Here is a 49,606-nt window from a genome sequence, read left to right on the forward strand (position 1 = left end):
TGCCACATTCTTGAAACGGGTAACGAGTCTTATCGTTTTAAACACCGAGATTAAGATTATTTTTTTAGATATTAGGTGGAGTATTTTTCAATGATCATCGTGGTGGATTTTTTGAAGATCATTGACAGGCCAAGACGACATTATTAAAAACAATAGGTATTGAACCATTATCGACAGGGCTGGTGTTTAATTGCGAGATAGGTGGGTTCCCATCGGGTACTTTCCTCGTCACAGAGTTTACTTTGACTGAGGGATTATCAACGCTTTATACCTTAAACTTAAGTGTCGTGAGTCTCTTACCCTTTATTGATTTTCAGTCACATTTAGGCCGTGCTTCGTCATTGACGGTTAAACGAGACGGTCAAATAATACGAACGGTGAATGGTTTACTTTCCAGTGGTGTGCAGGGTAATACAGATGGTGTCAAAACCTGGTATCACTTTGAGATACGCCCTGAAATGTGGGTGATGACCTTAAACCAAGATAGTCGTATTTTTCAAAATAAAACGACACCCGAAATTTTAAAGATATTGTTAGATGAAGCTCATATTAAATCAGACTGCTTATTTTATCGAAAAGGATTACACCAGCCCCGCGCTTATACAACACAAAAAAGAGAATCTGCGTATGAGTTTTGGTGTCGTTTAGCTTCCGAAGAAGGGATTACGTTTTGGTTTGAGGAAAATCAACTGTTTTACAGTGATGAACATATGGGAATGACGGCAGGTATTCATCTTACATATAACCCACAGTCTGAAACTGATATTACAGATACGATCGCATCTGTCTGGCGTTATGGTGAGTCGTTGTGCAGTGACCAACTCATTCAAAAAGATAATAACTATATACGTCCTTCTTACCCATTGATGCACGAACAAAATGATGAAAATAAAATGGGGCAGCACAGTGTATTTGAAAGCTATGGGCGATTTCAATTAGACGACGAAGGTCGTCCGCTGACTCAAGCACGTTTTGAGCAATTACAAAGTGGTAGGCGAGCTGGAACTGCGATAACTAACTGCTTTGCTTTACGTCCCGGTAAGATTTTTACGTTAACAAACCACCCACATGAACCGATGAATGATAGTTGGCAAGTGGTGGCAATCACACATAGAGGCGTACAGCCACTCGCTGATAATGGCGGAGGGGAAGGGACGCAACTGAGTAATAACGTTTCATTTATACCGGGCAGAGAAGAGTGGCGTCCACCTTATCGTTATAAGCCTACCGCAGATGGCGATGAAATTGCCACGGTTGTTGGACCTCCGGGGGAAGAAATCTATGTTAATGAATATGGTGCGATTAAAGTGCATTTTCATTGGGATAGATACGGAAAACCAGATCACGGTGCTTCTTGTTGGGTGCGTGTTGCCATGAACTGGAGTGGCGGTGGGTACGGCTTTTCTGCCGTGCCGAGGATCGGGACTCAAGTATTGATCACCTATATTGGTGGCGACTTGGATAGACCCATGGTGGTTGGCTGTACCTATGATGGACGTAATCATCCCCCTCTGAATTTTCCAGATCAAAAAACGCAAACGACTTTTCGGACAAAAACGCATAAAGGCAGTGGATTTAATGAATTGCGTTTTGATGACGATAATGGTCGCGAAGAAGTGTTCATTCATGCTCAAAAAGACATGAATACTTATGTGCTGAATGATAGAACCACTGAGGTTAATCATGACCACAGTGAATGGATTAAACACGACCAATCACTTAAAGTTGATCACGATGTGACTGAGGAAATCGGTCATCAGCGTTCAACGGTGATTGGTGATAATGATACTTTGATTACAAAAGGTTATCGTCATCGAGAAACCGAAAAAAATGAAAGTTTAAATGTGAAAGGGCAGCAAACGCTAACGATAGGCAAAAGCCAATTTATCGATATTACGGGCGACCAAAAAGTGATGGTTGGGCGACATATCGAGCTTCGTGCTAAAAGTGGCGAAATCGTGATTGCCAATGCGGGCGGGCACATCATCATTGACCCACAAGGGAATATCAAAATTGAAGGGGCAACTGTCTCCATTAATCAGTTAGGGGGAGGCGGTGCTTTATCGGATGCAATTTATGATTATTCAGCGGGTTTTGTATTGAAAAATGAGTCAACAGGCCAACCGTTAAAACAAATGCTATATAAAATAACCTCCCCGGATGGGCAGGAAGTCATTGGTAAGACAGATGCCGCTGGGCGTACTGCAGTTGTTCAAACGCAAAGTACTGAATCGCTAACACTGCAATTAGCAGAAACACCTCCACCGAAAAAAGAGCGATATTTTCGTGTCTCCGATAATACCGAACAAGAATACATTATGGAATTCAAGGAGGAACAATAATGCCGGATAATAAAATAAAGTTTTCAAACAATATGCAGTGCAGTACGGCAACGACCATTCGAGCAGACATGGAACAAGGCGAATTCCCAAGTGATGAGGACCCGTGTTATTTAATGGAGCGCGCCGCGTATGCGATCCATTTTCCTAAAATTAGTATTTCGAAAAAAAGAGGGACGCAGTATTTAAAACAACTGGCGATGAGCCAAATCATTCAGACTGAAGAGAAGCTCAGTGATAACTACTGGGCTTACAAGGCGGAAGTGGTGTTTGCTATGAAAGCTGACAGGAGTGTGCCTATTCCGATGCTATCGCGTGGTCATGATAAAAATCGCTCCCGCTCTTTTAGTCTATTTGCCAGACCTTCGGTTGCGAATGCCATTAAATTTGGTGTTACGCATATTCGCCGCCCGGATATCATCCTTGTTGAGGATGAAAATAAACGTTGGCCTGGTCGTAAAGTTTCTTACTTTGATGGTTGGGATTATGACGATAACTTGAAGATGTTGATTGAGATTAAATTTCCTGGAGACACATTAAGTGAGCGGCAAGAAAGAGATTATAAATTAATTTCAACCAAAGATCGTTTTGGTTTATTACGCATTGATAAATCTGATTTAGATTTCCGTACAACGGAAGCCGCGGGTGAGCGAGAAGCCCTATTAGGTAAGTTTGGTTATTTGTTTCCTAGCTTATTTCCTCCCATTAATCGTCCTATTCCTCCTTCACAGCCAGAACCGGTTAGAGCTCGTGAAGAAGCGCTGTTTGATAAAATACTCAATAGCCCTTATTTCCCCTTATTAGATATTCGTAATACCCCGCTGATTAAAGACTCCCCTTGGGAGGGAAAATTACCTGAGTGGCAACTGTGGACAATTATGACGGAAAAAACCGTGGAAAGTTTGGCCAACAATGAATGGCAAAAGACCCTTATTCGTGATGCGAGCCTCATCGCGAAAGTATTGGTGATGCCTGTAGTTTATCAACAAAAAGTGGGGCAAGCCCTCTCTGAAATGGGACTATTGCATGAACGCTATACAATAGACACGGAACCCACGAGTAGTTGGTATTTTTTATCCGATGAGTTACTGGCGGACTTTAAAGCGGCTGGCGCCTTTTTTATGGAGGCAGGACAATGGGTGTGTGATGCATTGATTGACCCAAAAACGCAAGCTGCGGTTAAAGTCGCTTTTTACTATATTGTGGCAGAAACAAAAGCGGTTATCACTTTGACTGAAAGAGATTTAGAACAATATGCCAACACGGTACTCAATGAGACGGATTTTACGGCGGAAGATATTAAAAACTTTGCGTTTATTCAGGTGGTGATGCAAGTCTCCAGTGGCCCATCAGGAATGGTGATGTTAGCCATTAAGAAAAACACCTCTGAGGAGGTTCAGTATATTATGCTCGGAGTGGTTGCTGCGATTGCATTAATCATATTGGCTATTTTTCTTGCTGGGGCTGAAATTATGGGCTTGGCGGTAGCGGCATTAGCTTCAATAGGCTCATCATTTGCGACGTTAGCGTTGGAGTAGAGAGAAAAACATGACATTGGAAGCTCAAAAACAGCATATCGAACAGCAACTGGCCAATTTTTCATTGCTTAATAGTGAGGGAATGGCAGTGAGCCGTTTGGGTATCACCCTCATTATGATTTATCCGTTCGGCTATACCGCAGAAAAAAAACAGAATGCCTTAAACTGTTTTCGTCGTTTTCGTGACGAGTTTGGGTATGAACTGCGTTTTCATACCCACGGATTTTCAGGACTCAAAAAATACAATGAAGCGAATATTGAAAAATTTGAAACCAAATTTTTGGTAGGCACTGACAAAGATGATCTAGAGTGGCATGTGAGCGATGCATTTGATGCAGAAACTGCGGCAAATTATATTATGTCGATGTCACTCTCGCTGGAAGCGAGCGGGCACTATGATCGTACATATTTAAAATTAACCTTGCCTTGGGATTATATTTTTCAAGAAAATGGATTGGCTAAATTTCAAGGGTGGTTTAATTTCCTCAAAGAACAGTTATCTCCCGATGCGGGCTATTGTGATTTTGGCATCACCTTGCCTAGAAATTACCATGAATATCAAGCCCAAGAACGAACGTTAGCAGAACGCTATCCATTACTGTCTGTAAATTCAACCATACATATGGATGCTGCTGATTTTGGAACCTCTGTTCGCGGTGTTAATTGGATCACCATTATCTCGCCATATTTATTGCAACGCCTTGGTGGAATAGAATGGGTGCGTAAAAAATTATCCCCCTATCCTGAAATCCAACTCATTGAAAGTCCCGAGTCATTAGTGATACAAATTGGTGAATATCCCATACTCTGTGATTCATTAGCCTCTGTGCCAGAAAGTTATTATGCGGTGAATGATTTGCTTCGACCTATTCGCCTTGTACCGGATGATAGCCTACATACTCGTGGCTACGGCCATTTTGATATCCCTGCTACGCAAGCGTGGTATAAGCGGTTAGATAGAACACCTTTAAAAATTACACCGATCACGGCAGGTGAGCCCGCATTAGTGGCAGGTTACTATCACACTGAAAAAGGGGGGTTAAAAGAGGCCTATTTTGAACAAGGGGATATTGCGTTTGATGTAAATAAAAATCCCGAAGGTACTACCCTTTGGCATTTAGTACGAGAAGGGAAACGGGATGATTAATCGTGAGAAAATATTATGCGCTGTACAATTGATAACCGTAAAGTGATCCAGAAAGGCGATACAACATCAACAGGGGGCATTGTGCTTGAAGGGAGTTCTTTTGCAAGCCAAGGTGCTGCTATTGCAACTGTTGGAATGAAAGTCTTTTGTCCTGCTTGCAAAAAAACAGGCAGTATCGCAGAGGGGGCCAATTATTCTCAAATCGCAGGTAAAGCGATTGCCTTGGAAGGACATAGAGTATCTTGTGGTTGCTCTAAAAATTGTACTTTAGTTGCGGTCGGTTAATTGGTACTTTAGTAAGTGTGGGATTTTTGTACTATTTAAGTGTGATAGAAAGTGAAGTAAATATTAACATCAATTCTATTGACGAAATCCAGTGACCGTTGACGTTTTCTATAAGTCCAAATTGACTATCAAATTAAGCCTCTAGACGAGGCTTAATTATTAATAAGGGAGCCGCATTTCTATCTTATTCCTTTAGTGAAGATGGCGTATAATCATCCAAATAACCATTTTATGGCGGTGTAAGGAAACCCAAATGAAAGATATTAATTTAATCTCACTCACACAAGCGGCAAATACATTAAGTGAAGCCTATTTTACGCGTTATTATCAATATTATGGTATCGAGATTAAACCGGATGAAGTCGAAGTATTAAAAAAATTTGTCACAAAGCTAAGTTATGAGTGTGGTGATAAACAGATATTTAATCATTTTTTTGTTGGTTATAAAATCCCTCAAATCAGTAAAGAGTTTGATTTACTTCGAATTGGTGACAAGTACATTGTCAATATAGAATTAAAGCGAGAGTGCACAGAAGAAAAAATCAAAAAACAATTAATCCAAAATCATTATTACTTAAAATTTCTCAATGAAAAAAATTTTAATTTCACCTATGAGTTATCGACAGATTCGTTATATTTTCTAAAAGATGATAACCTAAATGTAGTCAATTTTAACTTTCTGCGTGGAATACTATTAGGTCAAATCTTGATTGAAATTAAAAATATAGACTCATTATTTAATCCTTCGAATTATTTGGTTTCACATTTTAATTCAACTGAAAAATTTTTAGACGGGCAGTATTTTTTAACAGGGCAACAAAGTGATATCAAACGGGCTGTGATTGCCAGAGTTAATGCTCCTTCAGGGGATCATTTTGCGGCGGTTATTGGTAGTGCTGGTACAGGAAAAACTCTGTTAGTTTATGATATTGCTAATAATTTAAAGTCTGCAGGTAAACGAATATTGATCATTCATGGTGGGGGATTAAATCCAGGGCAACATTATTTAAATAACCAAGGGTGGGATATTCAACCGATAAAACAGATTGAGAATATCAATGTCAATGATTACGATGTTATTTTCATAGACGAAGCGCAACGAATGAGAGCGTATCAATATGTTAACTTTATAGAAAAAATTAGACAAAGTAGTTGTAAGTGTATTTTTTCTTATGATAAATCACAAACCTTAAACCATAATGAAATAATAAATAATGTCCCCGATAAAATATCATCTCTTGCTGGTGCCGTTACGTATTCGCTATCAGAAAAAATAAGAACAAATAAAGAAGTTGCGGCATTTATTCGCGGTTTTTTTAATAATAAAAAAATGACCCTGTTTTAAATTGTGGTAATGTAAGTTTTGAATATTATGACAATATTTCCGATATGATGTTTTTTATGCTAAATTTAAAATCAAAAGAATGGGAAATATTGCAATTCACTCCCCCATTGATAGGTTTAAGTACTCATCAGCGTTATTTCGATAATTCGAATCAAACATCTCATGGTGTTATCGGGCAAGAATTTGATAATGTTGCCGTCATTGTTGATCCTTATTTTAATTATGACAAAAATGGCGATTTGACCTACTCTGGTGACTCTTATTACCCTGCTAATAAAATGTTATTCCAAAACATGACCCGCACGCGCAATCAATTAAAAATCCTTATTCTCAATAATCCCGTTATCCTCGACCGTTGCTTAACGCTATTAGGGGTTTCGCGCCCATTTCATCCAAAAGTCCAAAGTTTTCTCGTAGCCCTTTGATATCAGGGGCTACAGACGATATGCAAATTAATAATATAAATAGACTATGCCGCTAAGCTTAATGACTCTTCTGAAATGAGAGGATCTAAATTCTCCAGTAATCTTTCCAGTACAATATTATCTTTTTTAAGGCCAAAGGTGTAATTACCAGCCAACTGTATATGCTGCCATGCAACAGGCGATAACTCGGCTATCATATTGACCGCTTCTTGATTATTTTCACGCGCAAATTTTTCAATCAAACTGGATAATAATGCGGAATTATAATAAATAATGCAGTTAGCGATGATACGAGCACAATCATTCCATTGTTCTATCTGGTAATCATCACCACCTCTAAATTGATTACCATTAATTGACGCGATTGCACGCCGTAATTGATGGTAAGCCTCACCCCGATTAAGTGCCTGTTGGACGAACTGCCTGAGCATTTTGTCATCAACATAATCGAGAACATATAAGCACTTAATTAATCGGTCATATTCACGAAGAGCCGCTAAGGTGCGATTGTTTTTCTTACTGTTAGAAAGCTTAGTAATCACCGTGCTTTGTGTTGTCGTTTTACGGCTTAATGAACAAATTATCCATTGAATATTTTCCCACTCTTCCTGAATGAGTGATAAATTGAGCGATTTTTTAAGTTTCAAAGAAAGGATCTCATCATACTCGATGTCAAACAATTCATTAAAAACGTGTTTAAATTTTGCGTATCGCGGGGCAAACTGATATCCAAAGAGATCAAGGATAGCAAAGTTTACGTTGTTAACGCCATGCGTGTCTGTTGCTAATGTTTTGGGCTGAATATGACTGGTATTATTATAGAGTAAATCGAATGCGTGGTGGGCCTCATATTCATTGGCTGAAATCACTTTCGTGTTTATTGGTATATGATTTGAAACTAATGTGAGTGCCGATACACCTTTCCCTTTTCGGAAGTATTTGGCAGAAAAACGGGCTTTAAATGTATTGATTCGGCAACCATGTTTTTGGCCATCAATGCTACCAAATGGGGCACTTTCGTTAATCGTATAATAGTTGAAAATGGGGAGTTTTGCTAAAGCATCAGATATCATATCATTAGCTTCACTCGTTGTTTCAGGTCTAATATACCCATCATTGACGGCTCTAAGCACACCGATGGCTCTATCTGATATTGATGACATATGATGAACACCATAGTTTGAGCCATTTCCAAATATGCAAGCGAGTAAATCACCCTCTTTGGCCTTAGTGTTTTTCTTTTTTGATGCGATATTTTTGAATGCATCTAAGTAACCCGTTTTTTGATGAACATAGTCCATAATTTCAATGATCCCCATATGTTGGAGCTGGTTATATATGGGATTATCAATATCATCTTTCCAGCGTTTATTCGCCAGTTTCCATGTTAACTGATTTGAACGTGGTTGAAGTGTCACGAAATCATTGGCTCCATCATGGATATTACGACCAATACGCTCCATTTGATCGCTCAATTTTTGCTTTAATTCCGAAAGCGTTTGTTCTATTGCCGTATTGAGCCGAGTTAATCCTGTTTTTTGAATGATAACATGGCTTTTTTTCCACTCGGAGGCTGAAATCAAATCATCGTCTAAACGCTTGTTATTTGCGCTTTCATTGATGTAAATATGATTACTCTCAATCATCCTAGCCACTTTTTGGTATAAATAGTATTCAAATCGTTGAGTATTAACCTGTTCATCTATCAAGATAAAAGGTTTATCGTTTTTTAATAGTAATCGCTGATCGGCGGTAGAAATGTGCTTATCTTTTTGAAGTTCTAATTTTGCTGTTAATAATTGGGAAGACAGCAGTTGTAATTCTGGTTCGCATTCGATATCAATAGCGAGAAAAAGTGATCTCATCGTATTCGCAATTTTTCTGTATTGTGTATCAATGTATAGCCACTCATAATGGGTTTTATCAAAACTATTCTTATTAAGATGTTGACTTATTAACTGAATTTCATCTTTAGAGATCATTGTAAATGCATTTTGGCGAATATCACCAAATTGCGTATTGTCACTGACGGTTTCATCAACAAATAGGTGTAAAATATTACCCGCATGCATTAACTTTTCACGAATAATTTCCAGTTCTTCTGCAATGCGTAACTTAGCTGAAGCACTCGCAGCTTCCCTTTGCTTTCTCGTCACATACAAAAAAGCCGTTACCAATTTATCATTAGTTTCTTGATAGCGAAAAAATAGATAACAAACCAGATATAACATGCCTTGCCATTCGGGAAATCGACGAATTTTATAAATCGATTGATGTTGAATAATCGATGCATAATAGCTTAAATTACCTAATGATAATCCCAATTCACCAACAAGACGTTTTACGTCGGGATACACACTTTTTATGGTGTTATGCGTTTCAATTTCACTTGCGAGCTCTGTAGGTGTAAAGTTTTTAGCTGCGCCTTGTTGGCCAGATAGACTATTTAAGACCCCTTTTGTATGCAGTATCTTCTTTAATTTTTTATGTATTATTGGTGGCACGCTATTTGACAGGATCAACTCCGTACGATGCCTCTCATTAGCTAAAACTGTGGTGATCATATTTTGCAAAGTGGAATAACCCACTAATCCAATTCTGTTTTGTCCTAAAAAAGCAAGGCATTCATCAAAAATATATTTTGGATATGTACAGATTGTTGCAACATCACTCAAACGCTCTATCAAGGCTTGTTTATCTCGTTTTAATAACCGCGAAAAACCCAGTATTTCATGCATTTTAGCAATCAATGTTGCTCGAGTGCTTTTAGCAATAAAGGGATATTTCGGTTTTCTATTTGGAAAATGTGTCGCATAAATATAGTCAACATCGTGTTTAACCTCTCGTAGTTTAAATTGAGCGACAACAGGCTTCGCGCGAAAATAACCAATCAGAAGAATTAAATATATTTTCGTTTCAATTTTTCCCATTTTAGCGAGGATTTTTTTGATACTCGGATCTAATGAAAAATATTCTTCACGCTCAATTTGATTAAATATTGGACGAGAATAGAGCTCATGAATTTCCTGTTCAGTCAAAATTTGAATACGGCCTGATTTAATCTCTTTCATTGTGGTTATGTTCTATCCTCTAAAAATAAACAACATCATATAATGGATGCGCGCGTAATCGATACAGAAGTGCAATTTAAGTCTACCTTAACTACACTAAGTGAAATCTAGTGTAGTAAGTATGAAAAACAGATGTATAATGCACCGATATAACAATACCAATGTATAGTGCACCGATGAAGACAAATATAAGAATTTATGGATATCTACGTGCTTCTACGCATGAGCAAGATGCGTCAAGAGCAAAAAATGAACTGTTGAAATTTGCTGAAGGAATGGGGCTACAAATTGCCTGCTGGTTTGAAGAAAATGAGTCAGGCGCTCAGCTTCACCGACCTGAACTCTTTCGCTTACTCAATGTGGCTATGCCCGGAGATATTATTTTAGTTGAACAAGTGGATAGAATTAGCCGCTTGAATACCGATGACTGGGAAAAATTAAAATATCTCATTGGACATAAAGGGTTAAAGGTCGTTTCTTTAGATCTGCCAACCAGTTACCAGTTTATGAGTCGCACCGATGAATTTACAGAACGAATGCTTGCAGCCCTTAACAGTATGATGTTAGACATGCTGGCAGCGGTTGCAAGAAAGGATTACGAAGATAGACGGCGTCGTCAAGCGCAAGGAGTGCAAAAAGCCAAACAAGAAGGGAAGTATAAAGGCCGTCCGGTCAATAAGATATTACACCAAAAAATTGAAGGTCTTCTAATGGAGAAAAAAAGCTATAGCCAAATAGAAAACCTGATAGGTTGTTCGCGGCATACTATTTCGAAAGTATCAAAATTGATGAAAATAGTACAATAAATGTCCCTCTATTCGTTTATCAAGTTTATAGTCATACCGCTTGGTATGACATAAGAGAGATATTTAAGTATACACAAGAGTTTTAATTAAATAACTTATATTTATCACCATAAACCGAGCTTCATGACAATCATGAGCACGCATTAAAAGGGAGATTGAATGTCATCATCACCACAAAAGTCTCAAACGTGGGGGAAGATAAATCCGCCCGTTTTCTTTGTTTCCGCTTTTATTATTTTATGTGTCGTTGCAATAGCCGCTATTTTTCCTCAACGTTCTGAAATTTTGTTAAAAACCCTACAAGCTCAACTTTTTGAGAATGCCAGTTGGTTTTATATTCTGGCTGTCGCATTGATTTTATTGACCGTCGCCTATTTAGGGCTCTCTCGATTTGGCCAAATTAAACTCGGTCCAGATCATGCTCAACCGCAATTTAGTTATCTTTCCTGGTTCGCTATGTTGTTTTCTGCCGGAATGGGCATTGGACTGATGTTTTTCGGGGTCGCAGAACCCGTGATGCACTATCTTGCTCCCCCCGTTGGAGACCCACAAACGGTTCAAGCTGCAAGAGAAGCAATGGAAATTACATTTTTCCATTGGGGCTTACATGCCTGGGCGATTTATGCCATTGTCGCCTTAATTCTCGCTTTTTTTAGTTATCGACATGGCTTACCGCTTACATTGCGTTCAGCTCTCTATCCCATCATTGGTGAACGTATCTATGGTCCAATGGGACATGCTGTTGATATTTTTGCTGTTGTTGGCACCGTTTTTGGGGTTGCAACTTCGCTTGGATTTGGTGTTTTGCAAGTCAACGCAGGATTAGCGCACTTATTCGGTTTTCCTGTCAGTCCAACGATGCAAGTAATTTTGATCGTTGTGATCACAGGATTAGCGACGTTATCAGTCGTCAGTGGTTTAGATAAAGGTATACGAATTCTCTCTGAACTCAACCTCAGTTTAGCGGGTTTATTATTATTATTAATTGGGATTTTAGGCCCGACAGTACTGTTACTTAAATCTTTTGTCCAAAATACCGGGGCTTATCTTTCAGATATCATCAATAAAACCTTCAATCTTTATGCCTATGAACCGCAATCGAGTGAATGGTTAGGGGGATGGACATTATTGTACTGGGGATGGTGGCTTTCATGGTCCCCTTTTGTGGGCATGTTTATTGCGAGGATCTCTCGAGGCCGTACTATTCGTGAGTTTGTTACTGGTGTTTTGTTTGTTCCTGCTGGGTTTACACTGCTTTGGATGACTTTTTTTGGAAATAGCGCCATCCATTTGATCCGTGATAATGGGGCAGAAATGTTGGCGCAAGTCGTCCAAAAAGACGTTGCACTCGCCTTATTTGAATTTTTAAATTACTTTCCGTTTTCATCTGTTCTTTCTTTTGTTGCTATGTTGATGGTCATTGTTTTTTTTGTGACATCTGCGGATTCTGGGGCGATGGTTGTCGATACGTTAGCCTCGGGTGGTGAAATACACACACCCGTTTGGCAACGTATTTTTTGGGCCTTTTTGATGGGGGCCGTTGCAATCACACTTTTATTGGCCGGCGGATTAACAGCATTGCAAACCATGACGATAGCGACCGCGTTACCCTTTGCGATTATTTTATTGATTGCTATCGTCGGATTGCTAAAAGCTTTACGGATTGATGTGTATAAAAAAGACAGTCAACAGCTTGCTACTTTAGCACCGAATACCGGACGTGGGGGGTTATCATGGGAGCGTCGATTACGTAAAATAGCGTTCTTTCCTAAACGTAATCAGGTTAAACGTTTCATGACGGAAGTGATTGAGCCGGCTATGCAGTCAGTCGTCACTGAGTTGGAAAAGCAGGGGACCGAGGCCACTATCCATAATGAGAAAGACGATAGGGTGACTCTTGAAGTACAATTTGGTGAGAACCTCAATTTTCTCTATGAAATACGATTACGAGTCTATTTGACGCCTTCTTTTGCATTAGTGGGTATGGATGATGATGAAAATAATGAGTCTCAGAAATATTACCGTGCTGAAGTTTATTTAAAGGAAGGTGGGCAAGACTACGATATTATGGGATGGAGTGAAGCGCAGATTATTCATGATATCCTCGATCAATATGAAAAACACATTCATTTTATTCATATTGTCGATAAATCGTAGCCATTTATTATGATAGAGAGGTGACGAAAGCGAGTCACCTCTCTTGGTAATAATGACTATAGACGAAAAGACTAACGAATGATGAGTAATGACACGGGCGTTTTATGTATTATCTCTGTCGTATGACTTCCGGTAAGAAATTGCCTCAATCGCGAATGACCAAAAGCCCCCATGATGATCAAATCAATATGGTGTTGTACTGCAAAGTTACACAACTCATCAACGATGCTATTGTCACCCTCAAGTAAATTGACTTTCACCTGAATACCGGCTTGATGAAGTTGGTTTTGTGCTTTTTTGAGCTGACAGTCTTGGTTACCGTACATCACCAGATAGCAATCACTACCAGCTAATAATTTCACTTGTGTTAACCGATGAATGACTCGTTCACCTTCCTCACTGCCATCAAATGCAATCATTATCTTTTTCGGTGGGGTAAAGTTTCGCTTACAGATAAGCACTGAGTTTTTTTGAAGTCGAATAATGCCTTCGAGTTGACGGCCAATATGGCCCGTTAATTCAGATTGCTCGCCTCGACGACCAAGTACAACAATATGCGTATCTTCTTGATTTAGCATTTCGGCTAACGTTCCTTGTCGCTGAAGTGTATTAACATCATGAAGACCTAAATCTTGAGTGATTTTTTTTGCACTCATCAATAATTGTCGGCCTTCCTCACGGGTTAAACGCGCTCGCTTTTCCTCAATATCCACGAGTTCATTCAATAAAGTTTCTCGGGTATCAAATCCGATGATCCCACTTAAATCATGGTGTGCTGATGTCGAGATTTTTTCATTCATGTGTAACAGTGTCAGTGGTAGGTCGAGTGTTTGAGCTATCCAAGCACTGGCGTGACATACAGCAATTGCCGAGGACGAACGGTCAATACACCCAATTACGCAATTTTTTTGAATGATATCTGCTGCCATAATTAATGACCTCCCATGAATTTTTCAATTTTTTTCGGATCGTCATGAATACCAAATTTATCAACCAACGTTGCGGTGGCTTCATTCATCCCCTTAATTTCAACATCAATCCCTTCACGTCTAAACTTAATCACCACTTTATCTAACGCACTGACTGAGGTGATATCCCAAAAATGAGCTTGATTCACATCGATAATCGCTTTATCAATGTCTTCTTTAAAATCAAAGGCATTAACAAAGCGTTCTGATGTGGCAAAGAAAATTTGCCCCCGAACTCCATAATGGCGCACTTTTTTATCTAGCGTTGATGTAACTGTCATGTATCTCGCCACTTTATTGGCAAAATTAAGCGCTGCAATGAGCACTCCGACAAGTACCCCATAAGCCAGATTATGGGTCCAAACGACAACAATTACTGTGGCTATCATAACAACGCTGGTTGATAGCGGATGAACTCGTATATCAGCAAGGGATTGCCAAGAAAAGGTCCCAATTGATACCATAATCATCACAGCAACTAAGGCAGCCATTGGAATTTTTGATACCCAATCATTAAGAAAAACCACCATTAGCAATAAAACAACGCCTGCAACCAGTGTCGATAATCGACCTCGACCACCCGATTTAATATTGATGATGGATTGACCTATCATGGCACATCCTGCCATCCCGCCAATAAAAGCGGTGGCAATATTGGCAATACCTTGCCCTTTACATTCTCTATTTTTATCACTGGTTGTATCGGTCAAATCATCCACAATCGTTGCGGTCATCATCGACTCAAGTAACCCAACAACCGCAAGAGCGAGCGAATAAGGTAGTATGATAATGAGTGTTTCTACGTTTATTGGCACATCGGGTAAAAGGAAAATAGGTAAGCTATCAGGTAAAGCCCCCATATCCCCGACGGTGCGGATATCAAGGCCAAGGCCTATTGAAATGACCGTTAATACAACGATACACACTAATGGTGAAGGAATGGTCTTATTGATTAATGGAAACAGATAGATAATCCCTAAGCCTGCCGCGGTCATCGCATAAACATGCCAACTCACATGGGTTAACTCAGGAAGTTGGGCTAAAAAAATCAAGATAGCTAACGCATTAACAAACCCTGTTACGACAGAGCGTGAAACAAACCGCATTAAATTACCGAGCTTTAAATATCCTGCGATAACTTGAAATATCCCGGTTAAAACCGTCGCGGCTAATAGATACTGAAGGCCATGTTCTTTCACAAGAACGACCATTAAAAGTGCCATTGCTCCCGTTGCGGAGGAAATCATACCGGGGCGTCCCCCAATAACAGCAATAATCACTGAAATAGAAAATGCTGCGTATAACCCTACTTTAGGGTCGACGCCGGCAATAATTGAAAAAGCGATTGCTTCAGGAATTAACGCTAAAGCAACAACAATACCGGCGAGGACATCCCCACGGATGTTACCCAGCCAGTCCTGACGAGAGGAGGACAAAAGCATATTAGACTACCTTGTAATCTATCAATCCCAAGATGGGAGAGCATATTTTAAATAAACGAAATTATCCCAAAGAAGGGATATGGAAATTGGCTGATTTAGTATCAACCTAAAAGGAAGGAGGTATCTCAGGGTGGCGTAAGGCGCATAATATGATCAGCTGTTCCTATGAATTGTATGTTTTTTTTAAAATACCAATATCAACGACCTTAAGCAAGTACCGGATTGACATGAGCATACTGATGCCCTGCATCGGTATGCTCATCATGATAAATATCGTCAGTGATTTACTTTACTCTGATGCCTTGTTTATCAACAATAACCTCGCCATCTTCTTTGATAAATTCTCGTTGTTGCGAATGAGGTAATATATCCAAAACGACTTCTGAAGGTCGGCAAAGCTTAGTTCCTACTGGTGTAACAACAATCGGTCTATTAATCAGTATTGGGTACCGCAACATAAAATCAATGAGTTGGTCATCGGTATAAATATCTTTTTCTAAGTTTAATTGCTCATAAGGCTCAACATTTTTTCGTAATAACGCCCTTACCGTGATTTTCATATCGGCAATAAGTTGTACTAACATATCCTTAGACGGCGGTGTTTCCAGGTAATAAATAATCGTTGGCTCAACACCACTATTGCGGATCATAGCAAGCGTATTGCGTGAAGTGCCACAATTTGGATTGTGATAAATGGTAATTTCATTCATTCGGTTAGCCTTAATTTAACAGTGAAAGTCGAAGCACTAAAGCAACGAGAGTGACAATGAGCACAGGGAGTGTCATGATGATCCCCGTTTTAAAATAATATCCCCATGTAATGGTCATGTTCTTTTGTGATAAAACATGCAACCATAACAATGTTGCCAAGCTGCCAATTGGTGTAATTTTTGGCCCTAAATCGGCACCAATCACATTGGCATAAACCATCGCCTGTTGGATTAACTCTGTCGCATCACTCCCTTCAATAGATAGCGCACCAATTAATACCGTTGGCATGTTATTCATTATGGATGATAAAAATGCGGTAATAAATCCAGTGCCTAGAGTAGCTGCCCATAACCCTTTGTCTGCAAGGTAATTGAGCGTTTCAGAAAGATAATCGGTTAACCCTGCATTTCTTAAACCATAAACAACCAAATACATACCTAAAGAAAAAATGACGATTTGCCACGGGGCGCCACGTAACACTTTTTTGGTATTAATCGTATGGCCTCTGGCTGCAATCACCCAAAGAATTAAGGCGCCAATTGCAGCAATAGCGCTAACAGGGATACCTAATGGTTCTAAGACAAAGAATCCGATGAGCAATAGTACCAATACCAGCCAACCTGTTTTAAACGTTGCCATGTCCTTAATAGCTAAAGCTGGCTCAATCAATTTAGTAATATCATATTGCTTAGGAATCTCTTTACGGAAAAACCAATGCAGCATCACGAGCGTTGCGATAATCGCCGCAATATCCACTGGCACCATAATCGAGGCATATTCCGTAAATCCAATATTAAAGAAGTCCGCAGAAACGATATTCACGAGGTTCGAAACAATCAGCGGCAAGCTCGCCGTATCTGCAATAAACCCAGCAGCCATGATAAATGCTAATGTTGTGCCTTTGTTGAAACCAAGTGCCAATAACATCGCAATCACAATGGGCGTTAATATCAATGCCGCGCCATCATTAGCAAATAAAGCCGCCACCGTTGCACCAAGTAACACAATATAACTGAATAACAGCCTTCCTTTACCCCCGCCCCATTTGGCAACATGTAATGCCGCCCATTCAAAGAAACCACTTTCATCTAAAAGTAGGCTAATGATAATGACGGCAACAAATGTCGCCGTGGCATTCCAAACAATGTTCCAAACAATCGGGATGTCTTGAAAACTGATCACACCAAAGAGCAGTGCCAATACCGCCCCTGCCGTAGCACTCCAGCCAATACCCAGTCCTTTGGGCTGCCAAATAACAAAGGTGATCGTTAAAATAAAAATGAATGCGGCAATAAACATAACAACCTCGTTTAAAAGGTGCTTTTGTGCACCTTTTATTTTTAGAAAATAAAACTTATTCTGCGAGCTGACTTAATGCAGATATCCCCACAGGCTCTCTTTCAAGCAAAGGAACAATAGCAACACGTTTTGCCAATGTTGATGTCACCTTTTCAATCTGAACGATTTCCTGCTCTGCTCTTGAAAGTAACAATGGTGAGGTTGTTTCCGTGATAGATAGACTGTTATTGATCACCCACGCCCACGGATGTATATCTGCCCGTATTAAATCATTTTGTAAGTTCACCGCCTCAAGCACAGGCGTAGTTTCAGCGAGAGTCGTAATAATAACTTTAGTACGTTCAGGATCTTGTAATTGCATCATCGGCGTTAAATAGTGGCCTTTTTCGCCCATTTTTTTAGCAATTTCTTTATGGTATGCCCCTGTTGCATCCAGAAGTAATAATGTATGCCCGGTCGGTGCAGTATCCATGACGACAAAACGTTTACCCGCGTCTCTAATGATGCGAGAAAAAGCCTGAAATACCGCAATTTCTTCTGTGCATGGAGAGCGTAAATCTTCCTCAAGTAATGCACGCCCCTCGGCATCTAAATCTTTCCCTTTTGTTTCTAAGACATAATGACGATAACGTTCTGTTTCAGCGATAGGGTCAATTCGGCTCACTTGAAGGTTGGGTAAAACACCATCGAGGGTTGATTCGATATGCGCAGCTGGATCAGATGTGGTCAGATGTACATCAAGCCCTTTTTCTGCCAATTTAACTGCGATTGAGGCCGCAATCGTTGTTTTCCCTACACCACCTTTTCCCATTAACATAATCAGCCCATGCTGTTGCTGAGATATTTCGCCAACCAGTTCTGACAAGGTAGGTAAAGAAATAGGTTGTTTTGTCGGGGTAATAGTTGGAACTTGTGGCATGTCATTAGATAACAACTGCTTCAGTGCATCGACACCCACCATATTGATATTTTGTAAATAAAGAATATCGACAGGTAACGAGCGTAGGACATCAGGCATAGACGCTAATGCCGCTTGTTCACGAGAGTAGAGCTCATGGGATAACTTATCATTTTCAGTCACCGCCGTTTCAGGGAAAACACCATTGACAATCAATTGCTGATTTTTGATACCCAGAGATGACAACTCGCTATAGGTTCTCGCAACCTCTCTCAATGCGGCTGATTGAGGTCGTGCAACCAAGACTAACCTTGTTAGTGATTTATCACTCAATGCTTCCACCGCCATGCTGTACTGTTCACGTTGTTTATCAAGACCAGACATTGGCCCTAAACATGACGCACCATCAGGATTGTCACTAATAAAATCACTCCATGCACTCGGGAGTTGTAATAAACGGATGGTATGCCCCGTTGGTGCGGTATCAAAAATGATATGGTCAAATTGCTCTGTAATTTCGGTATTGGTTAATAACCCAGTAAATTCATCGAAAGCTGCAATCTCTGTAGTACAGGCGCCTGATAGCTGTTCCGTAATACTTTGAATTACCGCTTCAGGTAAACTTTCTTTGATTGGATTAATAATTTTGTTTCGATATTCTTCGGCTGCGGCTTGAGGATCTATTTCAATAGCAAATAGATTTGGAACCCATGTTATTGGCTTAATATTGTTGCCTATCGATTGAGAGAATACTTGCCCAACATTAGAAGCTGGATCAGTGCTCACCAGTAAGACTTTTTTCCCTTTTTCAGCCAACTTAATTGCGGTAGCACAGGAAATAGAGGTTTTTCCCACACCACCTTTTCCAGTAAAAAATAAATAATTAGGTGTGTTATCTAAAAATTTCATTTTATTGCTCCTGTTAACAACACGTTTTACCATTACCACAACACGATTTAACCATTTCGGCTTTTTCAATATTCAGGCGAATACCAAACCATCTGGCTAGCTCATGTCGTTTTGGATATCGACCGGTCAGCACAATCTCGCCATCCAGAATCAATAGCGGAAGTGACTCGGCACCTGCGGTTTCCAGAAATGATTTCGCTTTTGTGTTGTTAACAAAAGCCATAGGCTCTTGCGCTAAATTAAAACGCGTTACATTCACGCCTTGTTTTTTTAACCAATCCGCATCTGTTGCGAAGTCTACTAATGTTTGATCGACTTCGGTTCCACAAACGCCAGTGCTACAGCATAATGCGGGATCAAATACTTCTAGTTTTTTCATAGCTCAACCTTATATGTGTTTTTTCGAATACGTAAACTTAAAAATTTTTATATAGAACAGCGACTCACAGGTTCTTTTGTCTCTAGACTCTTAAGCAAATCTGCAACTCTGTTTTTCTCTGTGGCATAGGTGACATCAATGATACTTTTCACCCAAGGTAGTAATGCCGGAGATAATCGATAATGAACCCATTTGCCATGCTTTGAATCGAGCAAAAGACCTGATTCTCTTAGCATTGCTAGGTGCCGAGAAGTCTTTGGTTGCGATAAATTTAAGGTCGTATAAATATCGCAAACACACAGTTCACCTGATACTTTTAGCAGTAGCACGATATCCAGTCTGGTTTGGTCGGCTAAAATTTTAAACAGCAGTAGTGGTTCCATACTTTCTCCCATATTTAATGTGTATAAGATATACCAAGGAAATATATTCGTCAAAACATATATGTTGACCTATGAATTATCTAAACGAACGCTATCTTTATTTATTGATAATTCCTTACTGAGGAAATTAGAATCTTTAATTTTTCAATGTAATAGTATCAAGTGTTAATACTGTCGTATAACACACTGTCTGTAGCCCTTGATATTACAGGGCTAGGAGCAAACTTTGGACTTTTCGATGAAATGGGCGCGAACCCCCCTGTACCGATGCCGTCGGCAGTACCTGTGTGCGTGAGCAGGCGGTGTTTTCCTGTGAAAAAGGCCTCAGTGGCACCGGTAAAATGTGCGGGGTCGAGCTGATTTGTGCCAGTGGCGAGTGTGACCAAATCAAAAATGACAAGGCGGATAGCTTCCAAAAAGCGGTGTCGGCGTTAGCGGCGGTGGCGGCGGCGGGCGAAGATGTGGCGGAGCTGAACGACGTGAATGTCACCGCATTTACCGGACAGCGGCAAACGTGTCGCAAAGCCACGGCGGGTTTTAGTGATTGCTGTAAAAATGGCGGCTGGGGTAACGATGTGGGGCTGGCCCACTGTGACAGTGAAGAAAAAGCCCTCGGTAAAGCCAAGCAGCGCAAGTTGAGTGTGTATGTCGGTTCGTATTGTTCCAACAAAGTGCTGGGCGTCTGTTTGCAGAAAAAAGAGGCTTACTGTGTGTTTGACAGTAAGCTGGCCAAAATTGTGCAAGAGCAAGGGCGAGGTTGGCAGCTCGGTATCGGGTTTGGCAGTGCCAAACACAGTGATTGTCGCGGCATTACCATTGATGAACTGCAAGCGATAGAGTTTGACCGGTTGAATTTTGCGGATTTCTACGCTGATTTGGAGGCCGGCACCGATATTCCCGCAGACCAAGAACTGATTGACCGCGTCCAAGAACAGATAGCCAACAGCCTGCAAGGGCAGGGAGGACATTGAGTGTTGAGACAAGATAAACGCGGATTACGGTATTTACCGCTTGGCCTCTTGATGGCCACAACCTCACTGACGGTGGGGGCGGCAGAGCCCCCGCAAACCCCCACCTATGTGGATGAACCGATAGTGGGTTGGCATTGGTATAACGAGCCGGTGACGCCGGAGGAGGACGAACTGACGGCAGAGACGCAAATCCCTGTCGCCTCACTGCCGGCCGCGTTACAAAAAAAGGTGATGCAAGCCTTGACGCAAGAAGCACTGGACACCGCGATTATGCAACCGTCACCGGAGAACGCCGCCAAATTTATGGCGCTGCAAAGTTTCTGGCTCAATCAATCGGGATTGTTTGAGCGATCAGTGCAAAAAGCGCTCCTTCAGCAACCCAGCCTCGATTACAACCTGCTGCACAGTCATTACAACAGTACCGTGCCGTTGCAACTGGCGAAAACGCGGCAAAGCGAGGCGCAGGCCATTGACCGGTTGTCGAGTCAATACGGCTTGTTTTACTTCTATCGCGGGGCTGACCCGATGGATAACCAGATGGCGAGTGTGGTGGCGCAGTTTGCTGAGCAGCATGGCATTGCCCTCATTCCGGTGTCGGTGGATGGTACGCGCAGTCAAGTGTTGCCGGATACGCGACCGGATAATGGGCAAGTGGCCAAAATGGGCATTACGCACTTTCCGGCCTTGTACTTGGTTGATCCTAAAACGGAACAATACCAACCGCTGGCTTACGGGTTTATGACCCAAGATGCGTTGGGGCGGCGCTTTTTAGACATTTCCACGGATTTTACCCCCAATTATTGAGGTGTGTTGCGATGAAAAAACAGCAAAAAATTCGTCAGTCTCGGTTGTTTCGTGTGGGACCGAGTGGCTGGATTGAGGAAGCGAAAGCCCTTACACCGATAATGGCCGATATCCAGCGCCATTTTCCCGTGGTTAAGCGACTGATTTGGTCAAGCTACCGGGCCGACAATGACATACACGAGTTACTGATTGATCATGACGAGCGGCGTTTTGTGCTGACGGTGCAAAGTGGGCTAGGTCCGACGGTATTTCCCCCCATCAGCGAGGAAGATTGGGCGATCCATCATAAGCAGGTCGAATTGGTGGATAGCGTTGATATCTTTCATTTTATCCGTTCTCTGATTGAACGATTTCACCTGCATACGGTTCGTGCCAATGAGGGCGATCTGATTTATACCCCCTTGAAGGAAGATAAACCTCATGGAAAAAACATTCAAAGGGCAGCTGATTGAAAATGCGCTGCTTTATTTAGGCATGGCCTTGATGGTGGCGGCGGTGATCTTTTGGGGGCTGTTACACGTCCTCATCACCTATCGCAAACACCAATTAACGGAAGATTGGCTGTTGATATTGGAACTGACCCAAGACATTGGCACGGTGTTTATCTTTGCACTTGCAGTGGCCATCTCGTTAGCCGGTTTTTTGTATGCGGCAGTGCGTGCTTGGCAAGGCTTTCAATCGCCCTCACACAAGGATAAACACCCATGAAATACCGTCACCTTTTTTTCGTCCTCGGGTTGGTGGCCATCAGCAGTTCCGGGTCGGTACTGGATGAGATTGCCGCACTGGAAGCGCAAAAAGGGCAAGGGAAACCGGCCTCCACGACGGTGTTTTCAAAACCCGAGACTGATACACCGCCACCGAAGGTCAAACCCGCGAAGCCCTACACGTTGCCGAATGGCACAGTGATCAATCTGAATGATTATACCTTGGTGCTGTTTATGCAGGCCCATTGCCCGTATTGTCAGCAATTTGATCCGCAATTGGCCGAGTTGTCGAAACAAACGGGGCTCAGTGTGTTTGCTTACACCTTGGATGGGCAAGGGGATGCGGCATTTCCGAATGCCGCACCTGCCCCGCAATCGGTGGTGCAAACCTTTTTTGGCAACGGCATGCCGGTGATGACCCCGACGGTGTTTTTGGTGGAGGTCAATACGTTGCGGACTTACCCGTTACTGCAAGGGATGACGTCCATGCAGGATGTTTTAAACCGCATCAACAGCAACCTTATCGCCATCACGGCAGGGGGCAAGTAAGTGCTGATTTTACGGCGTTGTTTTTCAAAAGAGTGGCGATTTTTTACCTTCCTCTTCCTGTCGTTGGTCAGTTTGGCAGGGCTTGCCGCACTTAATCAGTGGCTTTGGCAGGATATCACCGCCAGTGATACGCCGTCTTGGACGCAAAAAGCGTGTTTTGTGGCGATGTTTGTGGTGCCGACGTTGATGTTTATTATCGCGCTGATGGATGTGGTGTTAGTGATATTGCGCGGAGTAGTCACGTTATGCCGCGCAATAATGAAACGTCAGCAAGGTAAAGAATGAGGTGAATGATGTTTATTAGACGGCTGTATTTAAGTTTTGATGCGGACTGGGCGCTGTGGTACACAACCCGAAAAAACGAGTCTCGTGTGTATGCCTTGGCTCACATCGGGTTCTGTCCCGATTTTTCACCTAAAATGGTGTTGCGCTTATCCGTGTTGAATCTCACGTTTTTATTTTTCATTTTTCGGATTGGGTGGATCACTCGACGAAAGGTCGAGCGCGAGTTCAAACAATAGCCTCATATTTTAGCATTAGAGCCATTTCTTGAATGATTTTTAAATAATCACTATGATTAAAATTAAATCATAAAGATTGTTGATGAGGTGAATTTATGAAAAACAGTCCAGAGCACAATGCGACGAAGGTATTAACGGCACATGTGCCATTGGCGATGGCGGATAAAGTGGATGAAATTGCAGCGCGTCTCGAACGTTCACGAGGCTGGGTTATGAAGCAAGCATTGTCATCATGGATAGCGCAAGAAGAAATCCGAGACAGGTTGACACGCGAAGCCTTAGTCGATGTTGAGTGCGGTCAGGTGATTGATCACCAAGCCGTACGAGCCTGGGCAGAAAGTTTGAGTTCTGAGCAGCCATTACCGGTACCGCGTTGATGAAATTACAATGGACCAGCAAGGCGTTATCTGATCTCTCTCGGGTTTATGATTTCCTCGCACAGACCCATCCCGTCGCTGCCGCACGGGTTGTGCAAACATTGACCCAATTTCCCGAGTCATTGTTGGTAAAAAACCCTCGAATTGGAGAGCAACTCTTTCAATTTACACCACACGAAGTACGGCGTGTTTTTGTGATGGATTATGAACTGCGGTATGAAATTATTGATACGACGTTGTATGTTTTACGGCTATGGCATACCCGAGAAGATCGTTAATTAATCGGATACGTGAACTTCTCTTACGCTCAATACTTGAGATCCTAATCAGGGACTAAGCCTTTTTTATCCGCTTGTTATTACTCACTATTACTCATACCGCGATAAGATTATCGCGGTATTTTGATGTCCCTATTTTTTATTGAATAACTATCATGTTGGTGCACATCATTGATGTGCGCCCGATTTTTCTCAATTTACGCTTTGGAGTCAGACTATGAAGACACCGTGCAATACGGAGATGAATTTTGCGCATCTCCCCGCCATTATTGTGATGGATAACCCCCTCAAAGCGAAAGAAGCGCGACGATTTAAGGTCATGATAGTTATCTTGATGTTCGTCGTATTGGGTATCGCGCTTTTCTCACAGCAGGTATTTTTGCCCAAAATTGAACAGGCCGAGGCGCAATTCACTCACGACATGATGAAGCCGCAGATGATGCGCTTGGCTGAGCAAGGCAAAGTGCCCGCGCGACTCTGGCTGGCTGAATATTATCCCGATGCACACACCGAGGCGACCTTGGATGCCTTAGTGGTTGAGGGGAATGCTCAGGCCATGATGCTCAAAGCCCAGTTGGTGTACGCAACCAATAAGGCATTGTCGTTATCCCTCATTCGGCGCGCGGCTCAAGAAGGCGAGCCGAGGGCGGTCAAGTTTGTGTCAGGCATCCAAAGTGGCGATATCACATTGTCTGATTTCCTGAGTCATGACATGTTTCAAGGAGATCACTGATGAGCAAGCCAAATCATTCACGCGAGTTGGCACAATGGCATGACGATAACACCGTACCAGCGTCGTCAGAAACGCCAGCGGAGACAGTGGAACTCGCTCGCGCGTGTGAGCGCGAGTGGCATCGTGTCGACAGCAGTGTCCTGAATGGCCTCAGTTACCTTATCGCCGGTGCTTTTTTATGGTGGCTATTGCATGGACTGTTTAACGGGATGTGGTCGGGTGATGCGGTCATTCCTGAAGCACAATGGCGGGTGAAAGATATCCTGAATATCGCTATGTATGTGGTGCCCTATTGTTTTTGTGCGTTGGCGCTCCGGCATGGAGCTGTAGCGATATTCTCGTTGCTGCAAGCGGGGTATCTGCACAATCAAATGCAGCGGCTGAAAAGGCGTACCCCATGAAAAAACGGGATTATTCGGAGATTGACCCGCAGATAGCGCCCTTAGTGGCAGCGTTTAATCAAGCGGGTTTTATCACTTATGCCTCCTGTCAAGGGCACGGTTGGCCGGTACATGACATCAAACCGTATATTGCTTTTCAAGCAGAGATGACACGGGTAAGGCCGTTCCTCAGTCGATTACGGCAAGATGCGCTTTCGACTCGTCCCCAATTGCGGTGGGGATGGAATATTACCGGGCATTTTAATTGTGAATTGGTACTGTGTTTTCGATTGTCCCCTGAAGGGCCTCATCGCAAGCATTCACAGTATCTTCGCGCATCATTGATCCACGATTTTAAGGTGATTTCCACGTGGCTATTGTAATGAAAAACCAAGATGAATCGATGATTGATCCCGTGATTGCGCCGCTGGTTGAGGCATTTAATCAATGTGGTTTGGTGACGATTGCCTCTTGCCAAGGGCATGGGTGGCCTGTTGATCATCAAAAGCCCTATGTTGCATTTCGAGCCACACCCGCGCAAGCGGCTTTACTGGAACGGCTGCTGCGAGAGGATATCGAATCAGATTCACCTCAACTGAACTGGGGCTGGATGATAGAAGGCTGGTTTAATCGGCACGATGAGCTGTGCTTTTCATTGCATCTTTGTTGGTCAACGCGGCCTTGGCATCGATACCGTCGAGCCACAATAGTGCAAGACTTTCACACGCTCAGGGACACACTGTTGTCGGCGTTTAAGCCGGCCACCCAAGGCTGAGTGTGTCATCATCACGGCGGTGTGTCATTCGCTAATCGGCGTTGGCAAATTCTAACGGCCTGCCGCGCGTCGCTTGGCCAACCTCGACTCACGCCGGAAAAACATTTTCCGCCGCGCTCGAGGTTCTGATGGGAAACCTCATTTCCGTTTAATTTATCTCCTTTTTAAAGGTTTTTACTATGCCTCAATTGCACAAGGCGTGGCCACACGGCACACGTCGGTCATCCATTGGGTTATTGCCCGCATTGGCGCTGAGCGTGCTGATGGGGGCTTCGTCCAGTGCGCTGGCGAACGTCAACAATGACATGAATAACTTCTTTAATAAGCTCGGGTTTGATGGCAATGCCACGGATGCCCGTGCCTGGCAAGGTCAAGCTGCCGGTTATGCCACGGGCGGTAATTTCTTTATTCGTAACCAAGTCAAACAACTGCAAATTGCCTCGTTTACGCCCCCGTCACTCAACGCCGGTTGTGGGGGGATTGATGCCTATTTGGGATCCTTTTCGTATATCGACAGTGAACAGCTTCAGCAGTTTGTGAAACAACTGATGCAAAACTCTGCCGGTTACTTTTTTGATTTGGCGCTGCAAACCACCGTACCGGAACTCAAACAAGCCAAAGATTTCCTGCAAAAAATGGCGTCGGATGTCAACAGCATGAACATCTCCTCGTGCCAAGCGGCGCAAGGGATCATCGGTGGACTGTGGCCCACCAATACGGTGCAATCGCAAAAAATCTGTCAGGACATCGCCGGTGAAACCCATATGTTTGCCGACTGGGCGGCGTCCCGACAAGGTTGTACGGTCGGGGGGCAAGCGAATAAGGCCTATGACCGCGCACCGGAGAACATGAAAGATCAGGTGATCAAAAATAAAAATTTGATGTGGGAAGTGTTGCAAAAAAACAAGATGCTCGATGGCGATACCGAGCTGAAAGAGCTGATCATGAACCTCACGGGCACCTTGATTTTTGGCGAAGACAACAAAGTCACCACCACTATTCCGAAAGCCAACCGACAGGAGTTGATCAAAGCGTTGATGTACGGCGGCACGATTAGGATTGAAGGGTGTGTCTCGACGGTCAATTGTTTAGAGCTGCGCACCAAAACCATCACCATCAGTGAGAAAAACGGCTTGAACAGTTTGGTGAACACCATGATCACGCAAATTCAAAGCAAGTTGCGTGAGGACACGGCCTTAACGGAAGCGGAAAAAGGCTTTATTCAGAGTACCTCTATTCCGATTTTGCGTTATCTGGTTGACCCGATGCAACTGAACCTGAATGTTTCCTTGTTACCCGCGCTGTCGGACTACATTGCGTATGACATTTTATTGCAGTACCTGACGGAGTTGATTGATCAGGCCAAAATCGCCCTCGCCAGTCGTAACTACCCCGAAGAGCCGATGAAGGTGCTGCGCCAAAATGTGGCGGAGGCGAGTCGCCAATTGGAGGAATTGCAGCAGCAAGTGAACGTCAAATCGAATGTGTTGATGGAGCTGGAGCGACAAATGAGCTATTTGCGCCAACAAACGTCGAGTCAATTGCAAGAGCGCTTTCAACAAAATACGCGCTTTAATTTGTTTGAACCGGATAAAAAGGGGAGTCTGTAATGGCCGCGATTGATACCGTCTATGTGCTCGGGGGCGGTGAATACATGGAGCGCGTCTTTCAGGGGGTGGCCGCGATTATCGGCTCCAGTGAGTGGGACTCGATGTTTCGCATTGTGTTTTTGATTTCCGCGATGACCTTTTTTGTGGTGTACATTCGCGGTCACGACCCCAAAGAAATTCTCAAATTTGCCGCTGTTTCTATCCTGATCTCCAGTGTGTTGTTGGTGCCCAAACGGACGGTGCAAGTGATTGACCGGACAGACCCCACGGGGGTTTATCCGATTGATAATGTGCCATTGGGGCTTGCCGTGCCCGCCCGCTTTATCAGCTCGATTGGCACCAGCCTCACCGAATTGTATGAAACGGTGTTTCATACCCCCAATTCCCTGAGCTACAGCAAAACGGGGATGCTGTTTGGGGCGGATTTGGTGGGGAACATGAGTGACATTATGACCGTGAACGGGGATTTGGCGGAATTGATGGGGATGTACGCCAAAAACTGCGTCATTGGCGATATCTTGATTAACCACAAATATTCGTTCCAAGAGTTAATGAACTCCCGTGACCCGTATACCTTGATTTTTAAAAATCCCAGCCCGCTTCGCGGCGTGATGGTGCCGCAAGGCAATTTGGAAGCGACCCCCGCCGGCTTTTGGACCTGTGAAAAACTCGCCAAAGAGGTGTTGATGCCGAAAATTGGCATTGATACCAGTCCGAACGGCAAAACGTGGGACTACACCGTGCGGTCGATTTTTGGGGGGCGACCCGATGCGAATGTGCTCTACAGTGCCATGCTCGGTGACAGCTATCGGGTATACTATAAAGGCAGTAAGACGGCGAGCCAGCTGATGCGCAATTCGGTGGTGATGAATGCGTTAAAGCACGGTATCAGTGCCTACAGTGCCCAAAGTGGGGATACGGCAAGTTTAATCAACCTGTCGTCCACCTCGTCGTACAACAAAATGCGCCTGAGCTGGGCGACCTCCTCCAAAGTGGCGACCTCGTTTGTGCCACTGCTCAACACCATTTTGTTTTCGTTTGTGATTGCGCTGTTTCCCATCTTTATCTTGCTGGCCGTCATTCATGTGCTGACGGGCAAGATGTTGTTTAACTACATCATGTCGATTATTTACTTGCAGTCGTGGGCGCCGATGTTTGCCATTTTAAACTACGCCACGAGTTTCTATTTAAGTCGGAAAACGGGGGGCATGGATTTTAACTTGGGGAACCAAGCCACTATCCAGCAAATCCACAGTGACATTGGTCTTATTGCGGGCTGGTTGTCGATTTCCATTCCGTTTATTGCCGTAGCGATAGTCAGAGGATTAGGGCCGGCCATTGCGCAGGCAGGGAACTACCTCGGTACGGCCATTAACAGTTCAGCCACCGCCAGTTCGTCGCAAGCGGCAGACGGGACGTGGTCGTTTAACAACATGCAAACCGATAACGTGACCGGCAATAAGTGGGACACCAACTACGGTTTCCGCGACGGGCAAATGACCCGTCAGCTGGCGAGTGGCGCGAGCACGACACGTACCCAAGACGGGCAAGTGGTGCACAACGTGCAGGAGGGCATGTCGAAATTGCCGGTGTCTATTCGGGGATCGCAAGCTATCAGTAGCACCTTGCAACAACAAGCCCGTCACGCGGAAGCGGATGCGGCGAGTTACCTGCAAAGTTACCAACATTCGGTAAACAGCAGTTTTAATCAGCTGTCGCAGTTTTCTCAACAGCGGGGGAACAGTACCACCTTGTCGAAACAGTCGGACAGTGGCGAAACCGCCTCAGCCAGTGCCGCGGCCATGAAAATGGACTCGGCGGTGAGCAGTTATGCGCGCAGTAAAGGGATTAATAAGCAGCAGGCTTATTCTGAACTGATGGACAAAACCACCCGTGGCACTGCCACGGCAGGGGTAAAAGGTAATGTAGGGGTTGGCTTACCTGGTATTTGGAGAACAGATGCTTATGCTGACGCCAATGTGTCCGGCTCAACGGGGTCGTCTCACGGCACCCAATCGTCCAGCACGGGGCAACAGGGGCATCGACAAGATGAGAGTGCCCAAGCGGCGAAGGACTTTAAAGAGGGGCACGATTACTTGTTGCGGTGGAGTCAATCCCGAGGCACCAATCAGCACGACAATGACGCCAACTCCAATGTGGATCAATTTGCGGCGACGCTGAATATTGCGGATAACCTGTTCCAGCAATACAGCAACAGCCACACTAAGAGTCAAGAGTACAGCGAGATGGCGAGCCATGCGCAGAATAACAGCGCGCAATGGGACAGCATCTATGACCAGCAGTTTGTGCAGTATGTGCATGAAAAAGCCCCAGAGCGTGCGGAGGCCTTGTTGACCAACGCCAGTGACGTGGCGATTGGGCAAGAACGCGAGCAGTTAGCAAAACGCTTTATCCACGAACGGGTGGTGCCGGCAATTGAGCAAGATTACGCGCAAAATCGCGCCAAGATTGAGGCGATGGGGGACGGGCAAGGGTATTCGCTCGGTGCCTATGAAGGGGTTGTACGCGGCAACTATGACCGTGATGCTGAGTTGATTGGCCAACTGGCCGACAACGCACACATTCGCCGTGATGTACCGCAAGCGGTCTCCTCGCAGCAGCAAGCGGCGCAACAGGGCATTGATGAAGTCAAAGCACGGGTGCAGGCTCAGCAGTCGGACGTGTCTGCCACGCGTCAAACCTTGCAACAGTCCCATGAGCGTGCGGCAAAAGATCATGAGGCGGGCTTAGCGGCGGAGAAAGCGGCACAAAAAATCTTACCGGGGGAGCCGAGTAAAGGTAAGCGCGTGACCATGCGCCCGCACATTACCCCGCCAGGGGCGAGTAAACCCGATAAATCAGAATAACCCCATCAAATACACCCTCTCTGGCTGGCGTACCTTCGGGTATTCCCTGCCGGGTTGGTGTGTTAACCGGAGATGATAATGGCCGATGAGATTGATGTCGCACACGCGGAAGCCGCCTTTTTATTGGCGTTGCGGTTAAAAACACGACCGCAATACCGCGGGCAGAGTGCGGTCTGTTGCCGTGAATGCGGAGAGGCCTTGCCCGAGGCGCGTCGCCGAGCGTTACCCGGTGTTCAGTGGTGTGTAGCGTGTACCGCGTCCCACGAGCAAGCGCGTTGATGGCTTAGGGCGAGCGCACCCCGATAACATTTCTTTCCTTTTTTCTTATTGTCTTTGATCCAGTGAGTCTTCTATGAGTTCAACCAAGCACATTACGCAGGGTGGGCAGGTCTTTAGCTACATGCTCGGCATGTTTATGCAAGTCAATAAACGGATTGCCAATTGGCTGATATTGGCAACGTTATTGATACTGCCCCTGATTTTTTACCTCAAAGTGCCTACGCAGGAGATCCGCAACGGCGGACTCTATTGGTGGCTAAAATTGACGGCCGGCGGCGAGAAAGCCCTTTATCGGGTGCCCCCGTTGTATGACGTGCACTTTGACGACACCGTTTATCACTTTACGTCGGCGCACATCTTGAAAGATCCGTACATGGTGTATGCCGGCGACATTGTCTTGCAGGAGTTATGGCTGTCTGTGGTGTGGACGACGGTGTGGGTCGGGGTCTTGGCGCTGGTTATTTACGGTACGTTATACCGCCTCGGCAAACGTCAAGCCAATGACGATTTGGTGGGCGGGCGGGCGCTGACCGAGGACGTGAAGGCAGTGGCCAAACAGATGCGTCGTCAGCGAGAAGCCTCCCCGATCACCTTTGATGGACTCCCCCTGCTGCTCAACAGTGAAGTCAAAAACATCGTGATGCACGGCACGCCCGGCTCCGGTAAATCCAACGCCATCAATAAACTGCTGATCCAACTGCGTGAGCGCGGGGACATGGTGGTGGTGTTCGATAAAGGTTGTTCGTTGGTGAAAAAGCATTTTCAAGAAAATCACGACAAGCTCCTCAATCCCTTGGACACGCGCTGTGAAAATTGGGATTTGTGGCAGGAATGCCCCACCATTCCCGATTTTGATACCGCCGCGAATACGCTTATCCCGCAAAGTACCAAAGAAGACCCCTTTTGGACAGGGTCGGCGCGCACCATCTTTACCGCCGTGGGGAATAAGCTGCGCGGGGACGATAAACGCAGTTACAACAAGCTGTTGCGCACGTTACTGGCTATCGACTTAAAAACGTTGCGGGCGTATGTGGCGGAAACGGAAGCCAGCAACCTGATGGAAGAAAAGGTGGAAAAGACGGCGATTTCAATCCGCGGGGTGCTGACCAACTACGTCAAAGCGTTGCGTTATCTGCAAGGGATTGAACGCAATGGCAAACCCCCGTTTGCGATTCGGGAGTGGATGAAAACGGTCAACGAGCCGAAAAAACGCCACGGTTGGCTGTGGATCACCAGTAACGCCCGTCAGCATGAATCACTGAAACCGCTGATTTCGATGTGGTTAGAGCAAGCCGCCAATTGCTTGTTGGAGATGGGCGAGAACCCCGAGCGGCGCGTGTGGTTTATCTACGATGAGTTGGCCTCCTTGCATCAACTGCCGGGGTTAAAACAAGCGTTGTCGGAAGCGCGAAAATTTGGCGGCTGTTTTGTGCTTGGCTTTCAAAACAAGCCGCAGTTGGACGATATCTACGGGCGTGAAAAAGCCGACAGCATGATGGATTTAATTAACTCACGGCTGTTTTTTCGCTCCCCCGACGAAAGTGTGGCGACGTGGGTGCGTAACCAGCTCGGGCAGCAACGCGCCAAGTTTTTCAGTGAGCAATACAGTTACGGTAAGGAAGCGGTACGGGACGGGGTGTCGTTCAGTAAGCAACAAGAGGATGAATACTTGGTGAACTACTCCGATGTGCAGGCTCTGCCGGACTTGCATTGCTACGTGACCCTGCCAGGGAAATACCCGGTGGTGAAAATGGCCATGCGCTATACCCACCTAAAAGCGGTCGCGGCGGAATTTACCCCACGGGCGGTCAAGGAGAGTTTAGATCCGGAGATTGACAACGAATTGAATGCGCGCTTGGCCGTCAATGGCCTGCCGGAAGCCGTGCAGGACGCCATTCACCGTGCGGTGACGGGGGAAACGGTGGCGTCGGTCAGTACCGCCTCGGTGACAACGGCGCCGCCGGTCACCGAGCCAACGGCCATCAAAGCAGCACCGACGGCGACTGCCGCAAAACCGGCAACGTCGATGGGGGGCGGGGCACAAGGGCGATCCCCAGAGCGCGCACATTCCGGTCATGAGATGGGGTTGGATAACGTCACGGTGGACACCGAAACCGGTGAAATCCTGTCGCCACGCTCGGCAGCGTCGTCGCTGGATGAAGCCTCAGCCTACGAGCAGTACGCCAAATTACGCGCCTTGGAAAACGCGTTTGTGGCCCACCCTCGAGAACGATCCCCTTCTCACGAGGATGATCATGATGAACCGGAGAATTGGTAAATGCTCAGTATTGCACCGATAGCGGTCGGGGCGGTGGATTATTACACCGACCAAGACAATTACTACTTTTTAGGCAACATGGAGGCGCGGTGGTTAGGCGAGGGGGCCAAAGCCTTGGGGCTGGAAGGCGAGGTCAGTAAAGCCCAGCTTGCCGAGATGTTAGCAGGTCGTTTACCAAACGGGCAGAGTCTGGAACGGCTTGAAAACGGCAAAAATACCCACCGAGAAGGCCATGACTTGACCTTTTCGGCCCCCAAAAGTGTCTCGGTGTTAGGGATAGTGCTCGGTGATAAGCGCATGATTGACGCGCACAACCGCGCGGTCAGTGTCGCGCTCGCCGAAGTCGAATCGCTGGCCTCCACACGGGTGATGGAAAACGGCGTATCGCGCCTTGAGATGACGCAAAATCTGGTGGTAGCGGCCTTTAATCATGACACCTCCCGTGAGCACGACCCGCAGTTGCACACCCACAGCTTGGTGATGAACGCCACGGCACTGGGGGAGCAGTGGCGCACCTTGTCGAGCGATACGCAACATAAACAGGGGTTTAGTGAAGCGATTTATGCGCTCCAAGTGTCACTGGGGCAAATTTATCGTCATACGTTACGCCAAGAAATTGAATCGTTGGGCTTCAAAACGCACACCACGGGCAAAAATGGCTTATGGGAAATAGAAGGCGTGCCCGTGGCGCCGTTTTCTCAGCGTCGGCAACACATTGTGGAGGCGGTGGGGCATGAAGCCTCCCTCAAGTCACGGGATGTGGCGGCGCTGGATACGCGGCAGGTGAAACACACGCCCGACAAAAGTACGTTACTGGCCGATTGGTTTGCGCGCTTGGACAAGAATGGCTTTGGGGTCGATGAGCGCCGAGACTTCTATGCGGCGGCCGAGCAGCGAGCCCAGCAAAAAACCGTGCAAGCGACACCGTCGGTTCAGCCAGACATCCGCGAGGCGGTGACGGCGGCGATTGCGTTACTCAGTGATAAGCAGCTGAGCATGACCTACAGCCAAGTGCTCAGTAAGACGCTCAATGGATTAACCGCCGAACCTGGGTTAATTGGGCACGTGCGCGAGGCGATTGACCATGCCATTAAGACGCATCAGCTCATTCCGTTGGATGAGAAAAAAGGGCTGTTCACCTCCGCCATTCATTTGACCGATGAACTGACACTTCAGCAGTTGGCGGGGGACATCAAGCAGCACAATCGCACGGTCAGCTTTGCGACACGTTCGGTGCCGTTATCCCCAGCGATGGAAAAGGTGGCGGATACCTTGCCGAACTTGGCGATTGTCGATGGCCGTGGTCAAGGGAAAGCGCTGCGTGACGGTGTGCTTGACGCCGTCACGATGGCACAAGCCCAAGGGCGAGCGGTGACGGTCTTGACCTTGGATAAGGGTGCCACGCAGGCATTTTCGGCAGACCGCCGCTTTGATGGCGTGGCGCAAACGCACTGGCAAGGCAGCGAAACACCGGTGACGGTGCCGCGCAATGGCACGTTGGTCATTGCCCACGCCGAAACCTTGTCGTTGACATCGGCCTTATCGGTGCTTGAGCAGGCTAAAGCCCACAATACCCAAGTGGTGATGCTCGACAGTGGCGGGCGCAAAGGCACGGGGAACGTGCTGGCCACCTTGGAAGCGGCGGGGGTGCCGCGCTTTGGGCAGGCGGATCATCCCGCGTCACTGCCACATCTTGAGCTGTCCCATATCGGCGATAAACGCCAACGCTATGCCGCGGTGGCCAGTGCCTACAGCGCCCTCGCTGCCGCGGGGCAACCGGTGGTTGCGCAAGTGAGTGGCCCCCGTGAACAAGCGCTACTCACCAACGCGGTGCGCCAGCAGCTGCGTGAGCAGGGGCAATTGCACGGCACCGAGGTGACGGTCACGCAACTGGTGCCGGTGTGGCTCGACAGCCATCACCGCAAGCAGCTTGACAGCTACCGTGAAGGGATGGTGTTCGAGCGTTGGAATGGCGATAAACGCCGTGTTGAGCGCTATACCCTTGACCGCATCACGCCGCAAACCCGTTCATTGACGCTGTTGGACGCCAAGGGGCAATCGCAGGTGATGAAACTGGCTGATCTCGATGGGCAGTGGCGTGCCTATACCGCACAGCCCCTGACGGTGCAGGTCGGGGAGACCTTACGGTTGCTGTCGAAACACGGAAAACTGGCTATCGGTGACAACGTCACGGTGAGTCGAGTCAGCGACGGGTCCATCACCGTCACTGCCGGCGGGCAATCGCAGCGTATTGATGTGCGTGACGGCCTCAAAGCCGAGTACGGGTACGCGACCGCACCAGGTAAAGTGGCGCAAGATCAGGGCACGGTGTTACTCGCGGCCTCGGCTCGCGATACGCAGCCGACGCTCCTGAATACGGCGGCGCGCAGTGGGGATCGTGTACACCTGTTTACCCCGTTGGATGCCGACGAAACGGCGCGTCGCCTCACCCGTTCACCGGTGTATCAACAGGCGATGGCGATGGTGGGGGTCGACGGGAACACCCCTGAGGCAGTGCAAGTGGCCAGTGAGCGGGCGAATCAGGCGTTATGGTCCGTGCCGGAAAAAGCGTTACATCAAGGGATTGAACTGGCGCAGCAAAGTCAGGTGTTTTTTGCCAAAGCGGCGGTGGCGGCCAACACGTTGCCGTTGCACCCGAGTTTGACGCAGGACTGTATCAACAAAACCTTTCGGGCATTTGAACAGGCGGGCAAGGTGATCCCGGTCAAAACGGACGAGGGGCTAGGAAAACAGTGGTACGTGACGGCGAGTACTTGGGAGATGGAAAAACAGTTGTTAACCACGGTTTTGCACGGAAAAGGCACCCAGACGCCATTCATGCCGGACCTGCCGACCGCCTTCACGACCGGATTGACCGACGGGCAAAAAGCGGCCACCGCCTTGATATTGCAAAGCACGGACCAGTTTATCGGTATCCAAGGTTACGCAGGCGTTGGGAAAACCACCCAGTTTAAAGCCGTGATGGCCGCCATCAACAGCTTACCGGAAGCCGAGCGTCCCGAGATAATCGGGTTGGCCCCCACGCACCGCGCGGTCGGCGAGATGCGCGAAGTGGGCGTCAAAGCGCAAACCCTGCACGCCTTTTTGATGGATGCGCAGTCACGCCAACAGCAGGGTGAGACCTTGGATTACCGCAACACGCTGTTTTTGGTGGATGAAAGCTCGATGATTGGCAATAAAAACTTGAGTGAGGCGGTCAGTGTCATTGCCCAAGGGGGCGGGCGAGGGGTGCTCAGTGGCGATACCGCGCAGTTGTTGTCGGTGGACAGCGGGACACCGTTTGACTTATTGCAAGCGCGCAGTGCCATGGATACGGCCATCATGAAAGAAATTGTGCGCCAATCTCCCGAACTGAAACCGGCGATTGAGGCGATGATCGCCGGGGAAGCTCACCGCGCATTATCGTTGGTGGCGGCCGTGTCACCGAGCATCGTGCCGCGTGACCCGTCGGCGGCGGTGCCCACAAGCTCGGTATTGGGGGTGGGCAGCCATCTCATAGAGCATGCGGTGGACGATTATTTGGGGCGCACGCCCGCGGCGCAAGCGCAAACGTTGATTGTGGTGCAAAAAAACGATGACAAGGACGCCATTAATGCGCAAATTCATGCCGGTTTGCTGCAACAAGGGCGTTTAACCGGCGAGTTGCGAGTGCCCGTCTGGGTACAAGAAAAAACGCACCAAGCCGCCCTGAACTCAGTGGAAGGCTTTGCTGAGCACGCCGGTAAGGTGGTGCTGATCCACGACCGCTATTACACCCTCCAATTGACGCCAACGGCAAAGGCGGACGGGATTGTGCAATTGATCGATGACACGGGTAAGGCGCACCCGTTGTCGGCGTTTGAAAGTAGCTTGCGGGATATTCCGGTGTACCGGCAAGAGTATCGGACGATTTCCGTCGGGGAAACCCTCAATTTCACGCGTACCGACAAAGAGCGCGGGCGCGTCACGAACAGCCAATGGACTGTCACGGCCCTTGATGATGATGGGAAGGTGTGGGTGAGTAACGGTCAAGAAACGCGTCAGCTTGATCCGCAAGGGGATAAGGCCGACCGGCATATTGACTATGGCTACGCCGGCACGGCGCACAAAGCGCAGGGCGCGAGCAGTCCGTATGTCATCTTGCTCGGTGGGGTCACTGACGGTCGGAAATTCTTGGCGTCACAGCGAGATGCGTATGTCGGGTTATCGCGCACCAAAACCCATGTGCAAGTGTACAGTGATGATTTGGGGAAATGGACACAGCGGATTGGGCGACAAAATACCCGTAAAACGGCGCACGACCTACTCTTGAGTGCACAAGACCGCGCCAGTCGCACCGGCTTGCAGTTGTGGGAAACCGCGTTGCCGCTGACGGAGACGGCGGTGGGACGGGCGCTCAGTCGGGATATGGGCCTAGACCCGTCCGCGCAGGCCAAGTTTATCTACGCCTCTAAAAAGTACCCGACCCCAAGCGTCGCGTGGCCAGTGTTCGATGCACACGGCAAAGCGCAGGGCATGATGTTGTACGACATTTTGCGCAGTGACGAGGGGCATTTGCAGGGGCTGGCAGCCAAAGGGCGATTGCTCGGCAGTGATCAGGCGCAGCTGATGGTGTTTAAAGGCAGTCAGAATGGGCAGACGCGTGTAGTGGACTCCCTAGCGGCGGCACAACAAGCTGCGCAGGCCGACCCACACGTGGGGGTGGTGGTACAACTTCAGAGCGCATCGCCCCCCAACCCGCACATCGTTGCACGTTTAACCGACGGGCAGGTGCTGACTCAGAACGTGGACACCGCCACTACAGCGGCAGATGCCATTAAGGAGCAGTTTGACCCATTGTCATTGAAAACACCGCAAGAGCAAGCCGCTGAACGTGCTATTGAACAGGAAGCGGCGGCGTTGCGCCAAGAAAGAGAAGCCGTAAACACGGCGGTGATCCCCGGCGAGAGCGTGGCTTTCGGACGTGAAATGGCGCGGGAACGTCATGATTTGAGTGAACAGGATGAAAAAGCACGGCAGGCCCAAGCTCATGAGCTGGAAGTGGCCACCGAGTTCGTCAAATCCACGCAACAACGTGACCAGCTCCGACAGCAAGAAAAGGAGATCCTTATCGAAAAAGACCGTGAATACGGGGATTAAAGTCTCTCTCTGTCAATTGTTCCATTTCGTGAATCAACCGGCAAATGTTCATCACGAAAATTTCCCTCGATTATGTGAATCAACGCAAAATTTTCACGCGAAAAAGTCTCTTTTTTGTGAAGACGTTGCTTGATTGTGCTAAGAGTGCTAAATTAGCCGACAATTGATGTATTTAGTGGCTGCCACGCCGAAAGTGGTAAAAGGACTGGGACTAGAGGATATTTATCGAACCCAGAAATGGAAAGCCCCCGTAATCTGATTCTAACTTGCCGGAAAGAGAAGATTATCGGGGGCGCTCACAACAATTCCGTTAGGGCTAATGTTGATGTCCTAACGGGGAGTATAGAATTATGTGCAAAAAAATTCAACTCCTTCCGTACAACATAAGTGCGGAGTGGCATGACTGATGCGAACCACATCCTTGAAAACGGTTGTATTTCCACCAAAATTCACCGACATTACGAACCGAAATTTATCGGTGCACTGCCCAAATTGGTGCCGGTGCGTCGCTTTGCGGCGGCGCTGAAAAAGCACAATTGGAACCGTAACCCCCATATTTATCAACTGCGCTGTGAGCGTAATCAACGCATTTCGGTGCGCTCTGAGCGACGTGAAACGTTCAGCGTGCTCGCCATGGCGATGATCGCCCATGCCGACTACAACCCCGAAAGTGAATCCATTTTTGAAGTGATGTGCTCGGTGGAAACGTTGGCGGCGTTGTGCAGTCAATTGCACCAGTACGACAGTGGCCGTAAAAGTTATGATCCGATTTTACACGCCCTGCGGGATTGGGAAGCGGCCAACCTGATTATTATCCACCGCGAATTTGATGTGGAAGCGAAGCAACAAAAAGCGATGCGGATTTGGATCCGCCCTGAATTTTTCCACGGCTTGGGCTTTTCCTTGAAAGCACTGCGTGAGATCAGCTTGTCGTTTCGTCGCTGGATGGAGAAAAAGGGCTTACGGGAAAGCTACCGCACGAAATACGCGAAGCATGTGATGCGCTTGGCGCGCTCGAACGTCGCGTCCCTGGAGAACAAACACGCGTTGAAAAAGTTGCTGCTGAAAATCAAACGGTTAGTGGTGGGTGACGATGAAATGTTGCGCCAAGAGCAACAGCACCTCACCAAAGCCCTGCGCGAGAAAAAAGCGTTAGCGCAGGCTGCCCAAGCGCCGGAAACCCCTGAGCGTGAAGCGTGGCGTCGCTATACGCAGTGGACGTCTCAGCAACCGGTGGCGATTGTGTTGGCGTTTGAACAGCGCATGAAACAGCAATATCCGGCGGTGTTCGGTGACGAACGCTACGTGCTCTACTTGCAACACCTGCCTCACTCGTAACAATTCGCCTGAAAAATAACCGCCTTGACTGGCGGTGGTTGCGTTCGTTCAAAATTTGGATTGGCTAAAAAACACACAGCAAAATGCCTATCACGTCAGGGATTGGCACGCGGTGTTGACCTCCATTTGTCTTATTGTTGAATTTATCTTCACTTAACTTCGAATCGTTTATCTTGTCATCGATTAACTTCGAACTAATTGGCCTATTGAAAGTTAAATTCGACGTTAGTTTCTGAACTCAACGTCCTTTTTTAATAAAAAGGAGTTTGCGGCGCCCATTTCATCGCCCCGCACGCTCCGCCTGATAAAATCAAAACCGATAATGCCTTCGCTTACAGGCCACTTGTGGCCGTCGCTCAGAAAACGGTGTTACCGCCAGTGCCCACGCTCCCCTAAGCACGGCATTCTGCCGCGCTAAGTCGCAGATACACGCGGCGGCGAGGCGTTGCCTCTGACCGCGTCACTGCGCTTAACCAGGAAGCTGACCGACCATCATACCGGTGTCATGTTCATTAGGCTCAACTAGGACGGGGGGAGGTTCAAGGGTATTCAACACATCGTAACCGCTTCGCGGGTCTCGACGGCCCTGACCATTGGGTTATCCCTGTGCTTTTCGTTGCCGTCTACTGCCCTGCGGGCTGACTCTCTGACCTCACTGTGGTAAAATACCGCTTTCTTTTTCTTCGATGGCCATCGTCAACATGGAACGCAAAACACTGACCCTCAAACGAAAAGTGACACCGCCGAATGAGACCGATACCGCGTTATCGCCGACGGTTTCACGCAAACATAAAACCGTGGTGGTGAATACTGCGCCGCCTCGAGCGAAAAAAGCCAAATCAGGCAAACCGGCAACCGCTCAACCGAAAAAAAAACCGGCGATGCCCACGCCAAAATCCCCGCCGCGGCCAGTGGAAAAAAAGCCCGTCTTACCCAAAAAACCGAAAAAACACCTGCCACTGAGTGAAGCAATTGCCCTGATGACGACCTATTGGCCGGATTTATTTCCGGATGGGGTATTACGACCGATGAAGGTGGGGCTACGAGAGGATTTATTTGAAGACAGGCAGGCGCGGCAGCTGCCCGTGTCTGCGAAACAGCTGAAACGCGCACTGAGCTCAGTGAGTCACAGCGCCCGTTACCGCACCACCTTAACGCTCGGGGCAAATCGGCATGATAAGCAGGGTCAACCGTGTGGCACGGTCAGTGAGTCGGATGTCACCGATACCTTAAAACGGTTACAGCGGTTGATTAAACAGCAGGCGGCCCATGTCGAGTAACGTGACAAACGTCGTCAGTGTGGACGAAAAAAATCGCTGGCTAGGAAAGCTCGCGTACGGGGCCTTAGTGTCCCTGGCCTTAGCCCAATACGACGGCAAAACGGCACGGAACCCGCACAGTGAAAACCTATTTTTACTGCGCTGGCTGCAAACGGCATTGAAACAAAAGCGCTTTCATCGCTGCGTAGCGGGGGATTTAGCCTGGCTGATAAATTTGGGTCAACAACGGGTGATGACCAGTAAACTCAAAGGCCGGCTAGAATACCTGTGGCGCTCGTGTTGTTGTGATATTGCCCAGCAAAGTGATTTGTTTCGCTTAACCTACGCGACAGAGCTGCTGAAAGATTTGGGATGGGACAGTGTGGTGGTCAGTGACGACCGCTGGGCAAAACTGACCGCCAAAACGTGTATAGCCGGTGCAGTCCCCACCTTTTATGTGATGAAAACCGCGCTCGAAGCGGCGTTTGATGACAAGGGAAATCAATGCGAGCCGGTAAACTTTTGGGTGCTCGGTGATAAAGGACAATTTGCTGAAGTGATGCGCCAACACCAATTACAGGGACAATGGTTAGGTGACGATGCAGGCTATTGCTTGAAAGGAACGGATCCTCAGTGGAACGGAAACTCACGATAAGGGGCTGCGTGGAAAAAGGAATATATCCTACGTTAAGCCTGTTTTTTATGCTCTCCAATATGTTTAAAGGATAAATAATGGATAGTAATTTATTTAAATTAAGAAGTTATATTGAAAACTTAAAAATCAAATATGATATAAAGAATAAAAAAATTGAAAATTTCCCTTCAAAAAAAGATATGAATATAGATGTTAATATACAAATATTTATTGAACAAGCAACTGAATTGCTTAACCACCCGAAAATAGCAAAAAAAATATTAGGGATTGAAATAGAGCCAGAGGATAATAATATCTTGATTAATTTTTTTATTCATGACATTGAGCAATATGCAACATTAAATAATTTAGATTTAAATAATCATTCATTACATTATGGACAGTATAGAATTTCGGGCGGTGCCTTGTTTCATTATGCTAGGTCTAAGTTATTACCAAACACGTATAAAACAATAGATCAGGTATCAATTGGAGATTTCGATTCATACTCAATACCTTTTAAAATAAGATTGTCGTTAGAGGATAAGATAAAGAGTATTATAGGGTTTGACAGAATAGAATCCATTGATTTGAAAGGAAATAAAGTGATATCAAAAGAAATGCCAATGGCATATATTCTTAAAAAGATAGAAGAAACTGATAGTCTTAACTTACCATGCTCTATAAATAATATTAGAAATATATATCAGTGGTCATGCTCTTTTTGTCATACAGGAGTTAAAGAACCAATTTGGTTAATGGCTAAAGCTATTGATTTGATCTCTCCTTTATTTAATTATGAATCACAAAAAAAATATGAAATAAATTGTTATGATTTATGGAGTAATGATGGATTAAGTGAAAATGATCTAGTGTTGAAAATGAAGGAGTCAGGCACATTTTCTCAAGTTTTATATTTTTTTAAAAAAGATTGGTCTATAAAAAAATTTGAGGATGCTATAAATAATTCTGATAAGAAAAAATACAAGCTGCATGGTGTTGAAAATACTCGATTCTATCTAGAAGAAAAAAATCTAGATGAAGTTTTTCACTATTATTGCGGGAAAAGAGAACAAGTAGTTTGACAGTTTATATTCAGGGAGGTGGTCACCTCCCTGAATAATGGGTTTCTTTTATTTAAGCAATGAAACAATTAGCTGTAAAATAGCAATTACTAAGCTTAAAGCGGTAATTAGAATTTCCATTTATCTACCCCAATACGGTTACCGACCGCTTTCGGGCAGGAACTTTTCCTTTATGTTCTTATGAATCGCCATAAAGTATGTGTTCGTTGGACACAAGCACAAGGTTTCCCGCTGATTACAAGAAAGTGATACAGCACCACCTGTACCACCGCGATTCACCTATAATTAGCTAAATTGCAAGTAATAGATGTTATCTGCGTTAACACCTTGGCTAGTCCAACGTTTATAATACGAAATAATAAAAAAAAAACCACTTTTTAAAGTGGTTTTTTTGATTTTCAACAACCCAATAAGTTGAGAAAACCTTGTGCTTGTGTCCTGAAATATCTTATTACTCAAAAATTTGTTAGTCAAATATTAAAAGTATGCTTTTTACTCATTTAGTGGCGTATTCCTTTGTTAAAGGCGGCTAAATTTCTATACTCTATTAAATAAAATTGACAGACATAAAGGGGTATTGGCGCACAATTCACCGAAAAGTTCCACGTATTCTTATTAATTATTATATTTCAGTAGGTTATCCTTCTGGTTCTTGAATGATATTACCTTGCTTATATTTAGCCATATTCAGTGCCCGATAAATTGTGGCTTCACCCAGTTTAAATACCTTGGCTAACTCTCCAATCGTTGAACCATTCATTGGGGGTTGGGGAGTAATGGAACAGTAAATGCCGTTAAGTGGTCATTTAAAATAGCCAAAGTTAGCCTTGACCTTATAGACCTTATAGACCTTATAGACCTTATAGACCTTATAGACCTTATAGTTGAGAGTACCGGTTTAAGCCGCGAAGAGCTCATTTCTCTACAGTAGCCCGCCCCTGTTCTTTTGTCATTTTTGCGCTTATTCATAACGTTTGTAACTTCGCGTGCTCACGCCCAGTTTATTCAGGGTGCAGTTTCCTAACCTTCAAGACCCGATGCATCCCATGCAGACAGAAGAGTCTGGATAGATGCTATTTCATCATTTGATGATTTTTTATCCTTCGCAATTTTCTCAATGGCTGCGCGGAATCTCCTAGCATCAATCACAGGGGAGTCATTGGAAATTAATGCCATAACTGTCGGTTTTGATACTCGATCTCCAAGCGAGCCAAATCCCCCTATCCCCATAGACCACGATTTCCCTGTCATGATTTTTACGAGTATTAGGAGAGCATTTCGATCGTTCAAAAGAGAATCAGTCCATGCATTAGCTTCCACTGAATTGCCGTCCATAAAATCAACCCAACGATATAATATATATAGTAGGTTCTTATGGGTCAAAAGTGAGCCATCAGCGCTAGCTCTACGGATTGCATTTAGTGCCCGTTTTGTTAGTTCAGGCAATACGTTTTTAGATACAAGACAATCTTCTTCCTCTGTAGGCTGTCTACCTTCCCGCACCAGATAATCTTCACGAGCAGAAGATACAAAATCGATAAGCCAACCGAGCGACGCGGCCTCCGTCGCCTTTAAGTACATATCCGTACGTTCTTCAATACTAAATCTATTTCGAGTTAATTTTCTGATTAACCAGTGATAGCGAAGATTTGTATTAGCTATCCCACTAAACCCTTTATCAGCATCAATTTTAAGATCAATTACATCATGAATTTCAAAAAGTGCACTTAGAAGTGGTTCCACTTTATATTTATCAACTCGCTTTCCATGTGTATTAAGCTCATCGAAATAAACTGGCACCATTGATTGTCCAGTTCTGCGCCTAGTATTCGCAGCATCCATGAATATTTTTTTTATATAATCAGGATCATTAGCTTTCTCTATTAATTCATCAATCGTTTTACCAGATAACACCTCATCACTTAGATTTAATCTAAAATAAGTATCGAAATGAGCTGGAACACAAACACGCCTTGTTGAACTCCACTCACTTATCCATTCAGCTCCATATCCTACACTTTCCAATCTAGGGAAAAGTCTTTGGAGAGCAGTCTTTGCGATGTCTTGATGCTCCTCATTTACTTCATTTAAGAAGATTGAAAATAGCTCGTTATTATGCTTATTTTCTATTTTAGTTCCACATACGAGGTTTTTACTTCTCTTTATCGCAGAAAATAGCGTCGGTTCATAAAGTCTTAAAACTTCTAGCGCAACGAAATCAGCTAAATTTACCTCTCCAGCAATTGCTGGCCAAGTTACACTAATTGCATTCTGAAATCGGCTAACGTGGCGAGGCGAAGTTATATATGGAGCAACGACATCATAGAAAACATTCATGAAGCGCACTATCTGCTCTTCGCTGGGTGTTCCGCAAATCTCAGAAATAGAAGTGAGTACCGCATTGTTTAAGTCAGTCGGTACTGGCATTGGTAGCTCAAAACCGGCCTGTATTATCTTTTCTAAAAAATGTGGTCCTTCTGATGGATATTTTTCGTTAATCGCTTGTTCTGCTAGTTGCCTGTCAAAAACAACAAGGTACATCACATTCGGCAATCGTCCTACTGACTTAATCAGACGAAATATAGCAAGCGCTTCTTCCGAAGATAGACGATCCATGTCATCAATTATGACGAGGAATCGTCGGTTCTCTGCCTCAAGTATTTTTGACAGTTCTCGAAAAATTGTCTCTAGGGGCTCTTCATCTGGAAACAACCGCTTTGCTACATCAAATACGCCGCCGACTAACCCAGACAACCAACTAACCGGAGTTAATGCAATCGCGGGGCCTATAACAGGCCCGGCTTGGAGTATGCCGCGACCCAATTTTCTAACTAATTTACGTGTTTTGTTACCAAATTGTTTGCCTAAAACAGAGTTTAATTGTTGAAGAAAGGCGAGCGCCAGAGCCTCTTCTCCTCTATACCACCAACATTTAAACTCAGTGACAATCAAATGGGAATCTTTTGCTTCAGAAAGCGCTGCTCTAATAAGATTAACTGTACTGCTTTTGCCTGACCCCCATGGCCCATTTAAAGCAATTGTTGTTCCAATCGGCTCCTTAATATTTAATATACTTTTTGCGAGAGCCTCTGAAAAAGAGGTCATACCATATAAATCTTCTTCTCGTGTTTCAATTGGACTGTCGTTAAAATAATTACTCACCACTCCCCCCACACAATTTAAATACATACTTTATGAAAAATGCTTGCCTCTTTACCTTCAGTGGTGCTCAATTCACCGAAAAGTTCCGTAATTGCTGATTTATACCTTTAATTCATATAGATATAAAGTGAAATCAGTTTATCCTTTCATCTTCTTTTGGTGCCAGTTCAGATAGAGGGGAGCTACGTCAGAACCGCCTATAAGGGGTTGTGTGCCCATTTCATCGAAAAGTCCAACGTTTTCTCGTAGCCCTTTTGATATCAAGGGCTACAGACGATACGCAATGTAATAATATTAATAGACGGGGTTTGGGGAGCAATGGACAGTAAACGCCGTTAAGCGGTCATTTTAAATAGCCAAACTGCATAAAAAACCTATGATCAATATCATCGTTCTTTTTATCAACCCGCGATATCCTTTAAAGTCTTTTAACGGCTCGTCTTTATGGGCAAAATCAAAATGATTCACACCATCGAGAAGTGTATTGACCAAAAGATAGAGTCCCATGGCCCAAAAGAAAGAAAGCTTCACCACACCGAGTGGTACGACGAACCAATTCCAAAATAACATCACCAGTAAAACAGTGTATAGCCCATTCAGACACGCGAGGCCAAACAGCATACTCACTCTCGTTTTTTCATCCATTGTCTCTTCCTTTTTCATTACTCAACGTGAATTAGTTTATGTCATGGTCATCACGATTTTAAACGCCAGCAACTGCCACCAAAAACAATACCCCCCACCTTTTCTTGCCAAACCTCGGTTTCGATAAGCTCACTTTTTACCGATTCAAATTCGGTATACGTTAACAGACTTTCTTCTGCCTTGTTGGGCGAAAGTAACAAATACCCATCCGGAACTGGCGTGGTGAGTTCCGCGACCTGTTTGCGTGATTTTCGGTAAAAGGTGGTGATGGTACTGCCTTTACGCAGTGAAGTGAGTAAGCTTTCCTTTGATATGGACATAATACCGATGTTTTCCTTTATTTCGAGACTTTCATTACGGATGCTACATCGTTATAATATGACATTATGTCACTTAATGCTATTTTAAGGTGAAGGATGACCGGATTTGAATTGCGCCTTTGGCGACGCGGACAAGGTTGGACCCAACAACTGGCGGCTGAGGCATTTGGCGTTTCAACACGCACGTGGATCCGCTACGAGCAAAATTCGCCGCCGAGAATGGTCGATTTGGCTATCCTCGCATTATCCTTATTGGAATTGAAAAGTCCCATCAGCACCATGACCGAACAGGCGAAAAATATGCAGTTGCTGCGCGTGAATCGCCTTGTGTCTGAAATAGCGCGCATTCGGCAAGTATCCAGCGAAGTTGCCTCGACGTCAAAAATCGGACAAGCGTCGTCATTTTGAGTATCCTAGCGACTTAGGATGAGACGTGAAAGGCGGATTGATGAAACCCAAACAGACCCCAACAGCGCATGATGCGGCTTTCAAAGGCTTTATGACGCAAGTCGACAGTGCCAAGGATTTTTTTGAGATACATTTGCCGGAGCACATCAAAGCGTTGTGTGATTTCAGTACCTTGTCGCTGACCAATTCTTCGTTTATCGATAAGCAATTACGCTCCCGCTTATCGGATGTGCTCTACTCGGTACAAACCACCGAGGGCGAAGGGTATATCTACCTCCTTGTAGAGCATCAATCGACACCGGATAAGCTGATGGCGTGGCGATTGATGCATTATGCGTTTTTAGCCATGAATCAGCATCTTCAACAAGGGCATAAAACGTTACCGTTGGTGGTACCGGTGTTGTTTTATCATGGTGGCCGATCACCCTATCCGTATTCCCAATTGTGGACCGATTGTTTTGCGTTACCGGATATCGCCAATGAATTGTATACCCAACCGTTCCCTTTGGTGGATGTGACGGTGATTGATGATAATGAGTTGGTGAATCATCGTAAAGTGGCCGTGATGGAGCTGGCGATGAAACACAAATATTTGCGGGATGAATTCGACAAGGTTATCCCGCTATTGGCGCAAGCGTTGAATCAACAGTATAATAGTGATATTGATATCGTCACTATCCTCAATTACCTGTTCATTGCGCTGGATTCGCCGAACTTTGAACATATTGTCCAGCAATTGAGTGAACAGGCGGAAAAGCATAAGGATACAATTATGAACATTGCTCAACGTTTACAAGATAAAGGCGAGAAAATCGGTTGGGAAAAAGGCCATCAAGAAGGTCGCCAAGAAGGTCGCCAAGAAGGGATGCGTGAAGCTCAGATTATGATGGCGCGTAATCTCTTGAAAAACGGTGTCAGCCTTGAACTGATTATTGAAAGTACCGGTTTAAGCCGTGAAGATCTGATTTCCTTGCAGTGATACTTTCCTGTTCGCAGTATTCACTGTACTGCGAACGCCCTCATCACTAATCGAAAATCAAATAAATTGCTTTTATGATTTCTGTTTGTCATTCAACTGAATGCGGCACACTTGCGAACGACTGTAGCCAGTCGCTTCAGCGGTTTCTCGAATACTCAGCCCTTTGATTCTTCGATAATAAATCACCTTATCATGGCGCTCTTGATCCGCCTGCTTTCCTTTGTATTTACCTAATGATTGTGCCCGTTCAATACCTTGCTTTTGGCGTTCGCGACGGCTTATCCAATCTTTGTGGGACATGGCCGCCATCAAATCAATTAACATGGTGTTAATGGCCGAAAGGACGGCTTGAGTGATAGGGTCATTCTGTGTCAGATCTTGATTATTTAGAGCTTGCCAAGATGTTGGAATATCGAGACTCACAATGCGTAATTCATGGTGCTCAATTTGTTTTTTCAGTTTTAACCAATCGGCGTTATTTAATCGTGTCAATCGGTCAATTTGCTCTACGAGCAAAATATCACCCTGTTGACTGTCACTGAGTAAACGAGAGAGTTCGGGACGTTCTAATTTTGTTCCGCTGATGTGTTCGCGATAATAATTCGCAATTCGCCCACCTCGTTCTTCAACAAAGTCATTTAGCATCTTTTTTGCTCTATCTGCATATTGATCTTCAGAAGAGGCTCTGAGGTAAGCTCGTATGAACATATTTTCACCCATCTATCGCATTTAAGTTATCACACTAAAAGTATCGCATATAGGTTATTGCATTGATAGTGAATTGATGCATTTTAGGTTATCGCTTTGGGGTATACCCTAATGCTATAAGTCTAATTGACTTGATTTTATCAAATAGGCTAACTAAAATTATTGTGTTAATAATTAACACAAAAGGTGGTGCTATGGCTCGTACAACAAGTGTAACAATCGGGGCTCAATTGGATGAGTTTGTCAATCAACTCATTTCGTCAGGAAGATATGGCTCAACAAGTGAAGTCGTTCGCTCTGCTCTACGTTTACTTGAGGTCCAAGAAAAGCAAACAGCAGCATTAAAGATGTTAATTGATGCAGGTGAGCAAAGTGGTGAGTCGTCGTTAACACTCCAAGATATCGCTAAGAAAGTGAAGAACGCTCATAATGTATAAACTTTCTAATTTAGCGGCTAAAGACTTTGAAGGGATATTCGAGTATACCCTCGTGAATTTTGGTATTAGGAAAGCAGATGAATACACTAAAAACTTACACGATGTATTAGAAGTGATTAGCCCTAATCCATTGATAGGAATCGAGTGTACAGAAATTGCAGTTGGGGTTAGGCGTCATAACCACTCTAAGCATGCAATTTTTTACCGATATAGAACCGATGATATTTTTGTTATCCGAATTCTTCATCAACAAATGGAGCC

The 49,606-nt window shown here is 45.4% G+C and carries 44 protein-coding genes and 1 pseudogene; 33 read left to right on the forward strand and 12 right to left on the reverse strand.

Annotation, left to right across the window (positions count from 1 at the left end; all coding sequences use genetic code 11):
* The first annotated feature begins 152 nt into the window (after window positions 1-152).
* The 6 genes from ACLPIE_RS19965 to ACLPIE_RS19990 all read left to right on the forward strand — a co-directional run bounded on the left by ACLPIE_RS19965 (window position 153) and on the right by ACLPIE_RS19990 (window position 7,079).
* Window positions 153-2,342 (forward strand): type VI secretion system Vgr family protein, encoded by a 2,190-nt coding sequence (locus ACLPIE_RS19965; protein ID WP_430263493.1) that lies wholly within the window; start codon window positions 153-155, stop codon window positions 2,340-2,342.
* The gene (locus ACLPIE_RS19970) at window positions 2,342-3,877 is read left to right on the forward strand and encodes a VRR-NUC domain-containing protein (RefSeq protein WP_272693152.1); all 1,536 of its coding nucleotides are present in this window, start codon (window positions 2,342-2,344) and stop codon (window positions 3,875-3,877) included. Before ACLPIE_RS19965 ends, ACLPIE_RS19970 begins: the two co-directional genes overlap by 1 nt.
* A 10-nt stretch (window positions 3,878-3,887) precedes the next feature.
* On the forward strand, window positions 3,888-5,024 hold the full coding sequence (locus ACLPIE_RS19975; RefSeq protein ID WP_272693153.1) for a type VI immunity family protein: 1,137 nt from the start codon (window positions 3,888-3,890) through the stop codon (window positions 5,022-5,024).
* Window positions 5,025-5,039: 15 nt separating this feature from the next.
* Window positions 5,040-5,309, forward strand: coding sequence for a PAAR domain-containing protein (locus ACLPIE_RS19980; RefSeq protein ID WP_272693154.1), 270 nt, complete (start codon window positions 5,040-5,042; stop codon window positions 5,307-5,309).
* 253 nt (window positions 5,310-5,562) lie between these two features.
* Complete coding sequence (locus ACLPIE_RS19985; protein ID WP_272693155.1) at window positions 5,563-6,654, forward strand: ATP-binding protein; 1,092 nt, start codon at window positions 5,563-5,565, stop codon at window positions 6,652-6,654.
* Between the two features lie 56 nt (window positions 6,655-6,710).
* Window positions 6,711-7,079, forward strand: coding sequence for a hypothetical protein (locus ACLPIE_RS19990; RefSeq protein WP_430263471.1), 369 nt, complete (start codon window positions 6,711-6,713; stop codon window positions 7,077-7,079).
* A 44-nt stretch (window positions 7,080-7,123) separates the two neighbouring features.
* Here the strand turns inward: ACLPIE_RS19990 and ACLPIE_RS19995 are convergent, their stop codons facing one another.
* Entirely contained in the window at window positions 7,124-10,150 is a 3,027-nt protein-coding gene (locus ACLPIE_RS19995) for a Tn3 family transposase (RefSeq protein WP_144139449.1), read from the reverse strand.
* A gap of 176 nt (window positions 10,151-10,326) precedes the next feature.
* Between ACLPIE_RS19995 and ACLPIE_RS20000 the strand changes: the two genes are divergently transcribed.
* Window positions 10,327-10,956 (forward strand): recombinase family protein, encoded by a 630-nt coding sequence (locus ACLPIE_RS20000; RefSeq protein ID WP_176455180.1) that lies wholly within the window; start codon window positions 10,327-10,329, stop codon window positions 10,954-10,956.
* 159 nt (window positions 10,957-11,115) lie between these two features.
* A complete protein-coding gene (locus tag ACLPIE_RS20005) occupies window positions 11,116-13,113 on the forward strand; it encodes a BCCT family transporter (RefSeq protein WP_144139452.1) in 1,998 nt (665 codons plus the stop codon).
* Window positions 13,114-13,184: 71 nt separating this feature from the next.
* On the opposite strand, the gene ACLPIE_RS20010 is transcribed toward ACLPIE_RS20005, so the two are convergent.
* The 7 genes from ACLPIE_RS20010 to ACLPIE_RS20040 all read right to left on the reverse strand — a co-directional run bounded on the left by ACLPIE_RS20010 (window position 13,185) and on the right by ACLPIE_RS20040 (window position 20,102).
* Complete coding sequence (locus tag ACLPIE_RS20010; RefSeq protein ID WP_144139455.1) at window positions 13,185-14,042, reverse strand: universal stress protein; 858 nt, start codon at window positions 14,040-14,042, stop codon at window positions 13,185-13,187.
* A 2-nt stretch (window positions 14,043-14,044) separates the two neighbouring features.
* The gene (locus ACLPIE_RS20015) at window positions 14,045-15,523 is read right to left on the reverse strand and encodes a SulP family inorganic anion transporter (protein WP_192876244.1); all 1,479 of its coding nucleotides are present in this window, start codon (window positions 15,521-15,523) and stop codon (window positions 14,045-14,047) included.
* A gap of 284 nt (window positions 15,524-15,807) precedes the next feature.
* Window positions 15,808-16,233 carry a glutaredoxin-dependent arsenate reductase gene (gene arsC, locus ACLPIE_RS20020; RefSeq protein WP_144139461.1) on the reverse strand — a complete coding sequence of 142 codons (426 nt, stop codon included), beginning with the start codon at window positions 16,231-16,233 and terminating at the stop codon, window positions 15,808-15,810.
* A 10-nt stretch (window positions 16,234-16,243) separates the two neighbouring features.
* A complete protein-coding gene (locus tag ACLPIE_RS20025; protein WP_144139498.1) occupies window positions 16,244-17,533 on the reverse strand; it encodes an arsenic transporter in 1,290 nt (429 codons plus the stop codon).
* Window positions 17,534-17,588: 55 nt separating this feature from the next.
* On the reverse strand, window positions 17,589-19,340 hold the full coding sequence (gene arsA, locus ACLPIE_RS20030) for an arsenical pump-driving ATPase (protein WP_144138792.1): 1,752 nt from the start codon (window positions 19,338-19,340) through the stop codon (window positions 17,589-17,591).
* A gap of 13 nt (window positions 19,341-19,353) precedes the next feature.
* Window positions 19,354-19,719, reverse strand: coding sequence for an arsenite efflux transporter metallochaperone ArsD (gene arsD, locus ACLPIE_RS20035; protein WP_144138795.1), 366 nt, complete (start codon window positions 19,717-19,719; stop codon window positions 19,354-19,356).
* A 47-nt stretch (window positions 19,720-19,766) separates the two neighbouring features.
* Window positions 19,767-20,102: a metalloregulator ArsR/SmtB family transcription factor gene (locus ACLPIE_RS20040; protein WP_144138797.1), complete on the reverse strand. Its 336-nt coding sequence runs from the start codon at window positions 20,100-20,102 to the stop codon at window positions 19,767-19,769.
* Window positions 20,103-20,362: 260 nt separating this feature from the next.
* On the opposite strand from ACLPIE_RS20040, the pseudogene ACLPIE_RS20045 reads away from it, so the two are divergent.
* From ACLPIE_RS20045 to ACLPIE_RS20145, 21 genes and pseudogenes are all read left to right on the forward strand, one after another.
* Window positions 20,363-21,073, forward strand: a pseudogene (locus ACLPIE_RS20045) (conjugal transfer protein TraN); the annotation flags it as partial.
* On the forward strand, window positions 21,074-21,877 hold the full coding sequence (gene traF, locus ACLPIE_RS20050) for a type-F conjugative transfer system pilin assembly protein TraF (RefSeq protein WP_430263472.1): 804 nt from the start codon (window positions 21,074-21,076) through the stop codon (window positions 21,875-21,877).
* Window positions 21,878-21,888: 11 nt separating this feature from the next.
* Window positions 21,889-22,329: a hypothetical protein gene (locus ACLPIE_RS20055; RefSeq protein ID WP_430263473.1), complete on the forward strand. Its 441-nt coding sequence runs from the start codon at window positions 21,889-21,891 to the stop codon at window positions 22,327-22,329.
* Window positions 22,298-22,585, forward strand: a complete 288-nt coding sequence (locus tag ACLPIE_RS20060; RefSeq protein WP_140187524.1) for a hypothetical protein — start codon at window positions 22,298-22,300, stop codon at window positions 22,583-22,585. Before ACLPIE_RS20055 ends, ACLPIE_RS20060 begins: the two co-directional genes overlap by 32 nt.
* Entirely contained in the window at window positions 22,582-23,133 is a 552-nt protein-coding gene (gene trbB, locus ACLPIE_RS20065) for a type-F conjugative transfer system pilin assembly thiol-disulfide isomerase TrbB (protein ID WP_430263474.1), read from the forward strand. Before ACLPIE_RS20060 ends, trbB begins: the two co-directional genes overlap by 4 nt.
* On the forward strand, window positions 23,134-23,418 hold the full coding sequence (locus ACLPIE_RS20070) for a hypothetical protein (RefSeq protein ID WP_430263475.1): 285 nt from the start codon (window positions 23,134-23,136) through the stop codon (window positions 23,416-23,418). It begins immediately after the preceding gene.
* Window positions 23,419-23,749: 331 nt separating this feature from the next.
* Entirely contained in the window at window positions 23,750-24,031 is a 282-nt protein-coding gene (locus ACLPIE_RS20075) for a CopG family ribbon-helix-helix protein (RefSeq protein ID WP_070929319.1), read from the forward strand.
* Window positions 24,031-24,309 (forward strand): type II toxin-antitoxin system RelE/ParE family toxin, encoded by a 279-nt coding sequence (locus ACLPIE_RS20080; protein WP_070929320.1) that lies wholly within the window; start codon window positions 24,031-24,033, stop codon window positions 24,307-24,309. The genes ACLPIE_RS20075 and ACLPIE_RS20080 overlap by 1 nt, the downstream gene beginning before the upstream one ends.
* A gap of 217 nt (window positions 24,310-24,526) precedes the next feature.
* On the forward strand, window positions 24,527-25,042 hold the full coding sequence (locus ACLPIE_RS20085) for a hypothetical protein (protein WP_430263476.1): 516 nt from the start codon (window positions 24,527-24,529) through the stop codon (window positions 25,040-25,042).
* Window positions 25,042-25,443 (forward strand): hypothetical protein, encoded by a 402-nt coding sequence (locus ACLPIE_RS20090; protein ID WP_430263477.1) that lies wholly within the window; start codon window positions 25,042-25,044, stop codon window positions 25,441-25,443. Before ACLPIE_RS20085 ends, ACLPIE_RS20090 begins: the two co-directional genes overlap by 1 nt.
* Window positions 25,440-25,805: a hypothetical protein gene (locus ACLPIE_RS20095; RefSeq protein ID WP_430263478.1), complete on the forward strand. Its 366-nt coding sequence runs from the start codon at window positions 25,440-25,442 to the stop codon at window positions 25,803-25,805. The genes ACLPIE_RS20090 and ACLPIE_RS20095 overlap by 4 nt, the downstream gene beginning before the upstream one ends.
* A complete protein-coding gene (locus ACLPIE_RS20100) occupies window positions 25,793-26,197 on the forward strand; it encodes a hypothetical protein (protein ID WP_430263479.1) in 405 nt (134 codons plus the stop codon). The genes ACLPIE_RS20095 and ACLPIE_RS20100 overlap by 13 nt, the downstream gene beginning before the upstream one ends.
* Before the next feature lie 179 nt (window positions 26,198-26,376).
* On the forward strand, window positions 26,377-27,807 hold the full coding sequence (gene traH, locus ACLPIE_RS20105) for a conjugal transfer pilus assembly protein TraH (protein WP_349490387.1): 1,431 nt from the start codon (window positions 26,377-26,379) through the stop codon (window positions 27,805-27,807).
* On the forward strand, window positions 27,807-30,674 hold the full coding sequence (gene traG / locus ACLPIE_RS20110) for a conjugal transfer mating-pair stabilization protein TraG (protein ID WP_430263480.1): 2,868 nt from the start codon (window positions 27,807-27,809) through the stop codon (window positions 30,672-30,674). The genes traH and traG overlap by 1 nt, the downstream gene beginning before the upstream one ends.
* A 78-nt stretch (window positions 30,675-30,752) precedes the next feature.
* Window positions 30,753-30,953, forward strand: coding sequence for a TraR/DksA C4-type zinc finger protein (locus tag ACLPIE_RS20115; protein ID WP_070929082.1), 201 nt, complete (start codon window positions 30,753-30,755; stop codon window positions 30,951-30,953).
* 73 nt (window positions 30,954-31,026) lie between these two features.
* A complete protein-coding gene (gene traD / locus ACLPIE_RS20120; RefSeq protein WP_430263481.1) occupies window positions 31,027-33,231 on the forward strand; it encodes a type IV conjugative transfer system coupling protein TraD in 2,205 nt (734 codons plus the stop codon).
* Window positions 33,232-38,370 (forward strand): conjugative transfer relaxase/helicase TraI, encoded by a 5,139-nt coding sequence (traI, locus tag ACLPIE_RS20125; RefSeq protein ID WP_430263482.1) that lies wholly within the window; start codon window positions 33,232-33,234, stop codon window positions 38,368-38,370. It begins immediately after the preceding gene.
* Between the two features lie 399 nt (window positions 38,371-38,769).
* Window positions 38,770-39,708, forward strand: coding sequence for a RepA family replication protein (locus tag ACLPIE_RS20130; protein ID WP_430263483.1), 939 nt, complete (start codon window positions 38,770-38,772; stop codon window positions 39,706-39,708).
* Window positions 39,709-40,409: 701 nt separating this feature from the next.
* On the forward strand, window positions 40,410-40,988 hold the full coding sequence (locus ACLPIE_RS20135) for a ProQ/FINO family protein (RefSeq protein ID WP_430263484.1): 579 nt from the start codon (window positions 40,410-40,412) through the stop codon (window positions 40,986-40,988).
* Window positions 40,978-41,622 (forward strand): DUF2913 family protein, encoded by a 645-nt coding sequence (locus ACLPIE_RS20140; protein WP_430263485.1) that lies wholly within the window; start codon window positions 40,978-40,980, stop codon window positions 41,620-41,622. Before ACLPIE_RS20135 ends, ACLPIE_RS20140 begins: the two co-directional genes overlap by 11 nt.
* A gap of 77 nt (window positions 41,623-41,699) precedes the next feature.
* Window positions 41,700-42,686: a hypothetical protein gene (locus tag ACLPIE_RS20145; RefSeq protein ID WP_430263486.1), complete on the forward strand. Its 987-nt coding sequence runs from the start codon at window positions 41,700-41,702 to the stop codon at window positions 42,684-42,686.
* Window positions 42,687-43,706: 1,020 nt separating this feature from the next.
* Here ACLPIE_RS20145 and ACLPIE_RS20150 read toward each other — a convergent pair.
* The 3 genes from ACLPIE_RS20150 to ACLPIE_RS20160 form a co-directional block, all read right to left on the reverse strand.
* Window positions 43,707-45,848, reverse strand: coding sequence for a KAP family P-loop NTPase fold protein (locus tag ACLPIE_RS20150; protein WP_430263487.1), 2,142 nt, complete (start codon window positions 45,846-45,848; stop codon window positions 43,707-43,709).
* A 348-nt stretch (window positions 45,849-46,196) separates the two neighbouring features.
* On the reverse strand, window positions 46,197-46,493 hold the full coding sequence (locus ACLPIE_RS20155) for a hypothetical protein (protein ID WP_430263488.1): 297 nt from the start codon (window positions 46,491-46,493) through the stop codon (window positions 46,197-46,199).
* 50 nt (window positions 46,494-46,543) lie between these two features.
* Window positions 46,544-46,813: a hypothetical protein gene (locus tag ACLPIE_RS20160; RefSeq protein WP_430263489.1), complete on the reverse strand. Its 270-nt coding sequence runs from the start codon at window positions 46,811-46,813 to the stop codon at window positions 46,544-46,546.
* Window positions 46,814-46,909: 96 nt separating this feature from the next.
* On the opposite strand from ACLPIE_RS20160, the gene ACLPIE_RS20165 reads away from it, so the two are divergent.
* Both ACLPIE_RS20165 and ACLPIE_RS20170 read left to right on the forward strand, forming a co-directional pair.
* The gene (locus tag ACLPIE_RS20165) at window positions 46,910-47,221 is read left to right on the forward strand and encodes a helix-turn-helix domain-containing protein (protein ID WP_070929067.1); all 312 of its coding nucleotides are present in this window, start codon (window positions 46,910-46,912) and stop codon (window positions 47,219-47,221) included.
* A gap of 40 nt (window positions 47,222-47,261) precedes the next feature.
* Window positions 47,262-48,200 carry an Rpn family recombination-promoting nuclease/putative transposase gene (locus ACLPIE_RS20170; protein ID WP_430263490.1) on the forward strand — a complete coding sequence of 313 codons (939 nt, stop codon included), beginning with the start codon at window positions 47,262-47,264 and terminating at the stop codon, window positions 48,198-48,200.
* A 72-nt stretch (window positions 48,201-48,272) separates the two neighbouring features.
* Here the strand turns inward: ACLPIE_RS20170 and ACLPIE_RS20175 are convergent, their stop codons facing one another.
* Window positions 48,273-48,908 (reverse strand): recombinase family protein, encoded by a 636-nt coding sequence (locus ACLPIE_RS20175; RefSeq protein ID WP_430263491.1) that lies wholly within the window; start codon window positions 48,906-48,908, stop codon window positions 48,273-48,275.
* A gap of 194 nt (window positions 48,909-49,102) precedes the next feature.
* Here ACLPIE_RS20175 and ACLPIE_RS20180 point away from each other — a divergent pair, with 194 nt between their 5' ends.
* On the forward strand, window positions 49,103-49,345 hold the full coding sequence (locus tag ACLPIE_RS20180; protein ID WP_071548927.1) for a type II toxin-antitoxin system ParD family antitoxin: 243 nt from the start codon (window positions 49,103-49,105) through the stop codon (window positions 49,343-49,345).
* The coding region (locus tag ACLPIE_RS20185) for a type II toxin-antitoxin system RelE/ParE family toxin (protein WP_430263492.1) at window positions 49,338-49,606 on the forward strand (269 nt) is incomplete at its 3' end. The genes ACLPIE_RS20180 and ACLPIE_RS20185, both read left to right, overlap by 8 nt.

Origin of the sequence: Providencia sp. Me31A (assembly GCF_050487165.1) — a bacterium.
Taxonomy (GTDB): Bacteria; Pseudomonadota; Gammaproteobacteria; order Enterobacterales; family Enterobacteriaceae; genus Providencia.

Bases quoted from the DNA above. Each gene is read 5' to 3' on its own strand.
- ACLPIE_RS20060 (WP_140187524.1), top strand. From the start codon at position 22,298: ATGGAAAAAACATTCAAAGGGCAGCTGATTGAAAATGCGCTGCTTTAT.
- ACLPIE_RS20170 (WP_430263490.1), top strand. From the start codon at position 47,262: ATGAAACCCAAACAGACCCCAACAGCGCATGATGCGGCTTTCAAAGGC.
- ACLPIE_RS20145 (WP_430263486.1), top strand. From the start codon at position 41,700: ATGGATAGTAATTTATTTAAATTAAGAAGTTATATTGAAAACTTAAAA.
- ACLPIE_RS20040 (WP_144138797.1), bottom strand. From the start codon at position 20,102: ATGGAACCACTACTGCTGTTTAAAATTTTAGCCGACCAAACCAGACTG.
- traI (WP_430263482.1), top strand. From the start codon at position 33,232: ATGCTCAGTATTGCACCGATAGCGGTCGGGGCGGTGGATTATTACACC.
- ACLPIE_RS19990 (WP_430263471.1), top strand. From the start codon at position 6,711: ATGCTAAATTTAAAATCAAAAGAATGGGAAATATTGCAATTCACTCCC.
- arsD (WP_144138795.1), bottom strand. From the start codon at position 19,719: ATGAAAAAACTAGAAGTATTTGATCCCGCATTATGCTGTAGCACTGGC.
- ACLPIE_RS20095 (WP_430263478.1), top strand. From the start codon at position 25,440: ATGAAAAAACGGGATTATTCGGAGATTGACCCGCAGATAGCGCCCTTA.
- ACLPIE_RS20130 (WP_430263483.1), top strand. From the start codon at position 38,770: ATGACTGATGCGAACCACATCCTTGAAAACGGTTGTATTTCCACCAAA.
- ACLPIE_RS19995 (WP_144139449.1), bottom strand. From the start codon at position 10,150: ATGAAAGAGATTAAATCAGGCCGTATTCAAATTTTGACTGAACAGGAA.
- ACLPIE_RS19985 (WP_272693155.1), top strand. From the start codon at position 5,563: ATGAAAGATATTAATTTAATCTCACTCACACAAGCGGCAAATACATTA.
- ACLPIE_RS19975 (WP_272693153.1), top strand. From the start codon at position 3,888: ATGACATTGGAAGCTCAAAAACAGCATATCGAACAGCAACTGGCCAAT.
- ACLPIE_RS20010 (WP_144139455.1), bottom strand. From the start codon at position 14,042: ATGGCAGCAGATATCATTCAAAAAAATTGCGTAATTGGGTGTATTGAC.
- ACLPIE_RS20025 (WP_144139498.1), bottom strand. From the start codon at position 17,533: ATGTTTATTGCCGCATTCATTTTTATTTTAACGATCACCTTTGTTATT.
- ACLPIE_RS20055 (WP_430263473.1), top strand. From the start codon at position 21,889: ATGAAAAAACAGCAAAAAATTCGTCAGTCTCGGTTGTTTCGTGTGGGA.
- ACLPIE_RS20155 (WP_430263488.1), bottom strand. From the start codon at position 46,493: ATGGATGAAAAAACGAGAGTGAGTATGCTGTTTGGCCTCGCGTGTCTG.
- ACLPIE_RS20005 (WP_144139452.1), top strand. From the start codon at position 11,116: ATGTCATCATCACCACAAAAGTCTCAAACGTGGGGGAAGATAAATCCG.
- traH (WP_349490387.1), top strand. From the start codon at position 26,377: ATGCCTCAATTGCACAAGGCGTGGCCACACGGCACACGTCGGTCATCC.
- ACLPIE_RS19980 (WP_272693154.1), top strand. From the start codon at position 5,040: ATGCGCTGTACAATTGATAACCGTAAAGTGATCCAGAAAGGCGATACA.
- ACLPIE_RS19970 (WP_272693152.1), top strand. From the start codon at position 2,342: ATGCCGGATAATAAAATAAAGTTTTCAAACAATATGCAGTGCAGTACG.
- arsA (WP_144138792.1), bottom strand. From the start codon at position 19,340: ATGAAATTTTTAGATAACACACCTAATTATTTATTTTTTACTGGAAAA.
- ACLPIE_RS20175 (WP_430263491.1), bottom strand. From the start codon at position 48,908: ATGTTCATACGAGCTTACCTCAGAGCCTCTTCTGAAGATCAATATGCA.
- arsC (WP_144139461.1), bottom strand. From the start codon at position 16,233: ATGAATGAAATTACCATTTATCACAATCCAAATTGTGGCACTTCACGC.
- ACLPIE_RS20140 (WP_430263485.1), top strand. From the start codon at position 40,978: ATGTCGAGTAACGTGACAAACGTCGTCAGTGTGGACGAAAAAAATCGC.
- trbB (WP_430263474.1), top strand. From the start codon at position 22,582: ATGAAATACCGTCACCTTTTTTTCGTCCTCGGGTTGGTGGCCATCAGC.
- ACLPIE_RS20080 (WP_070929320.1), top strand. From the start codon at position 24,031: ATGAAATTACAATGGACCAGCAAGGCGTTATCTGATCTCTCTCGGGTT.
- ACLPIE_RS20015 (WP_192876244.1), bottom strand. From the start codon at position 15,523: ATGCTTTTGTCCTCCTCTCGTCAGGACTGGCTGGGTAACATCCGTGGG.
- ACLPIE_RS20085 (WP_430263476.1), top strand. From the start codon at position 24,527: ATGAAGACACCGTGCAATACGGAGATGAATTTTGCGCATCTCCCCGCC.
- ACLPIE_RS20000 (WP_176455180.1), top strand. From the start codon at position 10,327: ATGAAGACAAATATAAGAATTTATGGATATCTACGTGCTTCTACGCAT.
- ACLPIE_RS20115 (WP_070929082.1), top strand. From the start codon at position 30,753: ATGGCCGATGAGATTGATGTCGCACACGCGGAAGCCGCCTTTTTATTG.
- ACLPIE_RS20160 (WP_430263489.1), bottom strand. From the start codon at position 46,813: ATGTCCATATCAAAGGAAAGCTTACTCACTTCACTGCGTAAAGGCAGT.
- traD (WP_430263481.1), top strand. From the start codon at position 31,027: ATGAGTTCAACCAAGCACATTACGCAGGGTGGGCAGGTCTTTAGCTAC.
- ACLPIE_RS20165 (WP_070929067.1), top strand. From the start codon at position 46,910: ATGACCGGATTTGAATTGCGCCTTTGGCGACGCGGACAAGGTTGGACC.
- ACLPIE_RS20135 (WP_430263484.1), top strand. From the start codon at position 40,410: ATGGAACGCAAAACACTGACCCTCAAACGAAAAGTGACACCGCCGAAT.
- traG (WP_430263480.1), top strand. From the start codon at position 27,807: ATGGCCGCGATTGATACCGTCTATGTGCTCGGGGGCGGTGAATACATG.
- ACLPIE_RS20075 (WP_070929319.1), top strand. From the start codon at position 23,750: ATGAAAAACAGTCCAGAGCACAATGCGACGAAGGTATTAACGGCACAT.
- ACLPIE_RS20180 (WP_071548927.1), top strand. From the start codon at position 49,103: ATGGCTCGTACAACAAGTGTAACAATCGGGGCTCAATTGGATGAGTTT.
- ACLPIE_RS20090 (WP_430263477.1), top strand. From the start codon at position 25,042: ATGAGCAAGCCAAATCATTCACGCGAGTTGGCACAATGGCATGACGAT.